This window comes from Mesorhizobium sp. SARCC-RB16n (assembly GCF_008520305.1).
Classification (GTDB): Bacteria; Pseudomonadota; Alphaproteobacteria; order Rhizobiales; family Rhizobiaceae; genus Mesorhizobium.
This window is the reverse complement of the sequence record NZ_ML703279.1, coordinates 115,343-173,013: the sequence shown is the minus strand read 5'-3', so window position 1 is coordinate 173,013 and position 57,671 is coordinate 115,343. Positions and strand designations below refer to the sequence as shown.

At 59.3% G+C, this 57,671-nt stretch carries 53 protein-coding genes and 2 pseudogenes (2 of these 55 running past the window's edge); 35 read left to right on the top strand and 20 right to left on the bottom strand.

What is annotated here, in order from left to right; all coding sequences use genetic code 11:
- From C7I87_RS24060 to C7I87_RS24050, 3 genes are all read right to left on the bottom strand, one after another.
- A protein-coding gene (locus tag C7I87_RS24060; protein ID WP_149906531.1) for an L-aspartate oxidase crosses the window boundary here: on the bottom strand, positions 1–1,138 show its 5' portion. The gene continues 407 nt to the left of window position 1, outside the view; only the first 1,138 of its 1,545 coding nucleotides appear in the window; the start codon lies at positions 1,136–1,138; its stop codon lies off the left edge, out of view.
- Positions 1,135–2,109 (bottom strand): quinolinate synthase NadA, encoded by a 975-nt coding sequence (nadA, locus tag C7I87_RS24055; protein ID WP_149906530.1) that lies wholly within the window; start codon positions 2,107–2,109, stop codon positions 1,135–1,137. Before nadA ends, C7I87_RS24060 begins: the two co-directional genes overlap by 4 nt.
- A gap of 64 nt (positions 2,110–2,173) precedes the next feature.
- On the bottom strand, positions 2,174–3,133 hold the full coding sequence (locus tag C7I87_RS24050; protein WP_149906529.1) for an NUDIX hydrolase: 960 nt from the start codon (positions 3,131–3,133) through the stop codon (positions 2,174–2,176).
- A 364-nt stretch (positions 3,134–3,497) separates the two neighbouring features.
- Here C7I87_RS24050 and C7I87_RS24045 point away from each other — a divergent pair, with 364 nt between their 5' ends.
- Positions 3,498–3,716, top strand: a complete 219-nt coding sequence (locus C7I87_RS24045) for a hypothetical protein (protein WP_149906528.1) — start codon at positions 3,498–3,500, stop codon at positions 3,714–3,716.
- A gap of 75 nt (positions 3,717–3,791) precedes the next feature.
- On the opposite strand, the gene C7I87_RS24040 is transcribed toward C7I87_RS24045, so the two are convergent.
- From C7I87_RS24040 to C7I87_RS24030, 3 genes are all read right to left on the bottom strand, one after another.
- A complete protein-coding gene (locus C7I87_RS24040; protein ID WP_149906527.1) occupies positions 3,792–4,289 on the bottom strand; it encodes an RES family NAD+ phosphorylase in 498 nt (165 codons plus the stop codon).
- A gap of 3 nt (positions 4,290–4,292) precedes the next feature.
- A complete protein-coding gene (locus C7I87_RS24035) occupies positions 4,293–4,643 on the bottom strand; it encodes an MbcA/ParS/Xre antitoxin family protein (protein ID WP_149906526.1) in 351 nt (116 codons plus the stop codon).
- 748 nt (positions 4,644–5,391) lie between these two features.
- Positions 5,392–7,275: a putative bifunctional diguanylate cyclase/phosphodiesterase gene (locus C7I87_RS24030; protein ID WP_246696388.1), complete on the bottom strand. Its 1,884-nt coding sequence runs from the start codon at positions 7,273–7,275 to the stop codon at positions 5,392–5,394.
- Positions 7,276–7,768: 493 nt separating this feature from the next.
- Here C7I87_RS24030 and C7I87_RS24025 point away from each other — a divergent pair, with 493 nt between their 5' ends.
- The 3 genes from C7I87_RS24025 to panC are packed head-to-tail and all read left to right on the top strand — an operon-like array spanning position 7,769 to position 9,668.
- Positions 7,769–7,948, top strand: coding sequence for a hypothetical protein (locus C7I87_RS24025; RefSeq protein WP_149906524.1), 180 nt, complete (start codon positions 7,769–7,771; stop codon positions 7,946–7,948).
- The gene (gene panB / locus C7I87_RS24020) at positions 7,945–8,790 is read left to right on the top strand and encodes a 3-methyl-2-oxobutanoate hydroxymethyltransferase (RefSeq protein WP_149906523.1); all 846 of its coding nucleotides are present in this window, start codon (positions 7,945–7,947) and stop codon (positions 8,788–8,790) included. Before C7I87_RS24025 ends, panB begins: the two co-directional genes overlap by 4 nt.
- A complete protein-coding gene (gene panC, locus C7I87_RS24015) occupies positions 8,787–9,668 on the top strand; it encodes a pantoate--beta-alanine ligase (protein ID WP_149906522.1) in 882 nt (293 codons plus the stop codon). Before panB ends, panC begins: the two co-directional genes overlap by 4 nt.
- A 476-nt stretch (positions 9,669–10,144) precedes the next feature.
- On the opposite strand, the gene C7I87_RS24010 is transcribed toward panC, so the two are convergent.
- Entirely contained in the window at positions 10,145–11,107 is a 963-nt protein-coding gene (locus C7I87_RS24010) for an NUDIX hydrolase (RefSeq protein WP_149906521.1), read from the bottom strand.
- Between the two features lie 967 nt (positions 11,108–12,074).
- Here C7I87_RS24010 and C7I87_RS24005 point away from each other — a divergent pair.
- Both C7I87_RS24005 and C7I87_RS24000 read left to right on the top strand, forming a co-directional pair.
- Positions 12,075–12,320 (top strand): DUF982 domain-containing protein, encoded by a 246-nt coding sequence (locus tag C7I87_RS24005; protein ID WP_149906520.1) that lies wholly within the window; start codon positions 12,075–12,077, stop codon positions 12,318–12,320.
- 263 nt (positions 12,321–12,583) lie between these two features.
- Positions 12,584–12,886 carry a DUF982 domain-containing protein gene (locus tag C7I87_RS24000; RefSeq protein WP_149906519.1) on the top strand — a complete coding sequence of 101 codons (303 nt, stop codon included), beginning with the start codon at positions 12,584–12,586 and terminating at the stop codon, positions 12,884–12,886.
- Between the two features lie 95 nt (positions 12,887–12,981).
- On the opposite strand, the gene C7I87_RS23995 is transcribed toward C7I87_RS24000, so the two are convergent.
- Complete coding sequence (locus tag C7I87_RS23995; protein ID WP_149906518.1) at positions 12,982–14,634, bottom strand: MFS transporter; 1,653 nt, start codon at positions 14,632–14,634, stop codon at positions 12,982–12,984.
- A gap of 881 nt (positions 14,635–15,515) precedes the next feature.
- Here C7I87_RS23995 and C7I87_RS23990 point away from each other — a divergent pair.
- The 14 genes from C7I87_RS23990 (at position 15,516) to C7I87_RS23925 (ending at position 32,494) form a co-directional block, all read left to right on the top strand.
- Complete coding sequence (locus tag C7I87_RS23990) at positions 15,516–16,196, top strand: OmpW/AlkL family protein (RefSeq protein WP_149906517.1); 681 nt, start codon at positions 15,516–15,518, stop codon at positions 16,194–16,196.
- A 336-nt stretch (positions 16,197–16,532) separates the two neighbouring features.
- Entirely contained in the window at positions 16,533–17,564 is a 1,032-nt protein-coding gene (locus C7I87_RS23985) for a LacI family DNA-binding transcriptional regulator (protein ID WP_149906516.1), read from the top strand.
- A 657-nt stretch (positions 17,565–18,221) separates the two neighbouring features.
- A complete protein-coding gene (locus C7I87_RS23980) occupies positions 18,222–18,575 on the top strand; it encodes a hypothetical protein (protein ID WP_149906515.1) in 354 nt (117 codons plus the stop codon).
- Between the two features lie 882 nt (positions 18,576–19,457).
- A complete protein-coding gene (locus tag C7I87_RS23975; protein WP_149906514.1) occupies positions 19,458–19,769 on the top strand; it encodes a TrbC/VirB2 family protein in 312 nt (103 codons plus the stop codon).
- On the top strand, positions 19,750–20,118 hold the full coding sequence (locus tag C7I87_RS23970; protein WP_246696386.1) for a VirB3 family type IV secretion system protein: 369 nt from the start codon (positions 19,750–19,752) through the stop codon (positions 20,116–20,118). Before C7I87_RS23975 ends, C7I87_RS23970 begins: the two co-directional genes overlap by 20 nt.
- A 79-nt stretch (positions 20,119–20,197) precedes the next feature.
- The gene (locus tag C7I87_RS23965; protein WP_246696385.1) at positions 20,198–22,459 is read left to right on the top strand and encodes a VirB4 family type IV secretion/conjugal transfer ATPase; all 2,262 of its coding nucleotides are present in this window, start codon (positions 20,198–20,200) and stop codon (positions 22,457–22,459) included.
- A 130-nt stretch (positions 22,460–22,589) separates the two neighbouring features.
- The gene (locus tag C7I87_RS23960; protein WP_149906513.1) at positions 22,590–23,408 is read left to right on the top strand and encodes a type IV secretion system protein; all 819 of its coding nucleotides are present in this window, start codon (positions 22,590–22,592) and stop codon (positions 23,406–23,408) included.
- Between the two features lie 4 nt (positions 23,409–23,412).
- Positions 23,413–24,588, top strand: coding sequence for a type IV secretion system protein (locus tag C7I87_RS23955; protein WP_149906512.1), 1,176 nt, complete (start codon positions 23,413–23,415; stop codon positions 24,586–24,588).
- 40 nt (positions 24,589–24,628) lie between these two features.
- Entirely contained in the window at positions 24,629–25,303 is a 675-nt protein-coding gene (locus C7I87_RS23950; RefSeq protein ID WP_149906511.1) for a VirB8 family type IV secretion system protein, read from the top strand.
- An 83-nt stretch (positions 25,304–25,386) separates the two neighbouring features.
- Positions 25,387–26,061 (top strand): TrbG/VirB9 family P-type conjugative transfer protein, encoded by a 675-nt coding sequence (locus tag C7I87_RS23945; RefSeq protein ID WP_246696384.1) that lies wholly within the window; start codon positions 25,387–25,389, stop codon positions 26,059–26,061.
- A gap of 15 nt (positions 26,062–26,076) precedes the next feature.
- Entirely contained in the window at positions 26,077–27,501 is a 1,425-nt protein-coding gene (locus tag C7I87_RS23940) for a TraB/TrbI/VirB10 family type IV secretion system protein (RefSeq protein WP_246696383.1), read from the top strand.
- On the top strand, positions 27,498–28,499 hold the full coding sequence (gene virB11, locus C7I87_RS23935) for a P-type DNA transfer ATPase VirB11 (RefSeq protein WP_149906509.1): 1,002 nt from the start codon (positions 27,498–27,500) through the stop codon (positions 28,497–28,499). Before C7I87_RS23940 ends, virB11 begins: the two co-directional genes overlap by 4 nt.
- Before the next feature lie 1,399 nt (positions 28,500–29,898).
- Positions 29,899–30,708, top strand: a complete 810-nt coding sequence (locus C7I87_RS23930; protein ID WP_149906508.1) for a hypothetical protein — start codon at positions 29,899–29,901, stop codon at positions 30,706–30,708.
- A gap of 919 nt (positions 30,709–31,627) precedes the next feature.
- On the top strand, positions 31,628–32,494 hold the full coding sequence (locus C7I87_RS23925; RefSeq protein WP_149906507.1) for a hypothetical protein: 867 nt from the start codon (positions 31,628–31,630) through the stop codon (positions 32,492–32,494).
- Between the two features lie 247 nt (positions 32,495–32,741).
- Here C7I87_RS23925 and C7I87_RS36815 read toward each other — a convergent pair whose 3' ends face one another.
- Positions 32,742–33,140 (bottom strand): ubiquitination-like system serine protease family protein, encoded by a 399-nt coding sequence (locus tag C7I87_RS36815; protein ID WP_373424758.1) that lies wholly within the window; start codon positions 33,138–33,140, stop codon positions 32,742–32,744.
- Positions 33,141–33,526: 386 nt separating this feature from the next.
- A complete protein-coding gene (gene virD4, locus C7I87_RS23915; protein WP_149906505.1) occupies positions 33,527–35,488 on the bottom strand; it encodes a type IV secretion system ATPase VirD4 in 1,962 nt (653 codons plus the stop codon).
- Positions 35,489–35,881: 393 nt separating this feature from the next.
- On the opposite strand from virD4, the gene C7I87_RS23910 reads away from it, so the two are divergent.
- Entirely contained in the window at positions 35,882–36,577 is a 696-nt protein-coding gene (locus tag C7I87_RS23910) for a conjugal transfer ATPase VirC1 (protein WP_149906504.1), read from the top strand.
- Positions 36,578–36,852: 275 nt separating this feature from the next.
- On the opposite strand, the gene C7I87_RS23905 is transcribed toward C7I87_RS23910, so the two are convergent.
- From C7I87_RS23905 to C7I87_RS23885, 5 genes are all read right to left on the bottom strand, one after another.
- Positions 36,853–37,557: a Crp/Fnr family transcriptional regulator gene (locus C7I87_RS23905; protein ID WP_149906503.1), complete on the bottom strand. Its 705-nt coding sequence runs from the start codon at positions 37,555–37,557 to the stop codon at positions 36,853–36,855.
- A gap of 907 nt (positions 37,558–38,464) precedes the next feature.
- The gene (locus tag C7I87_RS23900; protein WP_149906502.1) at positions 38,465–39,187 is read right to left on the bottom strand and encodes a winged helix-turn-helix domain-containing protein; all 723 of its coding nucleotides are present in this window, start codon (positions 39,185–39,187) and stop codon (positions 38,465–38,467) included.
- A 349-nt stretch (positions 39,188–39,536) separates the two neighbouring features.
- A complete protein-coding gene (locus C7I87_RS23895) occupies positions 39,537–40,340 on the bottom strand; it encodes an ABC transporter permease (RefSeq protein ID WP_149906501.1) in 804 nt (267 codons plus the stop codon).
- Positions 40,333–41,100 (bottom strand): ABC transporter ATP-binding protein, encoded by a 768-nt coding sequence (locus tag C7I87_RS23890; protein WP_149906500.1) that lies wholly within the window; start codon positions 41,098–41,100, stop codon positions 40,333–40,335. The genes C7I87_RS23895 and C7I87_RS23890 overlap by 8 nt, the downstream gene beginning before the upstream one ends.
- Before the next feature lie 50 nt (positions 41,101–41,150).
- A complete protein-coding gene (locus C7I87_RS23885) occupies positions 41,151–42,179 on the bottom strand; it encodes an ABC transporter substrate-binding protein (protein ID WP_149906499.1) in 1,029 nt (342 codons plus the stop codon).
- Between the two features lie 1,140 nt (positions 42,180–43,319).
- On the opposite strand from C7I87_RS23885, the gene C7I87_RS23880 reads away from it, so the two are divergent.
- A complete protein-coding gene (locus tag C7I87_RS23880) occupies positions 43,320–44,246 on the top strand; it encodes a host specificity protein (RefSeq protein ID WP_246696382.1) in 927 nt (308 codons plus the stop codon).
- 112 nt (positions 44,247–44,358) lie between these two features.
- Positions 44,359–44,834 (top strand): annotated as a pseudogene (locus C7I87_RS23875) (leucine zipper domain-containing protein); the annotation flags it as partial.
- Positions 44,835–45,266: 432 nt separating this feature from the next.
- Here C7I87_RS23875 and C7I87_RS36645 read toward each other — a convergent pair.
- Positions 45,267–45,404, bottom strand: coding sequence for an HU family DNA-binding protein (locus C7I87_RS36645; RefSeq protein ID WP_306440516.1), 138 nt, complete (start codon positions 45,402–45,404; stop codon positions 45,267–45,269).
- A gap of 497 nt (positions 45,405–45,901) precedes the next feature.
- Here C7I87_RS36645 and C7I87_RS23860 point away from each other — a divergent pair, with 497 nt between their 5' ends.
- Positions 45,902–46,576, top strand: coding sequence for an OmpW/AlkL family protein (locus C7I87_RS23860; RefSeq protein WP_149906497.1), 675 nt, complete (start codon positions 45,902–45,904; stop codon positions 46,574–46,576).
- Between the two features lie 307 nt (positions 46,577–46,883).
- On the opposite strand, the gene C7I87_RS23855 is transcribed toward C7I87_RS23860, so the two are convergent.
- Together C7I87_RS23855 and C7I87_RS23850 are read right to left on the bottom strand one after the other, a co-directional pair.
- Positions 46,884–47,246, bottom strand: a complete 363-nt coding sequence (locus tag C7I87_RS23855) for a hypothetical protein (RefSeq protein ID WP_149906496.1) — start codon at positions 47,244–47,246, stop codon at positions 46,884–46,886.
- Between the two features lie 73 nt (positions 47,247–47,319).
- A pseudogene (locus C7I87_RS23850) lies at positions 47,320–48,410 on the bottom strand (tyrosine-type recombinase/integrase).
- A 747-nt stretch (positions 48,411–49,157) separates the two neighbouring features.
- Here C7I87_RS23850 and C7I87_RS23845 point away from each other — a divergent pair.
- Positions 49,158–49,469, top strand: coding sequence for a DUF736 domain-containing protein (locus C7I87_RS23845; RefSeq protein ID WP_149906495.1), 312 nt, complete (start codon positions 49,158–49,160; stop codon positions 49,467–49,469).
- Between the two features lie 97 nt (positions 49,470–49,566).
- On the opposite strand, the gene C7I87_RS23840 is transcribed toward C7I87_RS23845, so the two are convergent.
- Positions 49,567–50,100 (bottom strand): Ros/MucR family transcriptional regulator, encoded by a 534-nt coding sequence (locus C7I87_RS23840; protein WP_149906627.1) that lies wholly within the window; start codon positions 50,098–50,100, stop codon positions 49,567–49,569.
- 387 nt (positions 50,101–50,487) lie between these two features.
- On the opposite strand from C7I87_RS23840, the gene C7I87_RS23835 reads away from it, so the two are divergent.
- A complete protein-coding gene (locus C7I87_RS23835) occupies positions 50,488–51,696 on the top strand; it encodes a DUF932 domain-containing protein (RefSeq protein ID WP_149906626.1) in 1,209 nt (402 codons plus the stop codon).
- 191 nt (positions 51,697–51,887) lie between these two features.
- Here C7I87_RS23835 and C7I87_RS23830 read toward each other — a convergent pair whose 3' ends face one another.
- Positions 51,888–52,148 carry a helix-turn-helix domain-containing protein gene (locus tag C7I87_RS23830; RefSeq protein ID WP_149906494.1) on the bottom strand — a complete coding sequence of 87 codons (261 nt, stop codon included), beginning with the start codon at positions 52,146–52,148 and terminating at the stop codon, positions 51,888–51,890.
- A gap of 184 nt (positions 52,149–52,332) precedes the next feature.
- On the opposite strand from C7I87_RS23830, the gene C7I87_RS23825 reads away from it, so the two are divergent.
- From C7I87_RS23825 to C7I87_RS23790, 9 genes are all read left to right on the top strand, one after another.
- Positions 52,333–52,611, top strand: coding sequence for a DNA -binding domain-containing protein (locus tag C7I87_RS23825; protein ID WP_149906625.1), 279 nt, complete (start codon positions 52,333–52,335; stop codon positions 52,609–52,611).
- A gap of 137 nt (positions 52,612–52,748) precedes the next feature.
- Positions 52,749–52,958, top strand: a complete 210-nt coding sequence (locus C7I87_RS35365) for a transcriptional regulator domain-containing protein (protein ID WP_281409069.1) — start codon at positions 52,749–52,751, stop codon at positions 52,956–52,958.
- A gap of 178 nt (positions 52,959–53,136) precedes the next feature.
- Positions 53,137–53,544 (top strand): DUF2285 domain-containing protein, encoded by a 408-nt coding sequence (locus C7I87_RS35360; RefSeq protein WP_188393971.1) that lies wholly within the window; start codon positions 53,137–53,139, stop codon positions 53,542–53,544.
- Positions 53,545–54,051: 507 nt separating this feature from the next.
- A complete protein-coding gene (locus tag C7I87_RS23815; protein WP_149906492.1) occupies positions 54,052–54,333 on the top strand; it encodes a helix-turn-helix transcriptional regulator in 282 nt (93 codons plus the stop codon).
- A 21-nt stretch (positions 54,334–54,354) separates the two neighbouring features.
- The gene (locus C7I87_RS23810; protein WP_149906491.1) at positions 54,355–55,221 is read left to right on the top strand and encodes a replication initiator protein A; all 867 of its coding nucleotides are present in this window, start codon (positions 54,355–54,357) and stop codon (positions 55,219–55,221) included.
- Between the two features lie 310 nt (positions 55,222–55,531).
- A complete protein-coding gene (locus C7I87_RS23805) occupies positions 55,532–55,996 on the top strand; it encodes a DUF2840 domain-containing protein (RefSeq protein ID WP_149906490.1) in 465 nt (154 codons plus the stop codon).
- On the top strand, positions 55,993–56,553 hold the full coding sequence (locus tag C7I87_RS23800) for a S26 family signal peptidase (protein WP_149906489.1): 561 nt from the start codon (positions 55,993–55,995) through the stop codon (positions 56,551–56,553). Before C7I87_RS23805 ends, C7I87_RS23800 begins: the two co-directional genes overlap by 4 nt.
- A 34-nt stretch (positions 56,554–56,587) precedes the next feature.
- On the top strand, positions 56,588–56,914 hold the full coding sequence (locus C7I87_RS23795) for a DUF736 domain-containing protein (protein WP_149906488.1): 327 nt from the start codon (positions 56,588–56,590) through the stop codon (positions 56,912–56,914).
- On the top strand, positions 56,878–57,671 hold the 5' portion of the coding sequence (locus tag C7I87_RS23790) for a lytic transglycosylase domain-containing protein (protein ID WP_246696381.1). Its footprint extends 340 nt past the window's final position; the window shows 794 of its 1,134 coding nt (coding positions 1–794); its start codon is at positions 56,878–56,880; the stop codon falls past the right edge of the window. Before C7I87_RS23795 ends, C7I87_RS23790 begins: the two co-directional genes overlap by 37 nt.

The window sequence follows — 57,671 nt, the reverse complement described above, 5'->3', positions numbered from 1 at the left end:
CGGCCAGCGAGTTGCTGGCGAGCCGGTTGGCCCCGTGCAGCCCGGTGCAAGCAACCTCGCCGCAGCCCCACAGGCCGGATACGGAACTGCGTCCCTCGGCGTCGACGGCGACGCCGCCCATGTGATAGTGGGCCGCGGGACGCACGGGCATTGGCTCAACGGCCGGATCGATGCCAGCCTGCTTGCAAGCGGCATCGATTCCCGGGAAACGTTTTGCGAATTTTGGCCCGAGGCATTGCCGGGCGTCGAGATAAACACAATGTCCGGCGGCGAGCTGATCAGAGATCGCGCGCGCCACCACATCACGCGATGCAAGCTCGCCGCCAGGCATGTCGGCAAGGATGCGATGACCGTGCTCATCGACCAGCACCGCGCCTTCCCCACGCACCGCTTCGCTCACAAGCGGCATCGGCCGGCGCGAAGTATCGAGGGCCGTCGGGTGGAACTGCACGAATTCGAGATCGGCGAACTCCGCGCCGGCGCAGGCGGCCAGTGCCAGGCCGTGCCCGAAGGAGGAAAGCGGGTTGGTGGTGTCATGAAAGAGGCCGCCGATACCGCCGGTCGCCAGCACCACGCGGCGCGTGGGCAATGCGAAGACCCCGTTGTGCAAAACAACCAGCACGCCGACGATGCTGCCCTCCGCGACCACCAGGCGATGGGCCGCCATGCCTTCCATGAGGGTGATCGAGCGTGTCCGCCGCGCCACGGCGAGCAGCGCGCGGAACAGCTCGCGACCGGTGGCATCGCCGGCGGCGTGCACGATCCGGCGTCGCGAATGCGCCGCCTCCAGGCCGAGCCGCAGCTTCCCGTCCAAGTCGCGGTCGAAGGGAGCACCCAGACGGACAAGGTGGTCAACGGCCGAGGGTAGGGCTCCGACCACTCGCCTTGCTATTGCCTCATTGCAAAGCCCATCGCCGGCGGCAAGTGTATCGGCAAGGTGCAGTGCTGTGCTGTCGTCCTCGCCGAGGCTGGCTGCGAGCCCGCCCTGTGCGAGCGTGCTCGAGGCATCGGTTCCAAGTGGCGTCCTGGAGAGAACGATGACCGGCTCCGGCGCCAGATGCAGCGCCGTCATCAGGCCGGCAATGCCGGCGCCGACAATGACCGGCGCCCCGCGAATGTCGTGGATATCAGGCGTCATACGAAGAGCATGCGCTCGACGGCCCAGCGAGCCCGCTCGGCGACACGCGGATCGATCGTGACGATGTGACGGGTCTCCTCAAGCGCGGTCCGAATATTGGCGAGCGTTATTCGCTTCATGTGTGGGCAGAGATTGCAGGGGCGCACGAACTCCACCTCCGGATGCTCGACCGCTACGTTGTCGCTCATCGAGCATTCCGTCATCAACACCACACGCGCCGGCTTGTGTCGTCCAACATAGTCCGACATTGCCGCCGTCGAGCCGGCGAAATCGGCTACGGTGACGACCTCCGGCGGACATTCGGGATGGGCAAGCACGGTGACGCCCGGATGCGCTTCGCGCAGCTCGCGGATGTCGGCCGCCGTGAAGCGCTCATGCACTTCGCAGCGTCCCTTCCAAGCGATGATCTCGACCTTGGTTTGCGCCGCGATGTTCTTCGCCAGATATTCGTCGGGAAGCATGATGACGCGTGGCACGCCGAGCGACTTCACCACTGCCAGCGCATTGCCGGAGGTGCAGCAGATGTCGGACTCGGCCTTTACGGCCGCGGAGGTGTTGACGTAGGTGATGACCGGCACCCCGGGATAGCGCTGCCGCATGAGACGCACGTCTTCGGCCGTGATCGAATCGGCCAGTGAACAGCCGGCGGCAAGGTCCGGAATGAGCACGGTCTTGTCTGGATTGAGAAGCTTCGCCGTTTCCGCCATGAAATGCACGCCGGCCAGCACGATCACATCAGCGTCGACCGACATTGCTTTACGGGCGAGCGCCAGGCTGTCGCCGACGATGTCGGCCACGCAATGAAAGATTTCGGGGGTCTGGTAGTTGTGGGCCAGGATCACAGCATTGCGCTGGCGCTTCAGCGCCAGGATAGCATCGATGTCATCGGCAAAGGCCGGCCATTCGATTGGCGGGATCACGCGCCGGACGCGCTCATACAGGGACGCGGCCGTGGGTAACGCGCCGATCATCTGCGCCTCCGCTTGTACTCAGGCTGAAAATAAGCGGCATATATCTACGCCGACTATAACCCTGTCAAGGGCGCGCCAGCGGCAATTTTGTCCCGGCCATGGCGCCTTCATTGAGGACGGCATGGCGGAAACGATACAGTTTCGCCGGCCGACCGCCCGTATCGACTGACGTCTCGCCAGTCTCTTCCACCAGTTCTTGCTGCTCGATCAGCCGGCGGAAGTTTGGTTTGTTGATGAGCCGGCCTGCCAGCGCCTCGACCGTCCGTTGCAGTTGCAGCAGCGTGAAAACCGGGGGCATGAGCTCGAACACGACGGGCCGGTATTTGATCTTGGAGCGCAAGCGCGCAATGCCTGTCGCCAGGATGCGGCGATGGTCAGCGACCATTGGGCGACCTGGAACCGAAGCGAGCTCGGTCGAACGGCGATCGCGCGTCGCCTCTTCCACAATGCCCGCTTCAAAGAGCAACTCATAGCGCTGCAGCGCCAGCTCTTCATTCCATGCCCGTTCATCTAAGCCAAAGGCAACCGCTGCTCGCCGTTGGCGCTCGAGGCGCGTCGCGGTGTCGGCCGCACCGTCGGCCCACTCCATCAGGCGCGGGCGTAAGACCTCTCGTATGATCGGCGGAGTTCCGGAGCGGTGGTCCTCCCACGGGAAATAGTCGTACCAGCTTCCCCAGCAGCGCCTGGTCGCCCCGGTCACCTCTTCTTCCCGGGTAAGCGCGAGATAGCTGATCGAAATCACGCGCTCGGCGCCGATCCGATCGCGATCGGCGAAAGTGTAGAGCTGCTCGATGTAGCCTAGCGAATGGCCTGTCTGTTGTTCGACCCAGTCCCTCAGGCCCGACTGAAGCGAACGATGAGCGAGTTCGAACGGGCCCGACGGCAGCGCGGCTTCCTGCTCGACGGTAAGGACGCAAGGGCCGCTATTGTTCACCGCGGCGACGACCGCGATCAGGTCAGCCTTGACGTCGCTAGCCTTGCGTCCGGTTTTGCTTTTCTTGATCCCTTTTGGCTGTTCGCCCATATTCCCGGATTCTTTGGAGCCGCTAATTTAGCAGCCTATAATCGATTTAATGACAGCTTCTACCAGTGGCATCGACGCGTCAACACCGCAGCTATTCGCCCTTTTTAGCTCTTCGCACCTGAACAAAAATATGCCATGCGCGACATGCAGAGTGGGTAACGCGAGGGAAGCGTGGCCATGGGCGCGACCGCGAACCCGACGCCCAAATCAGTCCCGCAGAATGGTTCAATCGCATCGGCGTGTTCCGGAATTAGAACATGCAGGAACACTTAGCCAGCATCGAGCGCAGGTAAGCGACTAGCCTTTCGATGGCGACCTGCAATTTGCCGCCGAGCGCTGCAGCCAGGACGACCGCTACATCACCATGCTGTTGCGCATCGGCGTGGGGCCGGAGGTCGAGCTGCCCACGACACCGGTCGGCGGCATCGCCCCGGCGCGAGCACTTTTCGACGGCGAAAAGGAAACCATTGCCTGCGGCTCGACGATAGTCGCAAGCGTCTCCTGTCGTATCTTCCGCGCGTCGGCGAAGCCTTTCCTTCGAGGCGGAGTTGAGAACGAAGCTGGAGCAATTGGCGAGGATTGACACGGAGTCGCCAGAGATGTCGATGCATCTCGCGACAAACCCCAAAGCGGTCGGATCGCGGCCTGAACGGCTTTTCTATCTCGACAGGCGATCCTCGTCGTCGATCAGGCTGAGGCGGTGCGGGGCCGCATCCCCCCATTTCCAGAGCACGAGGTTCAGGTCCTGCCTGGTTGCGCCGGGTGCGAAGCTGCGGACAAGCAGGCCGTTGCACCCCTTGTCCATTAGGCGGCGGGCAAAGGCCTGCGTCCGCGCTTCTCCGGTTGCTTTCATCTGGTCACGCCACGTGCCGTCGGCGAGCGCGGCCGCATCCATATCCTGTGCCGACAAAGCCTCTGCGTCGCGGCCGTCGAAGACATCATCGATTTGTGCGTCGTAGGAGACGAGCGTCGTCGGCTGGAGATTGCCGACCTGGTTTGCTTCGCGTAGCGCTGTCATCACCGACAATGACGCATAGAGCGCCGGCACACCCTTCGGATTGAATCGTCCACCGTAGAGTTCAGCGCCACGGCCCGACAGCGGCTCTCGCGCATAAATGGGATTCAACGCCCGATAGAGCTTTCCACGATAAAGCACCGGTCAGGCGTGCACGCCGGCGTCGACCGCGTCGACATAGTCCAGCACGTCATCGGCACGACCGCCACGCACCAGCTGCATAGCCGTCTGGCCGGAGAAGCCCGGTAGCGGCTCCGAACGATACCAGGCATAGGCCATCAACTGCGAACCGAAGCGCGGCTCGACCTTGTTGATCACCTCGACCATCTCGCGCAGCCGACGCTGGGTCTTGTCCGACCGAATGCGGTCCTTGCGCTGGACCGCGTCTCTCCCGAGCCCCGCGGTGCGCGCGACTTCCTCGCTGGTGGTACGGAACGCCTGCGCGATCTTGTGCGGCGCGAAGAGGCCATTATCGGAATACTGGACGAGACCCATTGCTTTCTCCTGCCGTTTATCTTGGCGCTATATAGCGTCGGCCAACGTGGCAATCAATGGGAATAGCAATGGAAATGGAAGGAGAGGAGGAGGGGAAAAACCGGTCACCGATCGACCGAACCGGTGGCCCCGGCGCTCAACCGCAGCCTGCGCGATCCCGGCCACGGCGTCTCCCGCTCGGCTGGAAGCCACGCTAATTTAGTCCGACCGGACAGGGGGATGCTCGCCCGGTTACATCGGCCCGTTCGCTCCCTCGGCCGGGAGGGGCCTTCGAGAAGAAGAGGAGCCGCCAACGGTGTGGTCCGCAACCTAGAACTGGAGAACCTCCCGTGAAGCTCATTATGGTGAACCCGCGCGCTGAGGCCGAATCCCGATCCGCTGCGTCGCACGAGGCGACGCCGCAGGCCGATGCGCCTCTGCCTCCGACGATCAGGGCAGCCGGCATCGTGGAGCCACCTGTCTGCCGGCTACAGACGGTGGATCAGCTCACGTCATCCATTAAAGTCATCGGCGGACCGAGCAATCCATCAACTCCGAAGTGGCTCCATGTCCGATTTCCGGAGGCGGTGTTCGGTGGTAGCGCTGACGGCCATTTCGCCGCACGCGCCGGCGAGACGGGTTCGCGATGCTGCCGCGAACGTCTGGCGTGTCGCCTCTGCCGCGCTCGCCGGCGTCAACGAATTTTGGAACGACACAAGGTTTTAATCTCAACGCACGGCTACGGTTCTCGCCGTGTGATCGCGGAATCTTAAGCCGCGCTGCCGGTTTTGGTACCGCCCAACGAGACCCCTGCGAGGTCAAAGAGGGTCTTGGCGACTGCCGAACTGTCAGGATGTCCGGCGTCGAAGGCAAGCGCGTCAGGCATGGGAAGCGCAGTCGAGAAGAGAAATCCCTGGCCGATCATGCAATCAAGTGACTGGAGGATCCGACGATCCGCATCCGTTTCGACCCCCTCTGCCATGACCTCTATTCCCAGCGTTTGCCCGAGATCGATGACAGCCTTGACGAGAGCCTGATCTTCCACGGACTTGGCTAGATCGCGAACGAAGTCCTTGTCGATCTTGATCTTGCGGATTCGACGGTCTTTCAGCGAAACCAGAGTCGAAAAACCGGTGCCGAAATCATCCAGAACAATCGAAATGCCTGCATCCACCAAGCGTTCCAGCTTTTCGTCAACCCTGTCGCGATCCACTGGCGCTTCTTCCGTGATCTCTATCTCAAGCATCGCGGCGGGGACATTCTTTCTCCTCAAGCTGTCCAGGATCATGTCGTCGACGCTGCCTGCTTCCAGTTCGCGTGGCGAGAGGTTCATCGCGACCCGAACATCCTGGCGCCCGTCTTTCACCAGCTCTTCAATCATGGAGCAGCAGTTGAGGAATACCCTCTCGCTCAGCAAGGAAAGCAGACCGGTTTCACGTGCCGCCGTGACGATCTCAGGTGGGGGAATGGCGCCATGTATCGGGTGGCGCCACCGCAGGAGCGCTTCGAATCCGACGGTTGCATGCGTGTCCAGTCGCACGATGGGCTGGAACCAAGAGCAAAGAGTGCCTGCTTCGATGGCTCCGCGCAGATCGCGTTCGATGCAGTGCCTACGCTCGAGTCCGTGTTCGAGTTCGACATCGAAGAGACAGTATTCGTGCCTGCCTCTGCGCTTGGCAGCATAAAGCGCGAAATCCGCTCGCAGCAGCATTTCCGTCAATTGCGGTTTCTCCGACACATAGATGCCAATCGAAGCGCCGACCCGCACCGCATTCAACTCCGGATCCGGATCCGCGATCGCCGCGATGATGGAGGATGCAAGTTCATCCGGCGCATGCAGAGATCTGCTGCCCGCAAAGAGCAGCACGAACTCGTCTCCGCCGATGCGCGCAATTGTTGCTTCTGGCGGCGCACGCTTCTCTATCCTGCGTGCAACTCTGATCAGCAGATCGTCTCCAACATTGTGACCATAGGTGTCGTTGACCGATTTGAATCCATCCAGGTCGATCAGCATGGCCACGAACGGACCGTCGGCGAGTGCTAGCTGACAGACGTCATGCTCTAGCCCCGCCCTGTTGAGCAAATTCGTCAGTGGATCCCGTCTGGAGTTTCGTTCCATCTCGGCGGCGAACTCCCTCGCCTCGTATTTGAGGCGGCTCGTCTCTCGGAAGCGGGATTGGCCGAGAAGCGAGCTTCTGATCATTCCACCGAGAAAGAGCAAGATCGTAAAGGCCAGGATGTGATTCTCGATATCGCCTTTCGCCAACACGCATCCGGCCGCGACCAGAAGCGGCAGCGTCATGAAGTTGATTGAAGCTGGTGCGTATGATGCTCCATAGGTGACCGAACCGGCTGACAGGCCTGCAAGAACGATCAGATACAGCGGCGCTTGAGGAGTGCTGTATCCGTCCGTCAGCACCGCAAGAAAACACCACGCGATGCCGGACGCCAAGGCCAACATCCCGTAAAGAGAAAGTCGGGCACCAACCGGCTTCGGCCCACCATCGCGAATATCTGACTGGGCAAGGGCAAGTCCTATGCGTATGCCATTTATCACGAGGACCGCCGCAAACCACGACACCACCAGAAGGCCGCCGCCTGAAAGCATCTGCACAGCCAGGATCAGACCCGACAGGAGGGTGCCGATGGGCATCGAAATGAAAAGCCCGGTCCTCAGATCACCGAACTGATCTCGGAGGATCCCAGCTTCCACGGATTCGCTTTGGCCCTGAAGGGCAGGGCCTGGAACAGGCTGCTTGTACTGCCTCATAATGAGTTAGTTGTTAGGCGAGCGGGATAAAAATCACGTTAAGGATTTCAGTAGCGTACGGTGGAATTCCTCGACTAAACAGCCACCGGTTGCTGGTGCGATATCGCCAATACATTGCCGATGGGGAAGCACCAAGACGCCGGCCAAGCCGTCCACGAAGCACGCGACTGCTGCTCATATTGCACGGGAAGACCGTGAAGCGGCTGATGCCTTGGACCAGCGACGCCATTTTCGGTTCGGCAAGCTTTTAGCGGCGCTGGATTAGATCGCACCCAATGCTCTGCCTTTTCGCCCTGCGCAATGGCTTGTCGCATGAACAGCATTCCCCTAGGAGGGCCTAAACTGGCGCACCGCTCACCAGTAGTGGAGGCGCAGGGTGGGATATCCGCCGCGCAAGGCTGGTGGCGCGGAATTTGAGTTCAACGCCGCCAAACTGGACATGCCCATGAATGTCGCCGGCAACGTGGTGCGCTGCAAATTCCCTCTTCGCAACTGCACAAAAATGTGGCAAACGCTTGCTTTTGCACCTGACGCAGGGGAAGGAGCAACTTGGTGAGCGCTGCCGGAGGACCGAGGGCATTGAGCCCGCCGGATATTGGGGCGCGGAAGGGCAAGACGCCACTTGTTTGCCTAACGGCGTATACGACGCCCGTCGCCAAGCTTGTCGATGAGCATTGCGATGTAGTGCTGGTCGGCGACAGCGTCGGCATGGTGTTGCACGGCATGTCCTCCACTGTTGGCGTTACGCTCGAAATGATGATTCTTCATGGCAAGGCGGTGCGGCGCGGGCTTCAAAGCGCCGTGATGGTGGTGGACATGCCTTTCGGATCGTACGAGGAAAGCCCCGCGCAGGCGTTCCGCAATGCAGCCCTGGTTATGACCGAAACCGGGGCGGCGGCGGTCAAGCTCGAAGGCGGTGAAAGCGTCGCGGAGACGATCCGGTTTCTGACCGCGCGCGGCATACCCGTGATGGGCCACGTCGGCCTGACGCCGCAGGCGGTCAATGCTTTTGGCGGTTATCACATTCAGGGACGAGGCGAGGATGCCGAACGGATCCTGCGCGATGCGATGGCGGTGGCCGAGGCTGGCGCATTCGCTGTCGTACTGGAGAAGATACCCGAAGCTCTTGCTCGGCTGATTACACAGGAAATTGCGATTCCCGCAATCGGTATCGGCGCATCGCCGGCCTGCGACGGTCAGGTCCTGGTTGTCGATGATATGCTGGGCCTGTTCGGCACCTTCCGGCCGAAATTTGTCAAGCGATATGCGGAGCTTGCGGATGCCGCCAACGCAGCGATCGCGGCATATGCATATGATGTACGCGAGCGCCGCTTCCCGGCCGCCGATCATGTCTTTAGCGATGAGCCGAGCACAGTAAGTGGAGGAGAAGATACATGAGCACCGCGATCGTCCGGATCGTCTCCGAACTGCGCAGCATCGTTGCCGCTTGGCGACGCGAGGGTCTCAGGATCGCCGTCGTGCCAACCATGGGCGCCCTGCATGAGGGTCATCTTAGCCTCGTGCAAGCCGCGCAGGCCAAGGCTGATCGGGTGATCGTGACGCTGTTCGTCAACCCGAAGCAGTTCAACAATGCCGATGATTTGGCCGCCTATCCGCGCACGGAACACGATGACGCCGCCAAGCTCGCCTCAGTCGGCGCCCATATCCTTTATGCTCCCGATGCAGCCGACATGTACCCGCAAGGCTTCGCGACCACAGTTTCCGTCAGCGGTGTGAGCCAGGGGCTTTGCGGCACGTTTCGGCCCGGCCATTTCGATGGCGTGGCGACGGTGGTCACGAAACTTCTTCTGCAGACCGGGGCCGATCTGGCGTTTTTCGGCGAAAAGGACTTTCAGCAGCTCCAGGTCGTACGCCAGCTTGTCCGTGACCTCGATATCCCAGTCGAGATTGTCGCTGGGCCGACGGTGCGCGAAGCCGACGGCTTGGCAATGTCGTCGCGCAACGCGCGACTATCTTTGACCGAGCGCGACAGGGCGCCTCGACTGGCAGAAATCCTGGTCCGAACCGCCAAGCAGCTGAATTCCGGACAATCCGTAGGTCGTGCGCTGACTGACGGTCGAGAGGCGATCATCGCAGCCGGCTTCTCGAAGGTCGAGTACCTCGAACTTCGCGCGGATAGTGACCTTGCCTCGATCGTCAGATTGGACCGGCCAGCGCGGCTACTCGTCGCTGCCTGGCTTGGCCAAACACGGCTAATCGACAATCTCCAGGTGGCGTTGCCACCTTCTGAAGGCGTGCACCAAGCTGCTGCCTGAATCGAGAGGACCTGGCGATAAACGCTCCGGCTCGGTGTTCGCTTGCCGTGTCCGCATTCGCGCCGAAGCCTTGGGCTGGCGTTGAGGTTGGAAGGGCAAGCTCACTCGTATCGGATCGGACTGATCGCCCAGAGCATCGTAGCGAGCCGCACGCGACATGGTCCGGCTCGGCTTCGGGCGCGGTTTCCAGTTCGGCGTTGTCAGGCGTGCTCAGGCCAGCCTCACGCCCGCCTTGCGGATCGCTTTCGCATCGACGTCGGCGTGCATTTCATAGCTTCTGACCCCGGACGAGACGGTGCTCATCCCGGACCTCGACGCCGGCTGTTCGCTGGCCGGTCGATTACAGGCGCCGACGTGCGGGCTCCTGCGTCGTACAAGGATCCGTTTCGATGGCAACGCCGTGGTCATCGACGTCTTTTATTATACTCGAGGCGAATATAACAATGCATGTTCTTGCGGTGAGTATAAGCGGATTGTCACGCCCGCGTTAGCGGCAATTTTGCCCCGGCAATAGCCCTCTCGTCGAGAACCCCATGACGGAAGCGATAAAGCTTGGCCGGTCGGCCGCCGGTGTCGGCGGTGGTTTCGCCGGTTTGCTCCACCAACTCCTGCTGCTCGACCAGCCGACGGAAGTTCGGCTTGTGGAGGAGCCTGCCCGCCAAGGCTTCCACGGTTCGCTGCAACTGTAGAAGACTGAAGACCGGTGGCATAAGTTCGAAGACCACCGGCCGGTATTTGATTTTGGAGCGCAGGCGCGCGATTCCCGTAGCCAAGATCCGACGATGATCCGCGATCATCGATTCCCCTGCTGCCGAGGACAGTGCGGCCGAAGGCTGCCCGCCGGCCGCCTCTCCCACCATGGCCGCTTCGTAAAGCAGCTCATAGCGCTGGAGCGTCAGTTCCTCATTCCATTGCCGCTCATCGAAGCCGAAGGCAACCGCCGCCCGTTGTCGGCGTTCTCGGCGCGTCTCATTGTCGCCAGCACTGTCCGCCCACTTGAGCAGGCGCGGGCGCAAAACCCTCGCCAGCATCGATGGAGCCCCGGAGCGGTGGTCCTCCCAGGGGAAATAATCATACCATCTTTGCCAACGGCGCCTGGCCGATTGCGTTGCCTCTTCTTCTCGAGTGAGCGCGAGATAGCTGATGGAGATTACACGCTGCCCGGTGCCGACCCGGTCGCGATCAGCGAAGGTGTAGAGCTGCTCGATATAGCCTAGGGGCTGCCCGGTCTGTTCTTCCACCCATGACCTTAAGCCCGACTGAAGGGAACGATGGCCGAGTTCGAACGGACCTGATGGTAGCACGTTTGCCCGGCCGATCGTGAGAACGCGAGGCTCATGGCCGTTGACAGCGACAACAACGGCGATCAGGTCCGCTGTGATGTCGTTCGCGTTGTCCACCGGTCTGCCTTTCCTGCTTTCCTTTGCGTGGTCGTTCATGATCCCTGTTTTGTCGGAGACAGCTACGATGTACGAAGCGGTCTATAATCGATTTAATGGAGCCTGTACCAAGCCGGCCGGCGCGTCAACAGCGCAGCCCGCGCCACCAGTTCTCCAATCAGCTTGGTCCAGTAAACCGGGACTCCAAGACACCGTTCGCCCGCTTTCGCTCCTGCGCTGCTGAGGCGCCCTCGCGAGCGGCTTCGCCAACGCGAGGCTATCCGAAAAAACTCCTGTCCATTCGGCGGAGCTCGGAAGACTCTGCCTATTTCCGCGATGCGCTTGTCCCCGCGGCTTGCCAATGGCCATCCGTGCTTGTCGCTGCCGCCAGAGATGTGGCTTGTCTCAAAATGACTTTCCGCGAAATCCTCAGCCGCCGGCAGATCTCCTCGATCGACCCCCATGACCAGCGCTTCGCGGGAGTTTGCAATCGGCTGCCCGACATCTGAAACAAAATGCGTCCTATAAGGGGAGGCCGGCCGCGGGGGGGCGCGCTCGCCGGTCAGGGGCTGACGTCGTGACGGTCTGGGCTGAAAAGCTGATAGCCAAAATTGCCTAGCGCCGGGCGGCCATGACCCTGCGATCGGGCACCGTTGTCTCCGGCAGAATACCCTCCGTCACGGTGGCCGAAGAACTAATTCCAAGCCAAGAAAGGCCTGTTACGACGGGGCGCAATTGGCAGCCGCAGCGGGTTCAAAACTCGCCACCGATAGATTTGGGCTGAACCGCCGCGCGGCACTCCGCAGCGTTGCAACCAACAGGGCGCTGGTGCATGGATAAACACGCGGCAAACTGAGATCTTGGCTATGCCCTGCCTTCCGCACCGCGGACCAACTCTGGAGGGCACAGGCGAGCAAGGTCGACAACAGCATAGCCGGCGACGCTATCGTGGGGCCGCTGGCGGTGCCTGTTGCGAGGCAACTTGCAAATCAGGCCTTTGCCGAATGGCCCGGCAGAGGAGGGTGAGATGACCGCGTCGAGATTTGCGAGGCCAATCGTCATTCAGCTTGGCCGGCATGGCGCAGAGCGAATCGTATTCGATGTCAATGAAATGGCCGCAATCTTGCTGCGGGATTTCAGCCGCAATACCAAGAAACGAAAGATTGCGATGGATGCCTGTCTGCAGGTCTTGCGGGGCGAGGCTCATGCAGCTGTCGCGCGGCGTGCTTTCGTGGCCGCCGCGCTCGAAGCTCAAATTCTGCGTTGCGATTGAGGGCTACCTGGGCTTAGTCACACCATTTGCCTGCCTGCGCTGTAGGCCGAATCAAAAAGCCTGATTCAGCCAACGCCGGCGGAGACAACCAAGGCACTGCACCGGTTCGACGTCGCTGCCGATCATACGCCAAATAGAGTGCCGGTTGTCCCGATTTTCCTGCTGAGCCGTCATCACCCGGACAGCATAACTTGCGATGATCGCGGGGCATCGAGGCGGCGGCCTCTTCACAAAATAATCGTCCAGCAGGTTGGGAGAAAAGAATGAACGCTAAAGGTTTCAGCAGCTCCATTTTCGTGAAGCGTGCCACATACATCGTGCAAGAGATTGCCAGCCTTGCGGACGCAATCGAATTTCTCGATGAGTGGCCGGGAGATCGCAGAGACCTGATCCACGAAACCGCTCTTCGGGTTTGCCATGAGGCAAATGCCGCGCGCAAACCCGTGAGCGCCGCACGCAATGCCTTTCTCGGCTTTTCGAAGCGTGCAGGTATATTAGTCGATCCAACCTCGGCGATGAAGTGGATCGCTGCCTGCAAATCGGGCGGCGGAAAGGTACAGGGCTAGGCTCATTCGGCTGCGTTCGAACGCCATGTGACCCGCTCCATGGCTGCCCAGCCTGCAGGCATCCAAACCCCTGTTGCCTCACATTTATGAAGCGTTCAGGGGCGGGAGAAAAAAGGGGTCGGTTGATGGCGTTTGCGCGCCGGGCTCGTAGGTCGCTCGATTGAAAGCTTGGTTTGAGGGGCAAGCTCTCTGGAATTCAATTCGAGCAGACGCCCGTCCAGTTCCCTATCCGCGGCGGTGAGTCGATGATTCAGACGCAGGTAGTCCGTCCAGGTCGGAGTGCGAAAAGTTTCCGTCCAACGGCAAGGTTCTTGGAGGTCACGCTGCAGGGTCCAGTTCCGAGCACCGACCCGACTTTGCACCCGCCGCCGTTCGCGCATCTGCTCCAGGAAAGCCTCGATATTTTTCTCCGGTATCAAGTAGTCGATCTTGATGACGATCGGGCCGCTTCTCGGCTTTAAATCGAGGGCGACATCCGGCGCATCGAATCCCCGGGAATCTTGGTCCGATTCCCTCCATTCGCGGATGGGCAACAGGAGCCCGATTGCGGCGACCAGCAAGAGAGCTCCAGCGGCGCTTTCAAGTGCCCAGCTCAGGGAATAACGCTGAGCAACCGTGCCCCACAGCCAACTCCCGGCTGCGATGCCGCCCGACGAAAAGGCATAATAGATCGACAGGGTCCGGCCCACGACCCACCGCGGGCTCGCCAATTGCACGCTGACGTCAAGTCCAGTCCAAGTGACAACCCAACCCGCGCCGCCGAGGGCGAGTGCCACAGTGGCCACTTCAAGCGAAGGGGTCAGAGCAAGACAGAGTGAACACGCCGCACAGGCTATGCAAGCGAGCGTGATCAGCCGCTCCTGAGACAGCCTTCGTCGCAGGACGTTGTTGCAGAGGCCGGCGGCGAAGGCACCGGTGCCGAAGCCGGCCATAAGGATGCCATACGCGATTGGCCCTGCGCTCAGTTGATCGCGAGCAACCAGGGGCAGCAACGCCAGCATCGCGATGCTAGCCAGGCCAAAAAGGGCACCGCGTGCGATTGCCGCTTTGATTTCTGAAGACATCGCCGTGAAGCGCACCCCGTCATGGATGGCCGTCGACATCGATTCACGTGGGAGAGGTGAGGAGGGAACCTTCCAGCTGCAGCGCTGTATTGTCCCCAGCAGGGCTAGATAGCTCAGCGTCGCCAACACGAAGGCGGTTAGAGGTCCAAACGACGCAACAACGAAACCGCCGAACGCCGGGCCGATACTGCGAACGGCATTATATCCGACAGAGATAAGCGTCACTGCAGCTGGAACATCCCGTTTGCGCAGAACATCGCCGACCGAGGCATGCCAAGCCGGGTCGGTGAACGCCACGCCGCATCCCGCTAAAAAGCTCAATCCCAGGACGATCCAAGGATCGACAAGTCCCAGCGCCACGAGGCCAACCAGCATCGCCGATGCCAGCGCTATTACACACCAGCCAGCGAACAGGACTTTGCGGCGGCTGAAATTGTCGGCGATGGCCCCGGCAAAGGCAGACAGAAAAAACGCAGGCAGCGTCGTTGACGCTTGCACCAGCGCCACAGTCAGATCGGACTTTGAGATCGTTGCCATCAGCCAACTGATGGCAACAGTCTGCATCAGCCAGCCCAGGCTGGAAACCTGCGTCGCCAGCCAAATCGATCTAAATGTCTGATTCTTGAGCGGCGCAAACGTTGTTGGCGGTCCTACATCGGTATCTACGCAAGCCGGCTTGCTCATTTCTTTCCGACCCTTGGACCGTTACTGGTCCTGTTGACCGCGTTTCCACCACGCAATCGCCGTCGCCCAGGAGCACGATCAGGTACATTTCCTTCCCACCGGCGCAAGGTATTTTCGCCCGAACCGCACTTGTGGTCGAAACGAATATTTCTTGTGGAGGAATGATCCGATCAAGTCCAGCAAAGGAGCGGCGGATCTGCCCGCGTTGTAGCCCTCGGCGTTGATGGTTTGTATAGCCGATTTTGCGGGCTCACGCGCGGCTGTGGCTAAAATCGGCGGTCCTGCACGATACCGACCGGAGCTTCGTTTGCCGTATTGCGCGCCGCGGTCCCGGCGAAATTGCCGCGAGAGCGCTACATTTGGCCCACGTCGGTTTCAGCCGCGGGTGCGGCCCCTTCGCCCGGCCCCCAGGCCGCCGGGATTGGCCTGCCGAGCGCATCTGGCATCTATCCAATAGTCACCCAGCCAACCGGCCAGACTGGTCGGGAGGGCTGCCACGAAACCTCTTCCTCTGGGCAAGCGGCTTCGCTGCTGGTCTTGTCTCGCATCCGTCACACACCCCGAAGTTCGGCGTCACAGGATCACGGATCGTACCGACAGGCTCGCCGACATGGATAAACGGAACCCTCACCGAGGATAGTGCCGCTCGTGGCGAAAAGAGCCGCCTCAAGTGCGTTGCGACTGCTTGCCGCGCAAAAGGGCTGTTCGAATCTTTGAACCTATGCCACGCTTTGTTGCCGGCGTCGGTGTTCACATGACATTTCTGTTAAGAGATTTGTCACTTCTGCAAAATCCATCCCATCGTTGATCTCGATCAACCGAGCGTCTCATCAGGGCTGACATTGCTCCCGCGCACCCGAATTTCGGATTTCAAGGAGAGCATGATGAGAAACTGGATAAGGCCGGCACTTAGAATAACACTTGGAATTGCGCTTATCTTGACAGGCCTGCAGCAGGCGGCGGCTGCGCATGTACAATCCGAGGCGCCGGCCCCTGGGGACGAACCTAGCTCTTGGCAAATTCGCCTGCGTGCGCTGGGGGTGATCACGGACAATAAGGGTAACGTCAACGAAATTCCCGGCTCAGGCCTTTCCTTTTCGAATACGGCAATTCCGGAATTGGACCTGACCTACTACTTCACCAACAATCTCGCCGCTGAACTCATACTCGGCGCCACCCACGCCAATATCGACGGCAAGGGAACGATCGCCCCGCTCGCCAACATCGGGCGGACTTCGGTGCTGCCGCCGACCCTAACGCTACAATACCACTTCACCGATTCCGGCCCTTTCAAGCCCTACATCGGTGCAGGCGTAAACTACTCGATCTTCTATAATCAGGATATCGGCAGCGCCGACGCACTCCACGTCAAGAACGCGTTCGGCGGCGCTGCGCAGGTCGGATTCGACTTCGCGCTGGATCAGCATTGGGGCATCAATTTCGACGTCAAGAAGCTCTTTCTCGAGCCGAAATTTGATGCAGTGGTCCTTGGCAACAACATTACGGGCACAGCCAAGCTCAATCCTTGGCTGATCGGCACAGGCCTCAGCTACCGCTTCTGACAATACAAATCCAAGGCGGCACCATGTCCAAATGGTGCCGCCAAGCTCGCGTGTCGCCTGATGAGCGCGGCCATGGCGCCGGCGGCCAATGAGCCGAAGGCGCCGCCCCGTGAGCGACCAAGCCGCCTATACCCTCTCGCGCCGCGATCCTCATCCCAATGGGCGCACACCTCATCCGCAGACACGCTGATTGTGGAATTTCAAAAAATGGGGGCCCTCGGAGCCGCCGCACGTAGCAGAAGCAAGCTCCCGGCATCGATGTAAGTGCAAAAGGATCTTATTAACGTTCATCACCGACCTATGGTGTTCCTGAGAATGTCTGCAGAATCGGAGATCATGGCCAAGCGACCGACAATTGCTGATCTTGCCCGCGAAGCCAAAGTCAGCCTGGCAACTGTTGACCGGGTTCTGAACGCCCGCCAACCAGTGCGGAAGGAGACTGCCCTGCGGGTCTACATGGCGGCCGAGTCTGTCGGTTATCACGCGGCTTGGCTCGGCAAGCGACGCCCTGAGCCGGACCAACCGCGCTATCAGCTAGGCTTCATCCTCACACAACCCGCCCAGCATTTTTATCAAGACTTCGCGCGCGAGGTCGAAGCGGCGGTCAATGCGACGCAGGCGTTCCACGGCACCTCGCTTATCGAATTCGCGCCGTCGCATATGCCGGGCGATCTGATAGCACTTCTCCAGGAGCTTGGGCGCCGATGCGACGCGATCGCCATGGTGGCGCCGGACCATCCGACGATCACAGCAGCCGTCGAAGAACTCAAAGCGAAAGGCATCCCGGTTTTCTCGATGCTTTCGGATTTCGCCGCCGGCGTACGCGAGGGCTATGTTGGCTTGAACAACCGGAAAGTCGGGCGGACAGCAGCCTGGATGTTTTCCAAAGCGGCAAAACGGCCCGGCAAGGTGGGCGTCCTAGCCGCCACTGAGCGTTACCAGGCTCACGAGCTTCGGGAAATCGGCTTTCGCTCCTATTTTCGTGAGAGCGCGCCGACATTCACGGTGCTTGACATCCCCCTGAACGTCGGGACACGGCCGATCACCTACGAGGCAACACTGGATGTGATTCAGCGGGAACCCGAACTCGTCGGCTTTTATGTGGCGGCCGGCCGCATGGAGGGCGCAATCTCGGCTCTCAGGAAACACGGCGAAGACCGTGGCATTGTCGCCATCGTAAACGAGATCACACCGGAGTCACGGGCCGCGCTCGCGGATGGCATCATCACAATGGCGCTCGCCACGCCACTGCGCCGGCTTTGCCAGGAACTGATGACGCTGATGGCTCGCGCCATCGAAACCGGCTGCGCAAAGACGCCTGGACAGACATTTCTGCCGTTCGACATCTATCTCCCGGAAAACATATGAAGATGAAAAGCATTGCCCATTTTTTGGCATTGAAACCGAAACCGTCACCCAGCCAAATCTGGAGCCCTTTCCCGCGCACTGAGCCCGCCGCGGGGCTGAACTGACCTTGAAGAGCCGCCCTGGTTCCATCCGAGGTTGATCCTCCAGCCGATTTCGGCAGCCCAGAAGGGCATTTGCGTGGCGTCGGGCAAGGTCATCGTCGGCTGATCCTTCACGCGGGCGAGGGGCGACTTTGACGAGCGGCTGTGGTCCAAGCGTGGAACCAGCCCAACACGGGCCATCGTTGTTGCAATCGATGCGATCATACTCCTTCGAAACTTTGCACCGCGACAAGCAGGATCCGGGGTCGGACGAATCGCCTCTCGAAACGAGCAACAGCCAAGCGCTCGTTCCCGTCTGATCAACAACCATCGTCGCTGGCAAACGCTCTTCGGCACCCAGCCTGTCTATCGCCCACTGCCATCACCACCCAGTTTGCCCTTGCCAGCACGGTCGTCAGCAACTGCTGCGAAGCTATGCTGAGGGGAGACGGCGGCTCGCCGTGCTCGACGCAGCTTTCCACTGGCGCAATTCTCTTGTATGTCGCTTCTTAAAACCGCAACGCATTTTAGGCGACCGGCTAACGAACGATCGGTCGATTGCCGAGAGGGAGGTGGCTTGGACGAGCAGGATCCGAACGAACTGATCGAAACTGCATTCCGCAATGGCACCGTTACCGTCGTCAGCATCTTGCTCGCGTTCTCTTTGGGCTTCGTTACGCATTGGGCGGCGAACCCGGTGCCGTGGCGGCTTTATGATCTTTTCGCCGTCCTACCGATCCTGGGCGGCATCGCGTTGCAAACGTGGGCCCTATCCATATTGCTCGACATGAGCTCGCTCCGGCGCAAGCTTTTCAAACGTGCTAACCGCATCTTCATGTTCGGACTCATCCTCACCGCATGCGGGGTCGGGCTGGCAATCCTGCTCGATGTCTTCGAGATGTCCGCAAGAAGCACACTGGCCGCACACTAAGTAAGGAACAGGCGGATCGCCAACCCGCCAGCTATTAAGCATTCCGGCGGAACCGCTGCGCTCTTTTCCCAGAATGGCTCTACCAGAGTCTCAGCTCTTCTTCTCGGTCTCTGATTCGTTCCGTATCAATCGCCCAGAGCCCTGGCAGATGTCACACCATCGGCGCGCCAGACCATGCGCTCGACGCTGACCTGAGCGCCGCGCTGGCCGCGCCGGGCGCCGTCACGACCTCGTCAAAGGGCATAAGGCGAGTCCGCCCGATAGTTATCAGGGCGACGCGCGGCTGAAGGGCGGTGATTTCGGCTACGTTTGTTAGGCATCCAACGTGCCGGCTCGCTTAAGGGCGATCTTGGGGATCTGCCCGCCTCGACCTCACATCCGATGTAAGATGGCAGTCGCATGGCCTTGAAGATGCCTGTGGCAAAGGGGGCCAAGTGCTGTCGCGCGTGATCGTCCTTGCAAGCCAGGCCAAGTGAATGCCTTTGCCGCACGTCATGCTCTCCAGGCCCTCGGCTTTCATGATGGCGCGCACCGCTAGGGCGGTCTCGCTCATTTCTTTCCCGTCGATTCCCCTATCGAGGTCCAAGCCCCCCTTTTTAGTTCCGAATGAAATGTCCGCACGCTACAAATGAAACATGTTTTCCTTAGACAATCGCACCAACAAATGGCACATGTACCAACGAATACAGAGTAGATGCGTAACTGTGAAATATAAGACTAGAAAATGGCTTCGGAATGTATCGAAGTGTCGTTGATATCTGCTCGATTATCGCAATTTGTTGTTCTGTCGCATTTAGCGTTGGCAGAAAACTATCAAAAAAGGGGATAGGCCCGTTCGCTATCCATAAGAAATTGCGAATATAATGGACAAAAGAGGCAAAAATGAAGAAAATAATCGCTAAAATCGACTGTGGTAAACTTTTCTCGATCGCCTGTACTACGGCTTTCCTGGCTCTAGTTTTTGCCACTCCAAGCGCCGCTCAGGATTTCAACGGCGTGACATCATTCCTTGATGCGATCGTGGCAGCGATCACCGGCCCGATCGGGGTTGCAGTCTCCGCCTTGGCTGTCATCGCCGTAGGCTTCTCATTCATGACCGGCCGGATGGACTGGACCTTCGCGGTGTCCGTCATCGTTGGCATCGCGATCGTGTTTGGCGGCGCCAGCTTCGTCCATGGCTTGGCCGCAAAATGATCTCGATGCGTCGCAATCCCTATTCATTTTAGGCTGCGGGCTGCCTCGCCTTTTCAAGGGAGTATTGGCCATCCAACGTACAACTCTTTTTGTAGGCTTGACGCGAGAGGTCGCCTTTGCCGGGTTGCCGATCACATATCTGGTCGTTCTCATATGTGCCGTGATGCTCGGCTTCCTGATCACCCAATCGTTCCTCTATCTGGCGGTCGTGGGAGGTGGTGGCTACTGCGCGTTGCGTGCTCTAGCCGCCTATGATCCAAAAATCATCGATGTCTTCATCGCGACCGTGCAAAGCACCCGGATGAGCGCGGCACTGTTGAAAGGCGAAGGGCAGGTGTACCGTGCCTGAGTCACCTCCCAAACGCGGGATGCGAGGAGGCGCTCCCAAAAGCGAGCAGCTTGCTAGCCAAATTCCATATCTCAGCAGCGTGGACGACGTCACCCTGATCTCGCGCGACGGCGATCTAATGGGCGCTTTTGTCGTCGAGGGCATCAATGCCGACACAATAGACAGCCGACAGACAGCGGAGCTGAGTAACGCGTTTTCCCGCTTCATTGCGCAGCAGCGCGGTAATGTCGGGTACTACGTTCACCGCATATCGGTTGCGGCTCCGCCCAACATGCTGCGGGCCCTCAAAGGAGACGCGTTCAACGAGGAGATTGACCGACGCTGGCAACATTATCTCGAAACCATTGGCCTGCGCGACCGTGTCACGATGATCACCATGGTGATCCGACCACCGAAAAAACTGACCAAGCTCATCAACATGTTTGGCAAAAAGGATACCCACAGTCGCGATGAGGTCGCCGCGCGCGCGATCCGCCTCGATCAGATGATCGCAACCTGCATGGTCAGTCTAAGTGAGGCAAAGCCTCGTCGTCTCACGGTCTCGGACGGCCAATGGCTCGGTATGTTGCGCACGCTGATCGACGGATCAAGTGGCCGCCTTATCGCCGGCAAAAAGTTTGTCCCGCTCGCTGATCTCCTGGCAAGCTCAATGATCACGTTCCGCGGCAGGGTCTTCGAATGCGACAATCCGAATCCCGGTCTCAAACGCTACGGCACCGTCATATCCGTAAAGGACTATCCCACTGAGACCTATCCCGGAATCCTCGACAGGCTCAACCTACCATACGATACCGTGGTCTCGCAGAGCTTTACACCAATCGACAACCTCACCGCCCAAGGTAAAATCGCTCGCGTGCGTAAGCAGATGAGTGCGGCAGAGGACGCGGCCGTCTCCCTCATGGCACAACTCGAAGTGGCTGAGGACGATGTTGCATCCGGTCGCGTCGTCTTTGGCGACCATCATTGCAGCATCGCTGTATTCTGCGAAACCAGGGAAGAGCTTGAGGAGGCCATGGCGTATATCACGCGCGCCATGCAGGACGCTGGTGCTGCAATCGTGCGCGAGAGCTTCTCTGCCCGCGCGGTCTATTTCGCCCAGCATCCTGGCAACTTCAGCTACCGCACACGAGCCGCAATGATCTCCTCTCAGAACTTCGCAGAGCTTTGCGCCATGCACGGCTTGCCCAAGGGTCACCCACCGGAGCGATGTCCGTGGGGCGACTGCGTGACCATCTTTCCAACAGCGACCGGCGAAACGTTCCGTTTCAACTTCCACTTACCAGGCAAGCCCGGTCAGCGCACGGTGGCGCACACTCTGGTGCTTGGCCAAACCGGATCCGGTAAGACCCTCGGTGTTGCCTTTCTGCTTAGCCAGGCCCAACGGCTCGGCGCTCGCACCATAATCTTCGACAAGGACAATGGCTTCGAGATGGCCGTCCGCGCCATGGAGGGTACCTATTCCTCTGTGCGTATGGGGCAGGAAACCGGCTTCAATCCAATGCGGGCGGAAGCGGATAAGCGCGGCGCAGCCTGGCTATCGGATTGGCTAATGGCATTGGCCAGCAATGAGGGCGGCCCCCTAAATCCGGTGCAGGTTCAGGCCATCAATGATGCTGTTCAGGCCAATGCGACGGCTGACCCACGCCTCCAGAATTTCGAACAGTTCCGCAGTCAGCTGCGTGCGACGGACGATGATGGCGACCTCCATAACCGACTTGGCCGGTGGGACGATACTGGCCAATTCGGATGGCTTTTCGGCGGCAAGGAGGTCGATCCCCTCGCTTTCGACAGTCGGATCACCGCATTTGACCTCACAGAAATTTTCGACAACAACGCGGTCCGCACAGCGTGGCTGAGCTATGTCTTCCGGCGCGTGGAACGGCTCGTAGAAGACGAGGTTCCAACTCTGCTCGTCCTTGATGAAGCGTGGAAACTGCTCGACGATTCGTACTTCGAACTGCGTCTCAAGGACTGGATGCTAACGATGCGCAAGAAGAACGTTGCGGTCGTCCTCTTGACCCAACGCGTGTCGCACATCCTCAACAGCGCCGCTGGCGACGCCATCTTGGAGAGCGCCGTCACGCGTCTGATCTACCCCAGCTCCTACAACACCGAAACCGAACTTGCACCGCTCAATCTAACGCCGACGGAGAGCGCGTTCCTTCAGACAAGTAACGTCGACAATCATCTCGTTCTGTTGAAATCGGGCGGTGACAGCGTGGTTCTTGATTTCGCGCTTGGGGCGATTGGCAAGGGGATCGACGTTCTGGGGGGCGGGCGCGGGCAAACGCCTGCAGACTGGCGTTATGCGCCGAACTTTCAAATGGAGATGCTGCAATGACGAGGGCCCTGGTTTTTCTCACATTGATCTTGGTCTCCCTTACTGCCTGCCAATCCGTCCCTGCGACACGGGAGAACAATTGTGTCTGCAACTGGGAAACCCTTGACCATCAAGCTGAAGGAGCCGTCACATGAAAGTCTTTTTCCAGGCTGTCGCTGGCCTATTGCTCGGGACCGGTCTGCTGATTCCGGAGGCTTACGCCCAACAAACCAGCATCGCGCCTGTACCCCTGCCTCCTATTGCAGCACTGCCCGCAGCACCGGATGGCGCGCAGGCAAGCTACGACCGGAATGCCGTCGAGTTGCTGACGTATATGGTTGAATTGTCCCGACTGATGGCCGGCGGCACCACACAGCTGTTTACGTCGGCGCACGTAGCTGAAAATCTGCTGAACCGGATCCAAGATGCCGCTCATGCACAGCTTGCTGCCATATCTGGCCCAAAGCCGTTCCCGCAGAACAACGCCGAGGCAGACGTCGCGGCGCGCAAAGGCGGCCCAGGTCTGTGGGAGATGGCCAACAACGCCTTGACCGGGCAGATGGTTGGGTCCGATCGCGTTCAGGCCGCGCTTGACAAAATTCGCAACCTCTACCGCTTGGACGATGCATTTGCGTTGCGCAGCGACAAGCTCCCCGGCAATGTCATGATCGCTCATGAAGCGGCTCAAGGCGCCATCACCGCGTCAACCGCAGAGGACTCCTATAGGCGCGCCAATGACAGCATGGGCAGGATAAATGGTTATATCGCAGCACTTGCGACCAGTGGTGACTTGAAGACCAGCGTCGACATCAACACACGCGTGATGATCGAAGTCGCGCAGCAGCTAAACGAAACGCTTCGCACCCAAGCGGCGATCGCATCGGTGGCAGGAACCTACCTCATGTCGTTAGGCGCTGAGACCGCCGAGCCGGACAGCGTCGGAAAACTTCTAGAAAACTTTAACAGGTAGCATCATGGGCGTGATCTCAACTGTAGCCCACTCGATCGACTCTGCTCTTGTTAATTATGTGAAGGGGGTCTTCGAGGCAGTCGCCGGACCGATTAGAACACTGCTTGGATCCGTAGCGCTGATTGCGCTTTTATTCACTGCAGTAAACCATGTAATGCAATTCAAACCCGTAAACTATTCAATATATTTAAACTGGGCGCTGCGGTATATACTTATATATTCATTTGCTACGATGTGGGTGAATTTCCAAGGTATATATACGATGCTCGAAACTGTGCCCGCTGACTACACAGCCATCATGGTACGCGGTGTGGCATCGAAAATACATACGAGCGATCCAAAAGTTCTCGATCCTGAACGGATAACAGACACCTATTCCGCGATGGATGAGTTCGCTCATTCGATTTTCTACATCAGCGATGGTTACCTCTCAAACACTTCGATCTTTAAGATTGGCAAGGCACTCCGGAATGTTTTCATGGGTGTGGTCATCCTCATCATTGGTGCGTTTTTTACCGCCGCATCGGCAATTATTATTCTCATTGCGAAAGTAGGCTTTGCGGTAGCGATCAGCTTGGCGCCGCTAGCCATCATCATGCTTATGCTGCCCCAAACCAGGCAGCATTTCGAGAGTTGGACCCGCTTCACAGTCGGCTTCGTGATTATTCCGTTGCTCACGACCGCGTTGATCACTGTTGTTCTGTATGTTGCCGGGGAAATTCTCGCGAGAAAAGCCGGGGGCTTCGAGTTCCCTGTTATCATGATTGCTGCAACGGTCCTCCTGTTCATGATCCCCACATTGGCAAGCACCCTAGCCTCTGCATCGGTTGCTGCTGTCGGTGCCGGTGCAGTGGGTTCCGCAATTGGCATGGTCAGGGGTGCTCACCACAAGCTTAAAGCGGGAGGCCGGAAGGTGGGAGATAGCGCGATGGCAGTAAGCAGCGCGCGTGGCGCTGGCGCCTCGTGGGGTGGGGCAGCAATGTCGGCGGTCAGATCGTGGCATCAAAGCGCATATGTCCGCAAGCAGCGTTACAATGATTATCTCGCTCGCGGGATCATCGGGGGTCCATCGCCGAAATCGGATGGCAGGGGAGCCGCTGCCGGCAATCGTGCCGGTGGGGCTTCCCCCGCAAAGGGCAACCAAGGCTTGTCTCCTGAACAGGCCAATCTCTACCGCTGACACCCAATCCATCTCAGGCGCACCAGAATAGGAGAGACGCGTGGCTGAACAAGCAACGCAGCACGCATTCGAAGACGAGCTTTTTTTCAGCCTTCGCGAGCAACGCAACAACTGGGCAAGAATTGCAGTTGGTGCCATCGCCGCGAGTTTTTTGTCGCTGGTAGCTTTGGTCATCGTACTGCCGCTCAAGGAAACCAAGCCCTATGTGGTGATGGTCGATAAAACCACCGGCGAGGCTGAAAAGATCGTCCAGGTTCGCCCTGCCACGCTCGAACAGCAGGAGGCAGTGCTTCAGGCGGAACTCGTATCCTATGTCACCGACCGCGAGACTTACGATCCAGCCGATAACAGCACCCGAATTCCCGATGTGATGGCGCGCTCATCAGACAACGCAGCGCAAACTCTGGCTCAAATCTGGCGCTCGGATTCGGCGCAATATCCTCCTACGGTCTACGGCAATGAGGTGCGCGTGCGTGTCGTGGTCAAGTCTATTTCCCTGACCCCTTCGGACCGGCGCAACGCGGCGGATCTCGCTCGTGTACGCATCGTCAAGCATCGTGAAGAAAAGGGGCGCGACACTGTCGAGCGCAGTTATGTCGTCACCGTTGGTTACCAATTCAGACCACAAGAAAATGCCACTTTGGAGTCGGTGTGGAAAAATCCCCTTGGCTTCAATGTTGTGGCCTACCGGATCGATGCGGAAACCGCCAATTAGAGACTTGGCAAAATATCGGACTGTAAATGCTAAAGATTTTTCTGTTATCAGCAATAGTTATCACTACGTCGGTCACATCTGTCATGGCCGAGCAATCGCCTGTTGGATTTGCGTCAGACGCACGCATCAAGCGTTATGTATACGATGAACATAACGTCTATAAGCTTGGATTATACCTGAAATCAGTCACGGCGATCCAGTTTGGAGCAGGAGAGAATGTAGAATCAGTTCTCATAGGAGACAGCGCATCCTGGCAAGTGATCAAGCTTAAGATGGGCAATGTGGTCAGCGTGAAACCCATTATCGATCAAGCCCTGACAAACATGACAATCTACACTGACCAGCGCGTTTATACATTTGAACTGCGCTCCGTCGGCGAGATCAAGGCGGGCATGAAGGCGGGAGCTGCGCAAGCGTTCCGGATCGTTTTCACCTATCCGGACCAGTCCAAGCCGTCGGACAAGAGCCTTGCCCGAGGCGGACCCATAAATCGCCAGTACATGGTCTCGGGTCATGCCCAGTTCCGGCCGCTAGCGGTCACAGACAATACACTGCAGACGACTTTCGTGCTGCCCAAGGGCGCACCCCGACCAGCAATCTTCCGGGTCGGCCACGACCGCCAGGAAAAGCTGGTCAATTCGCGCACTGACAACGACCGTGTCATCGTGGACGGGACCAGCGACTACTGGGTGATGAGAATCGGCAATGACGCTGTGTGCGTAGGCAAAACAAACGCCGTACAAGGGCAAAACCAGTGAGGAAAGGATTGGGACGTGCCGGACAGGTCGAGCAATGTTGACCATCGACACGATCGCAACGCCGCAGAGGCAGCGGTGGATGCCTCAGTCGATGCGGACCGCGAAAAGCTTCTGGAAGAACGGCGAGCCCGGCACACTGGCACATCTCGGCGTCGAAGCGTCGGCTGGATCGGTCTAGCCGGCATGTTGGTGGCCGGCGTCGCCGCTGCATTGGCCCTGTTTGTCGGCCCAACTCAGGCGCTGAAGACGCTCGGCTTTGGCGGCGAAGACCAGCAGAAAACGTCACAGGTTGATTTGCAAGTCGATCGCGTGACTACGAACGAGCCGCGACTTGATTTTGCAGTTCCCGAGCCGCCTGCAGCCGCTGGGCCGGGTCCCAATCCCAACGCTGAAACGAACAAGCAGCTCGAAGAACTGCGCAAGGAAATCGATGCCGTAGCCCGGGCCAACAAAGGTTCGGACGTTTCGCTTGCTGGCGTCCAGAACCTGCTCGACGAATACAACAAAGAGATGACGCAGAAGCTCAAGGAGGAGCGAGAGAGGGCAAAGACCGAGGACGCACGTGGGCGGGCCGAGGCATCGCGTTTGGAACAAGAGCGCGAACGGTCCAGTGAGGTCGCGAAGCTTGACGTAGAGAGGCGTCGTCAACTGGAAGAGATCGCCACCAAACAACGGGAATCGACAGGCGTAGTCGTAGATGAATCACAGGCGCCTGCCGCGTCAGCCGCAGGTGCGGGACAGCGGCCGGAAGACCTGAGCGGAAACGATCGCTTCCTCGCCTCTGCTGCGAGTTCCGAGGTAAAAACTTCAATTTCTCGTGCTCTTCCCGATCCATCGCATACGGTCGTGCAGGGCACGATAGTCTCCGCGGTGCTTGAAACGGCTATCAATACTGAGCTGCCCGGAAATATCCGTGCCCAGGTCATCGAACCGGTGTTCTCCTTTGACGGTTCTCGCATTCTGCTGCCGGGGGGGACGAGCCTGATCGGCACCTTCAGCAATAGAGTGGATGTTGAGCAAAAACGCGTGCTGATCGCCTGGAACCGGGCTATCACGCCCGACGGCCAGTCAATCGCACTCGGCTCCACAGGGGCGGACCTGCTTGGTCGCGCCGGGACAGAAGGTAACGTGGATAACCGCTACGTTAACAAGATAGGTGCAGCTGTCCTCATCAGCGCCATCACTGCTCTGCCCTCGAGCATTCCCGGGCTGACTGGCGGCAACAAATCCTCCAGCGGAGGGGGCGCGACCATTAACATTGGAGGTGCCGGATCAGGAGACAGCAATGCTGGTGGCCAGACTGCGTCTAAAATCGCTGGGGCCCTGAGCGATCAAGGTGAAACTATTCTGGACAAATATCTCTCCCTTCCTCCCATCATACGTGTCCCCCAAGGCGAGGAAATCCGAGTCTTTGTCAACCAGGATCTCGTTATCCGATGAATGACCACCAGCCCCGCCGCGACATCTCATATGTGGAGCAGTACCTGGCGCCACTCCGGGATTACTTGGTCGACGACAACGTCAACGAATTGGCGATCAACCCTAACGGCTCCATTTTCGTCGAGGAGGCCGGAGCGCTACATATGCATGAGGTCGATATGGCGTTGCCGCTTCATGCCATCAAGCGCCTTGGAGCGCAAATGGCCGGAGAGACCCGCAACGCCCTTGGGCCGCTTCGTCCGATCGTCTCAGGCCGCGTTGAGGTTTGGGACAATCCGCTGCGTGTGCAGGTCCTTGTCGAACCCGCGGTCGCGGCGGGCGTGTCGCTGACCATCCGCAAATATCTGAAGCGTACTTTGGACAGTGCCAAGATAGAATTCATCGACGGCGGGCAGATCACAGTGGACGCGAACCGCCGCGAGCGCCATCGGGCACTCATGGATATGGTCCAGGCCGGCAATTTGCAGGGTTTGTTTCGACAGGCCGTTGACGAGAGGTTCAACATTCTCGTTTCGGGCGGCACCTCCTCCGGCAAGACCACGGTCGCGCGTGCGTTGCTGGCGATGTCAGACCCTGCCGAGCGGATCATTACCATCGAGGACGCGCAGGAGCTTAACCCACCACACAAGAACCAAGTGGGGCTAATCGCCGACCGTGACGAGACTTCCGCTCGCCGCCCATCAAAACTCTTGGAAAGCTGTTTGCGAATGCGCCCTGATCGCATCATCCTCGGCGAAATCCGCGGCATCGAGGCCTATGACTTTCTGGAGGCAATCAACACCGGCCACCCAGGTTCAATATCAACTATCCACGCAGATAGTCCCGAACTTGCTTTCGATAGGCTGGCGCTGATGGTGATGCGCTCTGGAGTGCAGATGTCGCATCGCGAGATTGTCAATTATGCGAAAAAGACGATCGACATGGTTATCCAGGTCGGCCGCCGGGAGGGCAGGCGTGGCGTGCTGGAAATCCACTTGCCCTCCCAGAGCATGGGCTAGAGGCCAGGGACAACGCAGCAGCTTCAAGAGAAGGATAGAGGCGTCTGGACACTTGCCAAGTCGGGGCGAGACGCAATCTGACTTCCGTCGGACCACGGCACCGAGTCCACCTCGAACGCCATGCTCGCCTGAACGGCAGGGAGGCCCGCACCTTGTCGCTCCAAGCCGATGCAGAACGGAATCTGCGAAGCCTTGGACGGGTGCGGCGGGACGAGCGATTGCACGAGATACTCTCAGTATGACCTCGAGCACGCGATCAGTGATCGCTAGATGGGTCGTCGGATGCAGCGAACGGCGCCAGCATTCGGCGCTCGGATCATACCTGCGGCCCTATGCAGCCGCTAACCGCAGCACACGGCTGCGCAACTCGACCGGCCCCGGCGATCGCCTGTTGCTTAGTCCCGCCCTCCCAGAAGCGCAATTCTCAACCGAGAACTCTGGCGTCAGCCGGTGCTCCCGGTCACAGCAGTTTTGTCGCGTCCGATTGACGACAACCTGTGTTCAGATCCGGACATTGGTCAAGCCGGCCGGGGGCGACTCCTCCGATTTGGGGCCGCTGCTCACAACCGTTTTGGTGGCATGCCAATTGCATATTCACAGCCATGATACGTGTTCCGACACGGCCCGTCGCGCGGTCTTTAGCCCAGGAGTTCACATGGCATTCGTCCGAACGCAATACAGGCTGCGCATCCCGTGGGACGCCCCAGCCCCGTTGGATCTCGCTGCGATCAGACGGAATCGCCATCCCGCAGACCGCTTTCAGGCTGTCAGCTAGGGCCGCCAAGGGTTCTCGTAAAACAAACATTCAGGAGAACTTATGACTCTTCGACTGCTTCGTCGGCTCCCAATGGCACGTTAACACCAGATCCTCTTCAAATCCCTGATGATCCAAAAGGAAAACGAAAAATGCCTACCTCGGAAAAAGACGGCTCAAGGCTCCTGAAATTGTGGTCTCACTGGCCACGAACGATACTTGCTGCCACGGCGTTAGCCATTGTAATGACCGCTCCAGCTCCCGCCGTCACCCAAGACGCTGACAAGCACTACTCCCACCAAAGCCGATTGGACCACTGGGCAAGTTGTATACTTGCGGTATTTTGCATTCGCCTTCCAGACGACGACAAGTAGTTTCCGCCCATGCAGCTCTTGCCGTAGTTCTCCGCGCTGCTCGGGCGCGGTCAACACGGCGGGCTGATCGAAGACTCGTTTCTGCCCTGTCTCTGAGACCAATCTCGTCTAAATTGCAAATGCAACGCCATTTAGTTCGGCATGGCTCCGTTGGGTGGTACCCTTGGAGGGGGTAGAAACTCTTAAGGACTCTGCAATGGACCGCGATGCACCTGGAAATAGACCCGAAGGGTCAAACCGCGATGGCCGCGGTACCACAGGATTCAGTCGAATGCCGACTGAGCTACTTGGCGAACTGGCTAAGCATCTGATATCCGACGATCCGGCTGCAACGGCGAGGAACCTTACGAACTTCAAGGCAACGAGTCGTTCAGTTCAGCACGAGTTCGAGAACGGTGGGGCAGTGGGGGAGTTTCACACGCGGCTGAACCGGCTAGGCACGTCAGCTCAAGCCTTGTATACCGCAGCAATGCCCGCCCAAGACGACTTGCCGGATCTTTTGAAGTCGCGCTATCTAACGCGCACGGCCGGGCCGATACTTACGTTTCAAAATGCTACGAGAAAATCTGCCGTGGCCGATAAAATTCTGGCCCTTACTGACCAAGGGGCCGAAGCTCGCGCCCTGTCGAAAATAGCGGACAACCTAGGTAATTTCAGTCAGGTAGATCGGACTCGCCTTCTTGATCGATCGGTAGAATTATTTGCCGCTACGGCGGCACAAGGTGCTCACGGACAATGGAGTGTTCTTATCAACACGGCCAGGGCCCTCAAAAAGGGACATGAGCATTTGAATGATGGTCAAAGAGAGCGGCTGAACGGATCATTTGCACAGGATCCGTACGCGGGTGCGTTGTATAGGGCGATCCAGGTGCGGTCCACCGGCCGTGCGGTCCCGCAGCCCAATCCAGATTTGGACAGGAACATCGACGCAATTGGGAATCGAGCCAATGGACTGCCACCAGAGCGGTCCTATGGGCAAGCCAATGAGATTGCCCAGATCGGGACTTCAATCAACGAAAGCTACGATAGCGCCCGAGCGGAACTCATGCGTTCCGATCGAGGCAGGGAATTGGCACGATGAGGTGCGTCGGGCGATGGCGAAGCTATCCTATAACCGCTGGCCTGGAGCTTGCCCGCAGTGAGCAGATATAGGGCTTTGCGCTGAGGGACCTTGTCGCCGTTGCTTTAGACCCAGGTGATCTCGATTTAACCGTCGTCGACCGGTCGGCCGAGCCGTCACGGTGACTGCGCCCATTTCGTCGCAACCGGCCCCCGATGAAGAAATCCAGCGCTATGGTTCAGATAAGGCGGGCTTGCCGTACGCCAGAGGAGATCTCGCCGTGTTTGTCATCTCACATGATGGTCTGCTGTGCCGAGCGGCGGTCCGACAGGTCGGCCTTGACAAGACAGCACTGCCGATAAGCAGCGACGCTCATGCTGCACGACCATGAGCTCGAGCAGCCGCACCCGATTGTAGGCGGCGGCCGTAAAGCCTGAAGGCCCATTAGACGGGGTCAGGTCCACGGAAATGGCGTTCCTTTGCCCTGCGGCGACCCGGATCGAAAGCGCGTCCTTGACGTAAAGGATCCGGTGTAGCCTCGCAGATGTCGCCGGCAAGCCGCGAACGCCAGCGCCTCGCCCGGCTTCCGGTTCCGCAAGCCTCCTTTCCACGCTCCGCCGCTCTTGAGGCGCTAGGCGACCATAGTCAGATCCGTGCCGTCAAAGATCCGTCGTCAACGCGCCGAGCTTACCGCCCGGGCCGCCTTTGTCCTCCAGCGATTGACCCTGTGTCTGCCGCTGCTGTGGAGCCGAACATACGGTCTTTCGCTTGTACCGAACACAACATTCCAGTCTTGCCCCCAACGCAGCGCGCCGCCTGAAGCTCAATTCCCCGCGTCTCTCTAGATTGCAACTGTAGCTCGATATGAGTTCAGCAGATCGCCCCGAGGTGGTAGAGGGGGTAGCAGGGAGCAGTAGAAATGAACTAAGGACTTCGAACAATGGATCGCGATACGCGTAGAAGCAGACCTGGAAGTTCAGCCCGCGATGGTGCCGGCAAACAACTCACTGATGTGCCCACCGAGTTGCTAGACAAGGTGGTGAAAGGCGTTGCCAGCGACGACCCGGTTGAAACGGCAAACAACCTTACCAATCTCAGGCTGGCGAGTCGTTCAGTCCGGAACGAGTTCGACAGAAGCAACGCACGGCAATTTCATACCCGGCTCAACCGGCTGGGCGATTCAGCAGAGCGCATGTTTGCCGCAGCAATTCCGCCAAACAATCACGTGCCGGTGTCTCAGCCGTTTTACGAACGCTATTGCCCTGTTGGCCCGATAACCAAGTTTCAGACCGCTGCGGCGAAAACGGCCGCGGTCGACAAAGTTCTTGGCATGGATAGCGCATTGAGCCAGTCTCTCGCACTTTCAAATATCGCTGGCAATATAGGTGACTTCAGCCAAGCAGACAGGGAGAGATTGCTCGACAGATCGATCGATCTGACTGAGGCATTCGGGAATGGAGAAGCAGAAGCCCTTATTAACTCGTGCGCTGCTCTTAAAAAAGGGCAAAATTATCTGACAGAAGAACAGTCTGAGCGTGTAGGCGCTATGTTTGCACAGAATGACCCCCTTCGTATGGTCTACGAGTCGATCGCTGAGAGCTCCGGGCAAGCGGCGCAGCAGCCGCAACACCAGGATTTGGACAGGAGCATCGGAGCAATTCACGCTCGATCACAGCAATTACAAGCAGATTGGACATATCAGCAGGCCGACGCGATTGGTGAGACCGGGCATTCCATCGACCAAGCCTACAATAGCGCGCGAGCGGAACTGATGCGTTCCGACAGAAGCAGGGACTTGACTCGATAAAGTTGTGGCGTGGCTAAGTTGACCATGTAAGCTCTCGCGGACCGGGGTCGCCGCCGCGGTCGACCTCGGTCTACGGCAGGAAGCCTCCCGGTACCCGCCTTCGTTGTGGACGGCACAGTTTACTGAGCCGGCGGTGTAGCGGGAGCGGCGGACTGGCCCAGGCAATCGTCCCGATCTAGCCCTTGTCTGCTGAATGATCCGGCTGCTCTCGCGGCCGGTGGATCGCGCGAAAACTTATCCCGCGAGGCTAGCCTAGTCCAATCCACCCGAGAAAAGTCTTCCATGCCCGAATCCACCACCTCCGCTTGCGATTAACGTCGCGATAGTGCGCCTCGCCCCGACGATGGTCGTACTTTAAGGCATTCACGGCCTGAGCAGCGCTCATGGACGGTGCCCAATGGACCTTTCCGTCAGTGATGAGATAATGCGACCGGCAGGGCAGCTGTCCGTTGCCAATCGATGGCCAAACGGTAGGCTTTCCATTGCGCTCTCTGACACTCCACCCGGCCGGGCCGAAAGAAATCGGGACCTTGCTGCCGCAACCGCAGGCGCAAAGGTGGACGGCGATTTTGTACTCGTCCGAGACGTACAGATTTCGGGCTCCAGCTGCGCGGCCTTTCTGCCGCCCTATACTCCGATGCGGCAACGACCTCGCCCTCGGCGCTTGTTGCCGCAAGAGCGCCCTGCGTCGCCAGCTTGCGCCAGTGAAAGAGCTGTTTGGGCTGAAGCGCAGCACCGCATGGACTCGGCGATAGCCATAGGTCGGCAGGTCCTTGATAACGGCCTTGAGCCCGGCGAGCCTTAGCCTGGTTTGCAGACCGACGATCCTGAGCGTGCCCGGTCACGCGTTTTGCCGGTTCGCCGACGAGGTCTACATAATTGGTTTTGGCGGGCTTGGAAGCTTAGTCGCGAGATGTGCTGGTGCGTTCCGTCGACATCGTCCCAGATGCGCGTAGCAAGAGGCTCGGCCGCCAAAGACGCTCGATGGCCGAAAGCCATGCGAGTTCGAGCAACGAGAGCCGGGTCGATTCCCTATTGATCCGACCCATCAAATGCCGGAGCCGAACCCCCGGTTTCAGACTTCCCGCTGCTGCGGTCTGAAACGCCAAGTTCCTGAACGGCAATGATCCGCGCCAGCAGCTCGCGCTGAGCGGCGGTCCCCCGCGGCTGCTCGGAACTTTGCTCCACCGCGGACGGAGCGGCGGTGGGAGGGGCCGCCGTCGGCTTTGCAATGCCCGGGCTAGCGGCTCGCTGTGGCGCATCGCCCCGCGAAGTCTCGGCGGCTGGATCTGATAGGCTGCCAACTAGCGCGAAGGTCGTTGTCTCCGCGATAAGCGGGATCGGATCTGGTTCAGGCAATGGACCCGTCTGGCTGGCGAAAATGGGTTTCAGATAACGGTCACAATAATACTTAACCTTGTCCAGCTGGAGTGGCGGCTGCCCCTTGATCAGAACAATTTGCTTGTTGTCATCGATCAAGCGCACCTGCTCGGCGCGCAGGAGTGGTGCTCCCTGGTCGGACATGTGGATATTAGGACTTAACCATTCCCTTGGGCTGAAAGACTTCGACTTTTGGTGAAAGGTATATTCACCGATCGCTTTTGAGATGTATTGGGGCGTTTCATCGTCGGCTGTCGCCATAAACACCTGCACGCCCGTGTTGGAGAGGAAATTCTCCTTCCCAGGTTGCTCATAGGCGCCGGTCAGGGCCGAAAGGCTTTGGATGATGAACATGAAGCGCCCCTTGTAACCCGCAATCGTGGTGACTGCGGTTTCAATCGCTTCAAGCCTGCCGAGATGCTTGAATTCATCGAGAAGGAACAGGACCTCGAAAACCTCGTCCTTTTGCGGTAGAGTGCGCTGCAATATGGATACGGTTTGCTGAAAGAATAACCGAACCAGAGGTGCAATTACCTCCAAATCGTTGGGGCTGACGCACAGATATATTGTCGTGGGGTCTCGACGCAAATTTTCAATGGAGAAATCCGATCTTGATGTGGCATTCTTGATTAGCGGGTCGGCCCAAAGGTTCAGCCCGCCATCGCCCAACACCGAAGTATATGACGTCAGAAGCTTGGTGTCGTTGCCGGCCATGTTATCGAATATGCGCCTCGCCTCCGGAATTTTGGTTTGTTCAGCAAGTTGCGCGAATAGTTTGTATTTTTCGCCGGGCTGCGAAAACAAATCATAGACAGCGCCAATGGTTGGTGTGTCACGCTCTATGCAAGCCAAAACACCAGCAACGAAAAGATCTCGTGCGCCCTCGATGAACCCTTCGGCGCCCTTACCCTTGGCCACAATCAGATTAACCGCCAATCGCCGGGTTTCCGAGAAGCGGCGCTCCGGCGGCGTGGCAACAATGTCGAGCACAGGATTGTAGCAATGAGTGCGTCCTTCCCTGTCGAGTGGCGAAAATTTGAGGACTCGATCGCCACGCTTCAATCTCGCCCTCGACGTCAGTTCGAACAGTTCGCCCTTGACGTCGAGCGCAAGCACCGAGCCGTCAAAGGTCAGAAGCGTTGGTATAACAACGCCGACGCCCTTGCCGGCACGGGTGGGCGCAACGACCAGACTGTGTGGTTGCTCGCCATTGGTGAGATACTGTCCAAAACCGCGCGGTCCGGATGTTTTGCCGAATATGGGGCCAGTGATGCGCCGATAGGGCTTGATGAAGCTTTTTTGACGCATTTCGTGGAACCGCGCCCATCGAGCGGTTCCGAAGTGTTTGGCGCGAAGCATGAGCATGGAGAGGATGACCATGATGATCACCGACGTCATGCCGACAATGATCAAGCAGGTGTAAAACGTGGCGCTGGCGTAGCCGAGATAGAAGGGGGTTTCGTACCAGAATGCCAGGAGGTCGAATTCGCGGAGTCCCCGGATGCTGAGGCCGACCCTTAGACTCACATACACACTGGCGAAGATCAGCCCGAGCGGGAATGACAGCGCAAGGCCGAACAACAACGTGGTGAGCTTCAAATTTGTGCCGGCCATCGTCCTGCGCTCTCTGCAATGTTCAGCCTTCGCAGTCCCCGATCGCCAGGGTCCGCGGTTGTTGGAGGGGCCGCGGTCGGTTCGACCTGCTGGGCCCATGGACAGCCTCACCATGGATCAAAAATCTATGGTCATACTCGGGGAGATTACAGCCAAGCGTAAGCGCAGCTGACACTCTTGTAGCACGGTGTCGGCAGACGCCACGCGCCGCGTTCCACTCATTGGCTAGACAAGAGAATACATAATGGTACGACGCCCGAACCCGTACAAAATAACGGTTACAATAGTAACCAGGCCTGGCAGAACACATCACTGTATATCTTTGCGGTAGCTGATATGATTTAAAAAAATGGGTTTTGCACAGAACCCCTTTCATCTCGGAGGGATTGCGTCTTGAAATTGATCAGTTTCTATTCATTTAAAGGTGGAGCGGGTAAAACCACGGCGTTAATGGGTCTGTGTTCGGCACTTGCCTTCAAGCAGAAGAAGATTGCATTGTTTGAATCTGACCAAAATCGTCCGCTCACCAGGTGGAAAGAAAATGCCATTCGCAATGACGCTTGGGACCAGGCATGCGAGGTATTCGTCGCGGATGAGTTGCCCCTAATGGTAGACGCATATGGACAGGCGGATCTTGGCGGCTTCGACTATGGTTTGGTTGACGCCCATGGCGCCCCCAGCCACTTGAACAACTGTATCATCGGCAGTTCCGATTACCTGCTGGTGCCCACTATGCTGACACCTCTTGACATTGATGAAGCGCTTGCAACTTGCCGCTACATCATCGAGTTGTTAATGGCAGAAAGACTGCAAGCACATACTGCAATTCTTCGCATGCGCGTGCCTATCGGCAGACTGACAGTCTCGCAACGAGCCGCGTACGACATCTTGGACGTTCTGCCGCTGTGCGACACGCCCATGCATGAGCGTGACGCCTATGCGGCGATGAAGGAGCGAGGCATGTTGCACATGACAGTCGCTAAAATGGCCGATGATCCGGCAACGCGACGGATGTTGCATTATAGCCAGAGAGCATTGGATGAACTCGCAATGATTGGTGCTTTCATCGAGAAGACGTTGGAGAGTTGATACGGAAACGGCGACTGTTCCATGACCGACGCCTCACCGACTTCACGGTTTGATCCGACGCCCGGAGCCGCCGCTGGCCACCTCAATGCGTCACCAACGATCGCATCAAATGCTCTTCGATCACAGATGGCGCCCCGATCATCGACCTCGGCTGCTTTGAGTGTCGCAAGATGCGGTTCAGGCAATCCAAACTGCTGACCTCTGAGTCAATTCCTGACTCGCCCCCTGAAGACCCCAAATCACAATGCCTCGGGAACCCTCCTCAGGGCCCGGACCTAGTACTCGCTTGGCTCAGCAATCCACTGTAGGCGCTCCGTGTTGCACTCAATTATTCCGTTGCTACGCCTAATGGCACCGGCCTCCTCTAGCGCCAATATCGCCCGATTGACCTTCGGCCGGCTTGCACCCAAAATACCTGCTATATCCGACTGAGTGAGCGCCAGTTTGAGATCCGCCCGTACCGGCAGCTCATTGCCGTGGATCTGCCTCAGGGTTACGAGGAGAAAACGGGCCGCCCGGGAATTCAGGTGATAGAGGGCAATGGTTTCCAAGTGCTCGGTGATCCCCCGCAACCGGGAGCAGAGATAACGGATTGTGGCTTTGGCCGCCCCCGGCGAAAGTTTGATAAGGTCCATAAACGGCCTCTTGGGGATGACGAAACCTTGCGAGGCGACCTGCGCCGTGGCGTCGGCTGATCGAGGCTGATCGTCCAGCATGGCCATTTCGCCGAATAATTCCCCGGCTTCGAGTTGACGCAGGATCAATTCACGCCCCTGTGGGGTGATCAGCGATACCTTAATCCGCCCAGAGATCACTCCGACCATATAATTGCCCTCATCGCCTCGCTGGAAAATCACCGTGTCTGGGAGCCATTTGCGAAAGCTTGAGATACCCGCGAGCGCTGCGATGGTCTTGTCATCGAAATCTCGAAAAATCGGAAAGGAACGCCAAAAGGCGGCGCTTCTATCGAATTCGGCCATATAGTTTCCTCTTTGGAAATGATCGGTCCTACGACGGGTCTAGGTTTTTGGTGACCGCGGCGTTTGAGCGTCGCTGGCCTTCGTCGCTCGCCGAAGAAGCGACTCTCACGCCGTTGCGGTTTCCCGGCATCATCGATATTTGAGGCAGCGGCCTGTCAGCGAATTGGCAGCGAAAGGAAAGGGCCCCGATTGCCCCAGCGTGCGTGTCTGGCTTGTGACGGCTCCATCGCGAGTTCTCGAAGGTGACCTGAATAGTGGTGTCTCCGGCCAGTGCTCATGGCTCTCTAACGCCAGAGCCTGAATCTGCCGCAGGCAGCTCTCGCAACTGCGAAAAAGCCGCACCGGTTCGGGGGCCCGCTTTTGGTTCAGCCGCTCGAGGGCCGATCTGAGCCTTGGGCTGCAAGCTCGCGCTAGATCTAGGAGTTGGCCGGCTCTGCGAACCGCGCGGCTGAGGTGCGAGTGCACATCCGCACGTCTCCTATCGCTGGCCGCTGCCGTGCCTCTCGGGGGAGAAGGAGTATGCGAGGTGTAATAGGCATCGACCCTCAACGCACTTACATAGGACTTGTCTTCAGGCGGCCTTGCCGACTGCGCTATGCCGGGCGCATTGATATGAGCCGCAAGAGCCTGGCAGGCTTCGGCATTCACTTTCGGCACAAAGAAGTGGTGATAACGGCAACATGGAACTGCTGGCAGTCGCGGGTGCCCTTCTCTCGCTTCGGTGGTAGTCGCCAGCCCGGCTAGGGTCGAGACACGCGCTGTCAATATATACCATATCCACTTATTAAAAATCGATTGTTCATATGCATACTATCCATTCCATGGATATATCCCCAACCCAGCCATGCTCCTCCTCGCCTTCAACTCTGCTGCAGAGCAAAGCGAGGAACCCTGGCCGCTCCTGCCGTCAGACATCCAACAGCTGCGCCGGGATACTGAACACGTAACCGACGCCACGTTTGGTTTTTATCAACCGGGGGGCACGTGCGTCTGTTTCGAGCTTCCGACGCAAGCGCAAGATCTGAACATCAATGCTGCGGTCTGAAATCTCGCCGTGGACGCGAGTGGCCCTTTGCAGGTATTCTCGCGACAACGGCCGCTCTGCCGCCTCGAGGAAGGCGAACAGGAGCGCATACTCGCCCTGAGTTAGCGGTACCAGTGTGCCGGAAGGGTCGCGCAGTTGCCGCGTTTTCAAGCGTAGCTCCCAGCCGCCGAAAAGCCATTTACCCGATTGCGACCTTTTCGGTGCTTCCACTGGAGCGACAAGCCGCGACGTCACCAGAGCGTCAACGCGCACCAAAAGCTCACGCATCTTACTCAGACACTCATCGGCGCCGGATTCAAACCGGACCACTTTGTCGTGCTCGCCCCGGCGGCTTTCAACGACGATGACGGAGACGTCACCGAGGTTTCGGAGATCACGTAAGAGTCCGGGGTCATTCTGGCCAGGATCCAAACTGGCAATGACAACGTCGGGCTTCAGCTCTTGTGAGATCTTCAACGCTTCCGCATGCGCACCCGCCGCAGTGGTCGACAAATTGCTGCGCAACACGTGTTCTTCCATCGTCAGAATAAGCGCGAGCACATCGTCGACTATAAGGACGCTCCCGATTTTGCGGGCCTCGCTCATATATCGCCTCCATCCGCAACCCACCTTGTCGATCCAACAACAGCCGCTGCTTAGCTGGGCTCGTTTGCGTGAAGCAGCCACCTCGGATTACATGCCCGCGCGATCGCTGCTGTAACCGATGGAACTTCACCCTGGTCATGGCAGCTCGCCATGATCATCGGCGGTTTGCAAAGCGATGCGAGCGGCTGCGTGGCCTGCGCCCCGCTGCCTCTGGGGCCGGCCACACATTGGAGAGTTCGCCCTGTCTTGCTCCCGGCGTTGCGCAAACCAAAACCCGTGATGTGCTGGTCCTCGCATTGCGCGCCAGCACGCGCAGCTTCGCAAAACGCTGCGGTTGCGACCCTGCCGGCTATGTGCGCCAGGCCAGTAAATGCCGCTCAAGGCGACCGATAAACCAACCGGCGGCCAGGCCTATCAGGGAAAGCATCGTCACCCCCGCGAACAGGTGCTCCAGGTTGTAGAGTGCTCCTGCCTCCAGGATGTAGGCGCCTATGCCATGCTCGGCACCCAGCATCTCGGCTGAGACGAGCAAAGTGATGGCGATGGAAATGGAGACGCGCAGGCCAGACAGGATGCCTGGAAATGCGCCGGGCAGAACGATCTTGCGTACAATCGAGAGCCGCGAGAGGCCGAAGCTCTGGCCCATCTGAACCAGGCTGCGATCGACATTGCCAACCGCTCCGTATGTGGCGACCACCGTAGGCGTGAAGGTACCGAACGCGATCAGCGCATATTTCGACGCCTCATCGATTCCGAACCAGACAATGAAGAGCGGCAGCAATGCTATCTTGGGGATAGGAAAGAGCGCCGCGACCAGTGGCAGGAGACCGGCGCGTATGCGGCTGGACAGTCCGATTAAAGCACCGAGGCCGATACCAAAGGGGACACCGATGGCTGTGCCGACCGCAAGGCGCCGCAGTGATGGCAGCAAGTGCTGCCATAGCAGCCCGCTCTGGTACAGTTCGACGAAGGTTTCGAGGACCGCCGAGGGGCGAGGCAGCGTCAGGCCCGAGATGAAGCTGGTGCGTGTGGCGATCTCTGCCAGTCCAATCAGCACGATGAACACGAAGAGACCGAGGAAGGGGACGCGAGTGAGCGCGAAGCCGCCGCCGCGGAATTCTACGGCCCGTGACACTGCGGGGATGTCAACCATCGAGCAGCTCCTGATCGGCGGCGATTGCGTCGTCTCTCATTAGCTTCCAGAGATGCATCTGCATCTTTTCCAGAATAGGAGCGCCGGCGCATCTTTCGGTCAGCGGCTTCTGGATTTTGACGATATGACGGATGCGTCCGGGCCTACGGGAAAGCACCACGATCCGATGTCCCAGCCGCACGGCCTCGGCCAAATTGTGCGTGACATAGACAGCGGTAAAGGGCTGACGGGTCCAGAGGGAGACGAGATCTTCCATCAGAAGCTCGCGGGTCTGGCTGTCGAGCGCCGACATCGGCTCGTCCATGAGCATCACCGCTGGACTGACCGCCAGAGCGCGCGCAATGGCAACGCGCTGACGCATGCCCCCCGACAATTGCTTAGGGAGAGTGGCGCTGAACTCGGAAAGCCGCGTGCGTGCAAGGACATCGGCGACGATCCGCTGGACCTCCTTCGCTGGTAGCCCATGATCCTCCAGGACCAGCTTCACATTGCCTTCAACGGTTCGCCACGGCAGTAGGGCGAAGTGCTGGAAGACGTAGGTAAGCGGATTAAGCGAGTCGGCTGGCGGCGCACCGACCTGCAGCACAGTGCCGCTTGTCGGACGCTCCAACCCGCCCAGGAAGCGCAGCAGTGTGGATTTGCCACATCCCGAGGGCCCGATGACGCACACGATCTCGCCCTGTGGGATCCGGAGCGAGACGTCGCTCAGAACCTCCACGGGGCCGTAGCGGTGGTGAACGTTCTTTAGCAGCAGTTCCATATCTTCTCTCACGCCGCCTTGAGACGGCCGGCGCTCTGGAGCCGCAGGGGTCAGATCGTCTCAACGTAGGAAGTATCGAAGAGCATCTCTGGCGTGATCGTCTCTCGGACCATCTTCTCTGCCTTGAACCAGTCAAGCTGATCCGTCACCGAATCAAGTGCAAGCGCACAGCCCTTCTTGATCCGCATGGCGCTGCCGACGAAAATGGCCTTCGCGTCCTGAAACGGAAGGTCGGAATCAACATATTTGTAGATGATTTTTGCCACTTCATCCACTTCATCCGGTGCAGAAGTCTTGTCAACGACGGCGGCATTGTAGTCGTCGATCGCTGTCGAATAGGCTCGGATAAAGGCTGCGGTCTGCTCCCGCTGGTCAGCGGCAATGTTGGTCGAGGTGAACACCGTGGTCACCTGATAATTAGGCGCATAGTCGGACACGAGTCCAATCTGCTTGGCAGCACCTTCGGCGAGCATCTTGTTAGCGATGCTGCCCTGGATGGCCCAGGCATCGATCAGCCCGGTGCTCAGTGCACTGATGATTGCGTCGACCTTCTGCAGCCGGGGCAGGGTCATTTCCGACATCGGGATGCCGTTCGCTTCAGCGATCTTGTGGCACATATAGTGAAAGGAGGAGCCGATTGTGGTGACACCAAAACTCTTGCCGCTCAGCCCCCTCGGCGAGGTAAGTCCGGCCTGGTAGGCTTCTTCGGACGCCAGGATGACAGCGCCGACGCGACCCTTCTCTTCAGACAGTGCGCCGCCGATCACCTTGATTGCGCCTTTTTGGGCGAGGCTCACGAGTCCACCGCTCATCGCTGTAACACCATAATCGGCGTCGCCCGAGGCAATCGCCACGGTCATCGGCTGAGCGGCCTCGAAGAACTCGAATTCGACGTCCAGCCCTTCGTTCTTGAAGTAGCCTCGCTCGCAGGCGATGTAACTGGGCGCATGGCTGGCGAGACGCATCACGCCAAGCTTCACCTTCCTTGCAGCAAAGGCCGGCCGACCAAGAGCGGCCATCGCCCCCGCCGTGCCGAGGCCGACAATCGCCTGGCGGCGGTTCATCGCGAGCTTGGTCATATTCCACTTCCTTTCAAGGGCGGCTTTTTGTGTCTGGCTGGGTTGGTGTATCGAGCCGCTGCCGTCCTGGACTGAGACAAGCGGAGGACCTGCTTCTGGGCTGCGCCCGCCGCCGTGCTGCCTCGCTCAAACGGCCGCTTGGTTAATCTGGTGCTGGATGCGGTGTGATGTTCCGCTCGAACCATTGGTCCCAAACGTTCTACATCTCCGTTGGACGCAGGTTCGCAGCAGCTCGCTGCGAACCTCCATTGCTCGCTTTAGAAGGTCAACCTTACGAGTTGCTGACGAAACTCGAGAAGGGATGTTTGATCTGCAACTTTGTCGGACGAGGCTTGCGACAAGATTTTCCGACGCAGTACGTTACGTCTTCAGCTCGAAGGCGCGAGCAAGGGATGGAAACGTCTCCTTGCATCTGCGGCAATTCCTGCGGCTGGGAGTCTCTGAGTCACTCCGTTCCGGCCAGCGAGAGCCAACCGCCCACCCATGCCGCCTGAAATGCAATTCGAAACTCGATCGTCGGTCGGTCACCTGCTTCACTGCCGACTCCTTCGGTGAGCCGAACGCGGGGAAGAGATGGGCTTGGCCATCTCTCCTCGCGAGTGCCGTCTGCGCAGAGCTGGGCCGCCCACTCGCAAGGCGGCGGTGATCCTCATCGTCTGTACTAACGCGATCCGTCCCGCTGCGAACGCAGCCAAACTCCGCTCGCCGGCACTCGCCCCCTTTGCTGGGCGCGTGGCGACCGCCCTGTGGGCCCTCCGACTACAACACCGCGAGGCCGCACTCGCAGATCCCCTGGCAGACACTGGACGAGTTCGCCAGCACCTTTCACCCCGCGACGGTCGCTTGCGCTGCGCTACGCCAAACGGCTCCGCGCCAGCGCCCGTCGCTCCATTCGCCCAGCAGGGCACACCCAACCCCGGAAACGAACTCAGAACCGCGGGCAAGGTCAAACGCGAGCCACGAGCTCGAGGATCACCTTCGTGTCATCAGCGGGTGACGGTGGATTGCGCCTGAGGACCATCAACGAATTAAAATCCACGCGTAAGCTTATGGTCAGCTACCCAGGCTAGCGTGCTCTTCAGTGCTTGGGAACAATCGGCCCGGGTGCCATTCAAACCTACCGACAGGAGAGCGAATCTGATGTACGGCCGAACCAATGCCTCGTCCAGCCGGTCCCTAGGCCCTGACCACGCCGAGGGATCAAATCGGGCAGCAGATAGTGACCGCTTTGCGGAGAATGTTGCAGGCGTGGCGTCCGATCTTCCAAGTTCATCCTCGGGAGAGCCGCGACCATATTTCCTGACTTCGCAACCTCCGATCGAGGAGATCGACAGGTCCACCTTCAGGAGAGAAGTGAGGGCTTTCTATGGCGATGATATCAAGCACATTGCCGATAATCCGCAAGAGTACTCGGGTTTCGTGTCGCTAAAGGCCTTGAGCGCGGCAAACGTTGCTAGAGGCTACGCCTCCACCAGCTACGATGCGGACGAGGCACGATATTTCAGCTATAAGCTAGGCGACAAAAGTGTTGGCCTTCTGAAGACAGACGGCGGCTTCAGTGTCCCCGCGTCGCGTGGCCGACGGTTTCACGCCCAGTTTCCCGGGCGAACTGAGATCACCTCCCAAGTAGCTCTTCGGGTTACTCACCCCCTTGTCGAAAATGCCGGCGATATCCTGCTTGAGCATCAACTTCGGCTTGACGGCGAACGCCCATTGGTCATGTCACGCCCTGCTTCTAGGGGGGCAGAGCCGCGTCTCAGGCAGATGGGTTTTGCTCCTGTGGGAGGAGATAAATGGGTCCTTGATCCTGCACAGCATCCGGACAAATGGAATAATGACGACGGTGAATGGCGGCGGACAGACAAGCCTACGCTATATCTTTCCAAGAGCGGTGACGACGATAGGGAATCAAGCGTCGAGACAGACTCGTCCGTTGACACAGACTCGTCCGGTGATGATCCGTCCTGGTATTTCAACCACCTTAATATCGAGCCGGACGGTAATATCGAGCAGGACCGTAATTTCGAGCGGGACCGCGCGCGGTCGCGAGATGACTATACAAGGTGAGCGCGACACAGTCGAGCTGAGGACTGGGTGCGTGAGCTGTCCATAGGTTGTCCATTCGGGCCCGACCGAGGAGATTGGAGTTACCACCCTTCAGATTCGCCGGAGGGTCCGAATGAACATCCATAAGAATGCCCGCCTGACGCCGCTGCTTCGAGAGGAAATGGCGCTGTCGGTGATAGAAGGCCGCCTTTCCCAAGCCCAAGCGGCGTTGAAGTATGCGGTGACGGGGAAAATCGTGGCGCGTTGGGTCGAGCGCTATAAGGCTGAGGGCCAGGCCGGCATGGCCGACCGCTCCTCGCGCCCCAAGCATAGCCCCAGCGCCATCGAACCGCCGATCGTTGAGCGGATCGTGGCGCTGCGGCGCCAGCGCCTCCCCGGTCGGCATATCGCGCATGAGGTTGGCGTTTCGCCAGCGACGGTGAGCCGGGTGCTTGCGCGCGCGGGCCTTGCGCGGCTGACAGACTTGGAGCCGGCCGAATCGGTGGTATGAAGCGCGAGAGGCCAGGCGAAATGATCCACATCGACATCAAGAAGCACGGCCGCTTCGGACGCATCGGCCACCGCATCACAGGAGATCGCAAGTGCCAGTAAAACAGCCGCGGCCTCGGCTGGGAATTCGTCCATGTCGCCATCGCGCATCGCCTTCTCGCAGACGGCAAGCACGGCATCAGGCACGTAAGGACCAAGCTTCGCCGGCACGATATCGAGCCGCTCTTCCGATGTGACGAACCTGACCCGCAGCCGATAGCGGCAGCGTGACCGAAGAGGACGAACCCTTCCACATCGCGGCCGAGTGATTACGCAAAAAACGGAGCCGCTCGGCGGCTCCGGTTAGTATCCCTGAGAAGCAGGAGAATTTTCCGGTCGCGCGCAAGCGGCCGGGGACCTCGATACCATGAGGTCAAACGAAGCAACGAGAGGGGCGGCCGCAAAACGCGCCGACCCCGTGTACCCGACCGATGAAAATCACAACTCGATGCGGCGCGCCCTCGCAGCGAGGCGCACGTGTGACCGGAAATGTCAGCCGTTCACGATGTCCTTGAGCGCCGTGGCGGGCTGGAAGACCAGCTTCTTCGATGCTGCGATCTCGATCGTGGCACCTGTCGAGGGATTGCGACCATTGCGCGCCGCTTGTTCTGCACCTTGAACTTGCCAAATCCATTCAGAGATATTTCCTCGCCCTTACGGGTCCGCTTCCGCAATGCCTTTTAGCAAGTCATCGACTAGGGCCTTCGCGTGCGTCCTCGATAGACCGTGCGCGTCAGTATCGCTTTTACTTGCCGATTTCAATTGAAACGCCAAGGCAAAAAAATGAAACGCTAAAGCGCGTCGCGTCGAAACGGATTGATGCGACGCGCTTTAGGTCGTTGTTTTGATGCATGAGTGAATCTGACCGTGTTGTCACCCATCATGTGACCACGCGGCATTCGGAGCATCTCCGGCCCTGCACGCTCGACGATGGCGACCGGTGCTATGGTTCCATTGTTGCCGGGATCGGGGACCATATTACAATTTTATAAAGAAACATGTAACTTTTATTAAGAAGCAAGTCACTTCAATTAAGAAAATCCCGGAAATGATCTGCATCCATTGACAGTCTAATCGCAGCTGACATTGCTGCGACGCACCCAATTTCGGGTTGTAAGGAGTGTATAATGAGAGACTGGAAAAGGCCGGGACACGGAATCATACTCGGCATTGCGCTTCTCGCGGTCGGACTGCAGCAGGCGGCGGCAGCGGCTGTCGTGGACGTGACTCAGGACACGGTCCCTGTGGTCGAACCTAGCCCTTGGCAAGTTCGTCTGCGAGCACTGGGGGGAGTCACGTACGATAAGAATAACGTCGATGGAATTCGCGGCTCCGGCCTTTCCTATTCACCTAGGGTGATACCGGAATTGGACGTTACCTACTACTTCTCCGAGGCTTTCGCCGCTGAACTCGCACTCGGCGCTGCCTACGTCCATGACGGCGAGAGACCGATCGCGGGGCTGGTCAACATTATAGGCAAGACTTGGCTGCTGGCGCCTACCCTCACGCTACAATACCACTTCACCGATTTCGGCGCTTTCAAGCCCTATGTCGGAGCCGGCCTAAACTACACGTTCCTTTACAACCACAAGACCGGCAGCGCCGACGCTCCCGACGTCAAGAACACGTCCGGCGGCGCTCTGCAGGTCGGATTCGACTACAGGCTGGATCAGCATTGGGGCTTCAATGTCGACGTCAAGAAGCTGTTTCTCAAGCCGGAAATTGACGGCGGAACGAACGTGCCGAGCGAAGCCAAGATCAATCCTTGGCTGATCGGAACCGGTATCACCTACCGTTTCTGACACGTCATAACCAGGCGGCGCCGTGGCTAGACGGTGCCGCCACCTCAAAACACTTCCGCAAGGGGAAGCGGCGAGCGGTAACGTGATCAATGTGCGGCCTTCGTCGTACTTCCTCGTATGCGTACGATGCATGTCGTTCTCCCAAAACCGAGGTCACCTCTGGCCGATAGGCATGAAGGTGCAAATCCCGAGACGTCGCGACCGCGCCATTCCGGCTCTGGGCGGGGGCAGGGAGGGAGCTTTGATCCCCGACGCCTTGGTTGGCCCGGAAACGATCGCGCCGACGATCGGCAGTCTGCAAACCGAGCTATTTCTTGATGGCCAGCGATTGCTTGAGCAGGACGATCTCCTTCAGGGAGATGGTGTGCAATTGCTCAAGCCGCTTTAGCTCGCCTTCCAAAGAGGAATTTCGCCTGTCGATCCGGGCGCGGGCTTCATCTAGAAGCTCGATTTTGAGTAACGCGTTATGTAAATTACGGCGCTGCTCCTCGAAGAAGGCGCGTTCGACGATAACCTGTGTCTTTGAATCGAACCTATCGTCGATGATACGCTGCACACGAGGTGCCCTGCCGGCCGCAGCCAATCGCGCACGACAGGCGCGCTGTCGTTCCGCCGGCGTTGGTGCGTCGGGTTGACGCGGCCCGCCACGTGGGCGTTTCGGCGTATCCATGCCTCCAATTAGCAAAACGCGTTACGAAAATAGAGCTGCCCTTGCTGCGTCCCGTTACCGCCTTTGGGGGATGTCAGAGCCCAGACGCCTTGGTGAGGTTGGTGCGAAACCGATCCCGTCGCCGCTGATATTTGCGGGTCATCTCGGCTGAGGCATGGCCGAGCTGCTTCTGGACGTAACGCTCCTCGATGTCGGCCGACGAAGCAAGGCCGGCGCGCAGCGAATGCCCGGAAAACAGCAACTGACGGTCTCCCTCCGCAAGATCGGAGCGGACGCCGGCGGCGAGCGCGGTCTGCTTGACGAGGCGGGCGACGTGCTTGTCGGAAAGCCGACCGTCGTGGACGGTTTTATTGTCCCGAAAAATGCGCCGGAAGAGGGGGCCTCCCGCGATGCGGCCGAGGCGGATCCCAGGCCTCGAGCGCGACGACGGGGCAGGAGAGGTCGCTGGAGCCGCGGCCGACCTCGACCTCGCGCCAGCCGGTTTTTCCGCGCAATGTGACGAGGACGCCCTTGTCGGCAAAAATCTCGATCCAGCCGGCACCGTCACTGCGGTCGTCGCGCACGACATCGAGACCAACGATCTCCGAGCGTCGTAATCCGCCGGCGAAGCCGAGCAGCAGGATCGCCCGGTCGCGCAGACCTCTCAGATCATGGCCAAGCGTGGCGATCATCGCCAAAAGGTCGTCGCCGAGCACCGCTTCCTTTTGTCGGGGCGGCTTGGCGTGTTTTCTGCGAATGCCGGCGAGCACCATCGCAATGTGCCGATCGGAGCGATCCACCGGCACGCCGCGCTGGGTGAAGTTCCAGGCCAGGCCGGAGAGGCGCCGCTCGATTGTCGCGACGGAGAATGAGGCGATGCCGCGTTTAGGCTCGCCGGCCGCGCAAGCGCCAATACAGAGACCCATGACCTGGCTTGAAGGCGGCATGGGCTCGAATCCTTCCCGACGGCACCAGGAGGTAAAGCGTCGCCAGTCCTTGGCGTAGGCGTAGCGCGTGTTCTGCGAGCTGGCGGCCTTGGCGTAGTCCGTCGCGGTCTCGACGAGGGCTTCGAGACGCCGGCGTGGTTGAAGCCTGGCCCATTTCCATGACCAGATCGAGGATGTCGGGCAAGTCGCCTGCGGCCTCGTCCTCGACCTTGGGCGAGGTTTCACGGGGATTTTCCATTGTCGCTCGCGTTCTATCAATGGAGGGCAAATCTTTTCGCGACGCGAAGGACGGCGGCGGACATGCGCGGGCAAAGCGCCGGCGAGGCACGCAGGCTTCAAGGTTGGCGAATTACGAAGCAAAGCGACGGAAGATCAGGTGTAAATGGATCGTCGGCGCCTGGGGTCTCGACCAGCCTGGCATAAATCGGAGCGGGCAAGCTCGAATCGCAGCACGCTTGAACGGGGATTGGTTTTTTCCTTGCGTAGGTATCATTTTCCATGTTGCCATCGAATACGTGGGGCTTCAGGGCAAAGAGCAGCAAAAGCCTGGCCTTTGATCGTCGCCATCGATTTTGACCCGCTGATGTAATCCCAGCCTTGCCGTGAATAGGCTTCCACACGGATCCAAGAGCCTCTCGCGGTGTGAACCCGATCGACCGCTATTGCGGTGGTTCCTTTTCGTCTGCTGGCAAGCCACGCCCACGGCGTCCTCGAATGGATTGGTCTGACCGAAGACCGACTTCGCCTCGATCGTCTTCCCGCAACGCCCGCCGCTGGTTTTTTTCCGCCGCCGGCGCAAGCGGCCGGCTTTGCATCGCGAAACAAAAAAGCCCGTGTCGGTCGCCTTCCACTTCGTTTCAGCCCTGAGGACCACCCCATTGCGGGCAATGGGGACCCCGGTGGGTGCGGATCCGATCGTCCTCGGTCTCACGACCCCATCGAGGCCGCGGTGGGCGCGGCCCGATCAACAGAAGGAACCACCGCAATGGCTACGATTGGCATCTTCACCAGCACCGGCAAAGGCTTCAAGGGCTCCGTCAAGACACTAAACCTCAACGTCAAGACGGTGGATTTCATCCCCGCCGATGGCGAAAACGAAAAGGGTCCGGACTTCCGCATCTTCGCCGGGGGCACCGAATTCGGGGCGGCATGGAAGAAGACCTCGCGCGAGGGACGTGATTATCACTCGGTCAAACTCGACGATCCGAGCTTCCCCGCTCCGATTTATGCCAGCCTGGTCGAGACCGAAACGCAGGGCGAGTTCTCGCTCATCTGGTCCCGCCGCACCGCCGAGTGAAGTCGGCCTAACCAAAAAGAAGCCCCGGCGCGCAGCGCCGGGGCTTCACCATGCTCAGGCCGCCACCGCCGGACAATAGGCAATTGGCTGCTCAAGGCTAGGCCTTGGCGGCAACTTTGCGCGCCTTCTTGACCGGCGCCTTTGCAGCCGGCGCGCTCACAGCCGCTGCAGCGGTGCGACGCGTCCGGTTCGGTTTTTCCACCTTGGCTGCTTCTGGTGCCGCCGGCTTGCGCCCGAGCCCCGCTGCCTTCGCCATCGCCGAGCGAGCGGCGGCGTAGTTCGGCGCCACCATCGGATAATCGGCAGGCAGGCTCCACTTGTGCCGGTAATCCTCGGGGCTCAGATTGTAATGCGTGCTGAGATGACGCCTCAGCGATTTGAACTTCTTTCCGTCTTCCAGGCAGATAATGTAGTCCGGCGTCACCGACTTCCTGATCGATACCGCTGGCTCCAGTTTCACCGCAGGGTCGGCAACGGGTGTGCCGACGTTTTGCAAAGCAAAATGGATCTCGCCGATCAGCTTCGGCAATTCCGCGGCAGGCACTGGATTGTTCGACACATAAGCGGAGACGATATCGGCAGCAATCGACACGAGATCGGTTTTGCCCTGTTGCTCATTGGATGCGGTCATGGAGTTTCCTTCTTCGTCTTCAATCACGTCAGCATCGTATTTGTGCAGTTTGTACAAAGATCAAGTGAATAATGATTTGTCGGCTCCATAATCCGTCCGATTTATTCTGATCAGGGCGGAACAATCTGCCAACTGCCTTAAGGGAAGCAAGGAGACTTTCCCCTCGCTTCCCCGCCATTGCCGCCTGTGCAGAGCAGGACCGCCGGCTCGCAAAGCGGTCAAACGCCCGGCAATCCTTAAAGTCGGTTTCATCCGCTTCGCTCGACCGTGCAGCCCGGCTCCGCGCGACGGCAATGGCCCCCATCACTCCCGCGCGCTCACGCGCCCCCGGAAGGCATGCCGCAGGACATGCCTTCGGCATTCAAAAAAGGAGTGACCGCAATGAACATGACCACCAACATCGGCAACGCCGACAGCAACCACCGCCAGCAGCCGGTTTCCGGCGCCTTTGGCATCGACATCTCGCGCGGCGAGCGCATCGGGCGCGTTTCGTCGGAATGGTTCTCGCGGCCAGCCGATCAGCGCTATCTCTCGCTGACCGAGCTATACCAGGCGGTGCGCACGCGGGCGGATCGTGCCACCGCCCGCACCATCGAGAGCCGCGCGGTTCGTGTCGAGGCAAGCCGGGACGATGCCGAGCGGCTTTCGCTGATCGTTCCCGGACAGAAGCAGATGATCGCGCCCACACATTGGAGTTTTGGCCAGCTGTGCAGCCTTGTCGGCGCGCCCGCAACCTACATGCGCCAGCTTCCCGCACCGCTGGCAGGCATCAACCTGCAGCACGGCCTGCTTAACCATCGCGCCGAGCTTGTGAAAACCTTGGAGGCGGAAGATGGACGCATCGAGCTTCGTGCGGTCACCGGCCCTGACTATGGCCGCATCTGGGATCATGAACTGGTTGCCGCCGTCATGAAGATCGCGGGCAACGGCACTGGTGACACCATGTGGAAGGTCCCGGGCATGCTGGACTGGGCAACCATGATGCACAATCCATTCGTGGACATCACCAAGGACACCACCACGCTTTATGCCAGCGATCGCGACGTGTTTTTGTTTCTGGTGGACGACACCCACCCAATCGAGGCCGGACGCCTGCCGAACGGAGAGCCGGATTTGTATTTCCGGGGGTTCTATTGCTGGAATTCGGAAGTCGGTAGCAAGACGCTTGGCATTGCGTCGTTCTATCTTCGCGCTGTCTGCATGAACCGCAACCTTTGGGGCGTGGAAGGTTTTGAGGAAATCAGCATCCGCCATTCCAAGTTTGCCGCGCAGCGCTTCGCCCACGAGGCGGCCCCTGCCTTGACAAGTTTCGCCAACTCCTCGCCAGCGCCGTTCATCGCCGGCATCAAGTCTGCCCGCGAGAAGATCGTCGCCCGCAGTGATGAAGATCGCGAAATGTTCCTACGCAAACGCGGGTTCTCCAAGGCCGAAACCGGGAAGGTCATTGAGGCTGTCTTGCAGGAGGAGGGCAGGCCACCTGAAAGCATCTTCGATTTCGTGCAGGGCATGACAGTGCACGCCCGTAGCAAATCCCATCAGGACAGCCGCCTCGAGCTTGAAGGAAAGGCGAAGGCATTGCTGGAAAAGGCAGCTTGATCGTTGCGACACTGCGCGGCCGGACATCCGGCCGCGCGGACATTGACACAATTTGCCAACGATCCGCGAACGTGGATCGACCGTTGCGGTCGCGCCTGGCAGGCGGCCGCCGCTCGCCGGGCTCTGCCCGGCTCGCGATGCGACTGCAGTCAGATTGCGACGCTTGGCTGGTCATCAAACACCAGAAATCGTCAGCGATGCTTTGACTTCGCGCTTCGAACCGCGATGACCTCACTCAGTACCTCATGCGGATCGAAGCCGATCGTTTCGGCCAGATCGATAAATTCGACAACGTCGATTCGTCGGCCTCCTGATTCGATGGCCGCGACCACCGATTGGTATCTGTCCAGCGCCTTTGCCAGACCAGCCTGACTCAGGCCGGCTTTCCTACGCTTTTCAACGATCAGTTGGACAAGACGCAAATGTCTTGGCGATCGAAGCGTCTTTTGCATTTTGCCGGTCCTTGACGAAGCCGGCAGATCAATTAAATGGAAAATCGGATAACCAGAAAATCTGATTATCCGGTCACTTCATCGATCGGCAATGAACTCATCGAGGTGAAAGCTGTGTTGCATGCAGGCATCCAAATCAGGATTTGGCCTCACATCGACGAAGGTGTTGGCGCGCGAGATTGCCATGCTTAAACCTCTCCTCGATCCTGATGTCGCCGACGTAGCCCCAGACGCCCCCATCCTGACCGGCTATGATGAGGAGCGGCTGCTCACCTACATCCGCCTTCTCGATGCTGCGGCCGAAGACGCAGATTGGCGCGAGGTCGCCAGAATCGTTCTGCATATCGATCCCGCAAAGGAGCCGGAACGGGCATTCCGGGCATGGGAAACGCATCTTGCTCGCGCCCGGTGGATGACGACCAATGGCTATCGATACCTCCTGGCCGGCGGCGCACCACACTGAAACCGGTCGGCTCGATGGGGTTTGCTGATTCAGCAAAGCGGTTTGCTCCCTCTCTGACTACTCAAAGGAACTGTTGCCTCGGAAGCTGATTGCGAAGCTCGCGGCGGACTGCGGGCGTCGGAGTGAGACCCGTTGCCATGTCGCTCAGCGATTGGACCGATCCGGCCGGATACGAGCACATGCGCGGCTACGAAGCCGACGCGTTTGCCGCGGAGTATCTGATCCGGAACGCTGATTTTCTCGCCGAATTAGAGCGGCTGGCGTCAGGTCCGCTGGCGACAAGAGAAATCGCTGGCTCGACCGACTTCGCCGCTCGTTGGGGCGCGCGATTTCGCGATTCCTGGTGACGGGCCCCCCTTATCGGAACACATTGTCTGGACAGAACAGGCCTCGCCACGGGTTCTGCGCGCAACGAGGTTGAGGGCTGGCGCTTCATCGTCGCTGCCGGCCGTTCGACTTAGCCAACTCAGGACGGCTCAGTGGACGGAAGCCGGGCAAGTTCATACTCTCTGGCCGTCAGCATCCGTGACACATCACATCGTCTCTAGCGAACCTGACGGCCTGCGCGGCATCAACGCCATCATCCTGCCGCTCGATGCGAATTTTGAAATACGGCTCGACGCCGCGCGCGGCTTCTGGCGCGCGTTGAATGGTCGACCGGCCGGCGTCCGCCACGGTTCCCTACCTCAGCAAAGCAAGTTGAGGCACATCCTCAATTTGCGCGCTGTCGATGGAAGGCGCGCGGGGGCTCCCTACCGACGGCTCGCGGAGGAGCTGCTGGCGCGCGAGCCCATCGCACCGCGTGACTGGCGCGATCATCACCTTCGCCACAAGATACGGGCGATCCTGCGACGGGCCGACCGCCTGATCGCCGGGGGCTATCGCGGCCTTATCGCCTATCCTCAAGGCCGCCGCCGCAAAACCGAGTTGTGAAGCTGGGCTCTCAGCCGCCAGGAACGCAGTGAAGCAATCCAACGCCTGGCGATAGAGAGGATTGCGCGGTGTCCACGCCAGAAATCCTCAACTGACATCCACCCTTTGGACACGGGGGTAGAACCGAAGCGGATGAACTCCACAGACAGGTGGAGCGCTTCGCGATCAAAAGCGAGTTGCCATTTCCGGCTTTATCTTCGGCCAGACAGAAGCTGACGAGCGGCATGACGTCCCCCTTTGGCGGTAAGAGGCCACAGCAAGGATCCGAGGCCGATCATCAGATCTTGGTATTGATCACGACTCGCCTGCGGTCTCAAAGACGTATCGGCCGGGCTCGCCCAGACGAGCTCTGCGGCAACGTGAGCGCGCACGCCGGTGCAGCCGGAAGGGGCGTAAAAACACCCACCTTCATCTTTGCCCTCCCTCGCTTTTTCTCATTTCGGCCATCGTCCGTTTCGCGCGTCCCGGCAGGCCAGGACGACAGCAGAACCGAATGGAGATCGAGCGATGTCGAAGGGTCCCGCGGACGCGCCCCAAAAATATCTTAGGACCAAGGAGGCCGCCCCTATCGTTGGCCTCTGCGCCAGGACACTGGAAAAACACCGGACCTATGGCACCGGTCCAAAATACCGAAAGATCGGCGGCCGCGTCCTCTATGACATCGATGACCTGCGTGCCTGGACCGATCTCGGCGCGCGCACGTCCACCAGCGACGCAAACGCCACCGACATTCCGCCGGCCAAGCCGCATGCGGCCCGCGCGCCGGCCTATGCCGGCAAGTCGCGCTGAGACGCCGGTCGAGGATCGGACATGCGCGTATCGCCAGCAGATCAGGAGCCGATTGCCCTGTTTCATGCGCGCCCTGGCAAGATGGCGCTGCGCGATGCGCAGGACCTGATGGCCTGGCCATTCTTCTCGCTCGCCAAGTCGCGCCGCATCAGACCGATCGATTTCCGCATGGGGGAAATTGCCATCCGTGTCGAGGCAACCATTGAGCACGGCATGGCGACGATCTGGGATGCCGACATCCTGATCTGGGCCGCCTCGCAGATTGTCGATGCCCGTGACAGGGGACTGCGAACCTCGCGCATGATGGCGGCGACGCCGCACGAAATCCTGACATTCATCGGTCGCGGCACGTCAGCCCGTGAGTATCTGCTGCTCAAGGCAGCGCTCGACCGTCTCCAGTCGACCACCGTGGCCACGTCGATCCGTCAGCCGACCGAGCGGCGCATGCACCGCTTCTCCTGGATCAACGAGTGGAAGGAGCGGGCTGATTATCGTGCTCGACCGCTTGGCATTGAGCTTGTCCTGCCCGACTGGTTCTACGCCGGGATCATGGTCGACGCCTTCGTGCTCACCATCGACCGTGCCTATTTCGACCTGTCGGGCGGCATCGAGCGCTGGCTCTATCGTCTTGTGCGAAAACATGGCGGCCGACAGACGCATGGCTGGTCGTTCGACCTGCGTCATCTCCACGCAAAATCCGGCAGTCTGTCTGCCTACAAGCGCTTTGCGTTTGAGGTTCGCGGCATCGTTCGCAGGCAATCCTTGCCGGGCTATCGCCTGGCTCTCGGCGTGACGCGGGCCGGCGAACCGCTGCTCACATTCAAGGCCTGTCACCTGGATTCGTTCAACCGCTTCGGCAAGGCAAGGACGACGGAGGACAGCCTGTGAATCAGCTCGTCATTTCAGGAACCCGACCGCACGGGATTTCAGGAACCCAATCCTCGTCATTTCGGGAACCCAAACCACAATCAACCCATAGAACCGAAAGACGTATTCGCGCCCCTAACTTATCTAACTTCGAATCCTTCGGATTCTTTCTAACGGAATGCCCGGTTCCGGAAGACTGTGGACGACCTTCGTGCCGGCGGCGGTTCGCCCTCAGACAGATCAAAATCCAGTCGGACGCCGGCGACCGAGCCGCTCCTTCAACCGCGTCGCATGGCGTCGCGACTGCGCACCTCCTGCAGGGGAGGACCGCATGAGCGAATTCACATATGTTGAGTTGCTCTGGCTGAAGAAGCGGATCGAGAACTACATCCGCTTCGGCAAAACGGTCGAGAACAGGATTATCGACAAAAGCCGGCGCGTCGTCGCTTTCGCGCCTGGCAGCATCTTCGCCTTCGTTCGATGGACCGCCAACGAGTTCGGCACCATCGCCTCGCGCATCGACATTCTGCGCGCGGTCGGCCCGGGCAAGCGCTGCACCACCGTCGCCTATGTGCGGCCCGGCGCCGACATCCTGCTGACGGCCATTGGTTGGCCAAATGTCGAGAAGGTGCTGCAGATCATCGACGCCGTTGAGGCGCTCAGCATCGATGCCGTCGAGGTTTCGCCCGAATATTGGCGTCACGTCCACAGTCGCCTGGTCGCGCGCGAACGCCCCAGGCCCTACACACGGCAGCGTCACGAAGCGTGGCTGCTGCGCCGCCGGATCGAGCCATGAGCGCGCGCCGCATTGTCGTCGCGGCAATGCTCGCTGGCCTGACGCTTGCCATGGCACCGATCTTGAGCGGACATGCTCCGTGGTTGATCTGGAACGCATCGGCGAGTGTTCCGATCGGGCTCTATGGCGTCGAGCCAGATCACCGGGTTGATGTCGGCGATCTGGCCGTCGTCATGGCGCCCGAAGCGCTGGCAGGCTTTCTGGCGGAGCGCGGCTATCTGCCGCGAAGCGTGCCGCTCTTGAAGCACGTCCTGGCGCTCGGCGGACAAATGGTTTGCCGCCGTGGGGCAGTCATCATCGCGCACGGGAAGATCTACGGCAACGCTCTTGAGCGCGACAGTCGCGGTCGGCCGCTGCCTGCCTGGCAAGGCTGCCATGTGCTTGCCGAGGGCGAAGTGTTTCTCATGAACTGGGCTGCCGCCGACAGTTTTGACGGCCGCTATTTCGGTCCACTCCCGACCACCAGCATCGTTGGTCGCGCGGTCCCCATCTGGACCGCCGACCGCACTTTTCCGGCGCCGGATGCGTTCGGCGAACCGGCTCGCGGCGAGCCATGACGGCTCGTTTCTCTCCCAACGAAAGGACAATCAAATGAGTCAGATCGGTACCTTCACCCGCAACGATGACGGCTTCTTCGGCAACATCTGCACGCTGACGATTGATGCCAAGCTCGCCATCCTGCCTGTCGAGAAATCGGATGCCGAGAATGCACCGGAACACCGCATCTATTGCGACGGCGTCGAGATCGGCGCGGCATGGGACCGTACCGGGGAGAAGGCAGGCGCCTATCTCTCGGTGCTCATCGATGATCCGTGCTTCGCGCAGCCAATACGCGCCAACCTGTTCCAGGTCCCCACGGAAAAGGACGTCTGGAATCTGCATTGGAGCCGGCCGTCGAAGCGCGAAGAGAGAGCCTGAGTTCGATGTTTCGATCGCGCACTATCGATCTTACCGTGGCAAACCCTTTGATCGATCGAATGCCGGTCAAACCCTTCGACCCGATCGCCTGTCAGGCGGCCGTCGCGCGCAGCGAAGGTCAAGGGCGGCCGAACGGTCCTCCATCGACTGAGGCGCTGCTTGCGCCGCAGTCTTGCATGAGAAGCATGGTCGGTCGGCGAAGCCTCGCCCTTGACGGAAGCGAGCACGGCGGCAGTCTCTCGGCGGGTCGGGACTGTGGTCCACGCGTCACTCTTCGCCTGTGCATGACGACGCTCTCGGCATGCGCGCTGTTCATGTTTGTCTCTGCGTCCGGCGCCGCAGAAGCACCGTCATCATCCCTGCTACAATCCTGCGCGGGGAGAGCGGTCGGAACCAGCGGCAAGTGGTCCGCTTACATCTGTGAAGCCGCGAAACGATATGATCTCCCCGAGCGCTTGATACGCGCAGTGATGCATGTCGAGAGCGATGCCGATGTGCGTGCTCTTTCGCCCAAGGGTGCCATGGGCTTGATGCAGATCATGCCCACCACCTGGGAAGAACTGCGCATCAAACATGGTCTAGGGACCAATCCATTCGATCCGCGAGACAACATTCTGGCTGGCGCCGCGTATCTTCGTGAGATGCTCGATCGTTTCGGTCCGAAGGGATTTCTCGCCGCCTACAATGCTGGACCACAACGCTATTGGGAACATCTTTCCGAGCGGCGCCCCCTGCCACGCGAGACGATCGACTACGT

Excerpts from the sequence above, each read along its gene's own strand:
- C7I87_RS23835 (WP_149906626.1), top strand. The coding sequence starts at position 50,488 with ATGACCACCAACATCGGCAACGCCGACAGCAACCACCGCCAGCAGCCG.
- nadA (WP_149906530.1), bottom strand. The coding sequence starts at position 2,109 with ATGATCGGCGCGTTACCCACGGCCGCGTCCCTGTATGAGCGCGTCCGG.
- virD4 (WP_149906505.1), bottom strand. The coding sequence starts at position 35,488 with ATGGCCGGCACAAATTTGAAGCTCACCACGTTGTTGTTCGGCCTTGCG.
- C7I87_RS23985 (WP_149906516.1), top strand. The coding sequence starts at position 16,533 with ATGGCCAAGCGACCGACAATTGCTGATCTTGCCCGCGAAGCCAAAGTC.
- C7I87_RS23845 (WP_149906495.1), top strand. The coding sequence starts at position 49,158 with ATGGCTACGATTGGCATCTTCACCAGCACCGGCAAAGGCTTCAAGGGC.
- C7I87_RS23885 (WP_149906499.1), bottom strand. The coding sequence starts at position 42,179 with ATGACCAAGCTCGCGATGAACCGCCGCCAGGCGATTGTCGGCCTCGGC.
- C7I87_RS23825 (WP_149906625.1), top strand. The coding sequence starts at position 52,333 with ATGCTTAAACCTCTCCTCGATCCTGATGTCGCCGACGTAGCCCCAGAC.
- C7I87_RS23970 (WP_246696386.1), top strand. The coding sequence starts at position 19,750 with ATGGCTTGGCCGCAAAATGATCTCGATGCGTCGCAATCCCTATTCATT.
- C7I87_RS23925 (WP_149906507.1), top strand. The coding sequence starts at position 31,628 with ATGGATCGCGATACGCGTAGAAGCAGACCTGGAAGTTCAGCCCGCGAT.
- panC (WP_149906522.1), top strand. The coding sequence starts at position 8,787 with ATGAGCACCGCGATCGTCCGGATCGTCTCCGAACTGCGCAGCATCGTT.
- C7I87_RS23895 (WP_149906501.1), bottom strand. The coding sequence starts at position 40,340 with ATGGTTGACATCCCCGCAGTGTCACGGGCCGTAGAATTCCGCGGCGGC.
- C7I87_RS24050 (WP_149906529.1), bottom strand. The coding sequence starts at position 3,133 with ATGGGCGAACAGCCAAAAGGGATCAAGAAAAGCAAAACCGGACGCAAG.
- C7I87_RS24035 (WP_149906526.1), bottom strand. The coding sequence starts at position 4,643 with ATGGGTCTCGTCCAGTATTCCGATAATGGCCTCTTCGCGCCGCACAAG.
- C7I87_RS23855 (WP_149906496.1), bottom strand. The coding sequence starts at position 47,246 with ATGGATACGCCGAAACGCCCACGTGGCGGGCCGCGTCAACCCGACGCA.
- C7I87_RS23990 (WP_149906517.1), top strand. The coding sequence starts at position 15,516 with ATGATGAGAAACTGGATAAGGCCGGCACTTAGAATAACACTTGGAATT.
- C7I87_RS23840 (WP_149906627.1), bottom strand. The coding sequence starts at position 50,100 with ATGACCGCATCCAATGAGCAACAGGGCAAAACCGATCTCGTGTCGATT.
- C7I87_RS23795 (WP_149906488.1), top strand. The coding sequence starts at position 56,588 with ATGAGTCAGATCGGTACCTTCACCCGCAACGATGACGGCTTCTTCGGC.
- C7I87_RS23975 (WP_149906514.1), top strand. The coding sequence starts at position 19,458 with ATGAAGAAAATAATCGCTAAAATCGACTGTGGTAAACTTTTCTCGATC.
- C7I87_RS23905 (WP_149906503.1), bottom strand. The coding sequence starts at position 37,557 with ATGGCCGAATTCGATAGAAGCGCCGCCTTTTGGCGTTCCTTTCCGATT.
- C7I87_RS24030 (WP_246696388.1), bottom strand. The coding sequence starts at position 7,275 with ATGCCCATCGGCACCCTCCTGTCGGGTCTGATCCTGGCTGTGCAGATG.
- C7I87_RS23960 (WP_149906513.1), top strand. The coding sequence starts at position 22,590 with ATGAAAGTCTTTTTCCAGGCTGTCGCTGGCCTATTGCTCGGGACCGGT.
- C7I87_RS24005 (WP_149906520.1), top strand. The coding sequence starts at position 12,075 with ATGACCGCGTCGAGATTTGCGAGGCCAATCGTCATTCAGCTTGGCCGG.
- virB11 (WP_149906509.1), top strand. The coding sequence starts at position 27,498 with ATGAATGACCACCAGCCCCGCCGCGACATCTCATATGTGGAGCAGTAC.
- C7I87_RS23860 (WP_149906497.1), top strand. The coding sequence starts at position 45,902 with ATGAGAGACTGGAAAAGGCCGGGACACGGAATCATACTCGGCATTGCG.
- C7I87_RS24045 (WP_149906528.1), top strand. The coding sequence starts at position 3,498 with ATGCTGTTGCGCATCGGCGTGGGGCCGGAGGTCGAGCTGCCCACGACA.
- C7I87_RS23900 (WP_149906502.1), bottom strand. The coding sequence starts at position 39,187 with ATGAGCGAGGCCCGCAAAATCGGGAGCGTCCTTATAGTCGACGATGTG.
- C7I87_RS23810 (WP_149906491.1), top strand. The coding sequence starts at position 54,355 with ATGCGCGTATCGCCAGCAGATCAGGAGCCGATTGCCCTGTTTCATGCG.
- C7I87_RS23955 (WP_149906512.1), top strand. The coding sequence starts at position 23,413 with ATGGGCGTGATCTCAACTGTAGCCCACTCGATCGACTCTGCTCTTGTT.
- C7I87_RS23830 (WP_149906494.1), bottom strand. The coding sequence starts at position 52,148 with ATGCAAAAGACGCTTCGATCGCCAAGACATTTGCGTCTTGTCCAACTG.
- C7I87_RS35365 (WP_281409069.1), top strand. The coding sequence starts at position 52,749 with ATGTCGCTCAGCGATTGGACCGATCCGGCCGGATACGAGCACATGCGC.
- C7I87_RS24010 (WP_149906521.1), bottom strand. The coding sequence starts at position 11,107 with ATGAACGACCACGCAAAGGAAAGCAGGAAAGGCAGACCGGTGGACAAC.
- C7I87_RS23945 (WP_246696384.1), top strand. The coding sequence starts at position 25,387 with ATGGCCGAGCAATCGCCTGTTGGATTTGCGTCAGACGCACGCATCAAG.
- C7I87_RS24000 (WP_149906519.1), top strand. The coding sequence starts at position 12,584 with ATGAACGCTAAAGGTTTCAGCAGCTCCATTTTCGTGAAGCGTGCCACA.
- C7I87_RS23890 (WP_149906500.1), bottom strand. The coding sequence starts at position 41,100 with ATGGAACTGCTGCTAAAGAACGTTCACCACCGCTACGGCCCCGTGGAG.
- C7I87_RS23800 (WP_149906489.1), top strand. The coding sequence starts at position 55,993 with ATGAGCGCGCGCCGCATTGTCGTCGCGGCAATGCTCGCTGGCCTGACG.
- C7I87_RS23815 (WP_149906492.1), top strand. The coding sequence starts at position 54,052 with ATGTCGAAGGGTCCCGCGGACGCGCCCCAAAAATATCTTAGGACCAAG.
- C7I87_RS23880 (WP_246696382.1), top strand. The coding sequence starts at position 43,320 with ATGTACGGCCGAACCAATGCCTCGTCCAGCCGGTCCCTAGGCCCTGAC.
- C7I87_RS23805 (WP_149906490.1), top strand. The coding sequence starts at position 55,532 with ATGAGCGAATTCACATATGTTGAGTTGCTCTGGCTGAAGAAGCGGATC.
- C7I87_RS23995 (WP_149906518.1), bottom strand. The coding sequence starts at position 14,634 with ATGAGCAAGCCGGCTTGCGTAGATACCGATGTAGGACCGCCAACAACG.
- C7I87_RS23930 (WP_149906508.1), top strand. The coding sequence starts at position 29,899 with ATGCCGACTGAGCTACTTGGCGAACTGGCTAAGCATCTGATATCCGAC.